General features: G+C 71.9%; 57 protein-coding genes (2 of these 57 running past the window's edge). 20 read left to right on the top strand and 37 right to left on the bottom strand.

The window, feature by feature from the left end; all coding sequences use genetic code 11:
• The 4 genes from HZZ00_RS34000 to HZZ00_RS34015 all read right to left on the bottom strand — a co-directional run.
• Window positions 1-350 carry the beginning of an AfsR/SARP family transcriptional regulator gene (locus HZZ00_RS34000; RefSeq protein ID WP_180329909.1) on the bottom strand. Its footprint begins 445 nt before the window's first position, so 350 of the gene's 795 nt are visible here — the first part of the coding sequence; its start codon is at window positions 348-350; the stop codon falls past the left edge of the window.
• Window positions 351-464: 114 nt separating this feature from the next.
• A complete protein-coding gene (locus tag HZZ00_RS34005) occupies window positions 465-1280 on the bottom strand; it encodes a hypothetical protein (protein ID WP_180329910.1) in 816 nt (271 codons plus the stop codon).
• Between the two features lie 151 nt (window positions 1281-1431).
• Window positions 1432-1680: a DUF397 domain-containing protein gene (locus HZZ00_RS34010; RefSeq protein WP_180329911.1), complete on the bottom strand. Its 249-nt coding sequence runs from the start codon at window positions 1678-1680 to the stop codon at window positions 1432-1434.
• Window positions 1677-2486 (bottom strand): helix-turn-helix domain-containing protein, encoded by an 810-nt coding sequence (locus tag HZZ00_RS34015; RefSeq protein WP_374028501.1) that lies wholly within the window; start codon window positions 2484-2486, stop codon window positions 1677-1679. Before HZZ00_RS34015 ends, HZZ00_RS34010 begins: the two co-directional genes overlap by 4 nt.
• Window positions 2487-2646: 160 nt before the next feature.
• Here HZZ00_RS34015 and HZZ00_RS34020 point away from each other — a divergent pair, with 160 nt between their 5' ends.
• Window positions 2647-3105, top strand: a complete 459-nt coding sequence (locus HZZ00_RS34020; protein ID WP_180329913.1) for an ATP-binding protein — start codon at window positions 2647-2649, stop codon at window positions 3103-3105.
• Between the two features lie 38 nt (window positions 3106-3143).
• Here HZZ00_RS34020 and HZZ00_RS34025 read toward each other — a convergent pair whose 3' ends face one another.
• Window positions 3144-3902, bottom strand: a complete 759-nt coding sequence (locus tag HZZ00_RS34025) for a G1 family glutamic endopeptidase (RefSeq protein ID WP_180329914.1) — start codon at window positions 3900-3902, stop codon at window positions 3144-3146.
• Between the two features lie 184 nt (window positions 3903-4086).
• Window positions 4087-6015 carry a long-chain fatty acid--CoA ligase gene (locus HZZ00_RS34030; protein ID WP_180329915.1) on the bottom strand — a complete coding sequence of 643 codons (1929 nt, stop codon included), beginning with the start codon at window positions 6013-6015 and terminating at the stop codon, window positions 4087-4089.
• Between the two features lie 240 nt (window positions 6016-6255).
• Here HZZ00_RS34030 and HZZ00_RS34035 point away from each other — a divergent pair, with 240 nt between their 5' ends.
• Window positions 6256-7095 carry a MaoC/PaaZ C-terminal domain-containing protein gene (locus HZZ00_RS34035; protein WP_180329916.1) on the top strand — a complete coding sequence of 280 codons (840 nt, stop codon included), beginning with the start codon at window positions 6256-6258 and terminating at the stop codon, window positions 7093-7095.
• Between the two features lie 15 nt (window positions 7096-7110).
• Here the strand turns inward: HZZ00_RS34035 and HZZ00_RS34040 are convergent, their stop codons facing one another.
• The 10 genes from HZZ00_RS34040 to HZZ00_RS34085 all read right to left on the bottom strand — a co-directional run bounded on the left by HZZ00_RS34040 (window position 7111) and on the right by HZZ00_RS34085 (window position 17339).
• Window positions 7111-7758: a TetR/AcrR family transcriptional regulator gene (locus HZZ00_RS34040; protein ID WP_180329917.1), complete on the bottom strand. Its 648-nt coding sequence runs from the start codon at window positions 7756-7758 to the stop codon at window positions 7111-7113.
• Between the two features lie 94 nt (window positions 7759-7852).
• On the bottom strand, window positions 7853-8152 hold the full coding sequence (locus HZZ00_RS34045) for a DUF4229 domain-containing protein (RefSeq protein WP_180329918.1): 300 nt from the start codon (window positions 8150-8152) through the stop codon (window positions 7853-7855).
• A 75-nt stretch (window positions 8153-8227) separates the two neighbouring features.
• Window positions 8228-8752: a GNAT family N-acetyltransferase gene (locus HZZ00_RS34050; RefSeq protein WP_180329919.1), complete on the bottom strand. Its 525-nt coding sequence runs from the start codon at window positions 8750-8752 to the stop codon at window positions 8228-8230.
• 16 nt (window positions 8753-8768) lie between these two features.
• Entirely contained in the window at window positions 8769-9419 is a 651-nt protein-coding gene (locus tag HZZ00_RS34055; protein WP_180329920.1) for a UdgX family uracil-DNA binding protein, read from the bottom strand.
• A gap of 1031 nt (window positions 9420-10450) precedes the next feature.
• Window positions 10451-11614 carry an aminofutalosine synthase MqnE gene (mqnE, locus tag HZZ00_RS34060; protein ID WP_070025305.1) on the bottom strand — a complete coding sequence of 388 codons (1164 nt, stop codon included), beginning with the start codon at window positions 11612-11614 and terminating at the stop codon, window positions 10451-10453.
• Between the two features lie 38 nt (window positions 11615-11652).
• Complete coding sequence (locus tag HZZ00_RS34065; protein ID WP_070025304.1) at window positions 11653-12108, bottom strand: Lrp/AsnC family transcriptional regulator; 456 nt, start codon at window positions 12106-12108, stop codon at window positions 11653-11655.
• A 50-nt stretch (window positions 12109-12158) separates the two neighbouring features.
• Complete coding sequence (locus HZZ00_RS34070; RefSeq protein ID WP_180329921.1) at window positions 12159-12809, bottom strand: UbiX family flavin prenyltransferase; 651 nt, start codon at window positions 12807-12809, stop codon at window positions 12159-12161.
• Between the two features lie 96 nt (window positions 12810-12905).
• Window positions 12906-13787: a menaquinone biosynthesis prenyltransferase MqnP gene (gene mqnP, locus HZZ00_RS34075; RefSeq protein ID WP_180333818.1), complete on the bottom strand. Its 882-nt coding sequence runs from the start codon at window positions 13785-13787 to the stop codon at window positions 12906-12908.
• Between the two features lie 14 nt (window positions 13788-13801).
• Window positions 13802-15253, bottom strand: a complete 1452-nt coding sequence (locus HZZ00_RS34080) for a menaquinone biosynthesis decarboxylase (RefSeq protein ID WP_180329922.1) — start codon at window positions 15251-15253, stop codon at window positions 13802-13804.
• A 103-nt stretch (window positions 15254-15356) separates the two neighbouring features.
• A complete protein-coding gene (locus HZZ00_RS34085) occupies window positions 15357-17339 on the bottom strand; it encodes a serine/threonine protein kinase (RefSeq protein ID WP_180329923.1) in 1983 nt (660 codons plus the stop codon).
• Window positions 17340-17441: 102 nt separating this feature from the next.
• Here HZZ00_RS34085 and HZZ00_RS34090 point away from each other — a divergent pair, with 102 nt between their 5' ends.
• The 4 genes from HZZ00_RS34090 (at window position 17442) to HZZ00_RS34105 (ending at window position 23339) form a co-directional block, all read left to right on the top strand.
• Entirely contained in the window at window positions 17442-18050 is a 609-nt protein-coding gene (locus HZZ00_RS34090) for a TetR/AcrR family transcriptional regulator (RefSeq protein WP_180329924.1), read from the top strand.
• 164 nt (window positions 18051-18214) lie between these two features.
• Window positions 18215-19621 (top strand): condensation domain-containing protein, encoded by a 1407-nt coding sequence (locus HZZ00_RS34095; RefSeq protein WP_180329925.1) that lies wholly within the window; start codon window positions 18215-18217, stop codon window positions 19619-19621.
• Window positions 19622-19707: 86 nt separating this feature from the next.
• Window positions 19708-21792: a hypothetical protein gene (locus HZZ00_RS34100; protein ID WP_180329926.1), complete on the top strand. Its 2085-nt coding sequence runs from the start codon at window positions 19708-19710 to the stop codon at window positions 21790-21792.
• Window positions 21792-23339: an ABC transporter substrate-binding protein gene (locus tag HZZ00_RS34105; RefSeq protein ID WP_180329927.1), complete on the top strand. Its 1548-nt coding sequence runs from the start codon at window positions 21792-21794 to the stop codon at window positions 23337-23339. Before HZZ00_RS34100 ends, HZZ00_RS34105 begins: the two co-directional genes overlap by 1 nt.
• Before the next feature lies 1 nt (window position 23340).
• On the opposite strand, the gene HZZ00_RS34110 is transcribed toward HZZ00_RS34105, so the two are convergent.
• From HZZ00_RS34110 to hemL, 10 genes are all read right to left on the bottom strand, one after another.
• Window positions 23341-24393 (bottom strand): CU044_5270 family protein, encoded by a 1053-nt coding sequence (locus HZZ00_RS34110; protein WP_180329928.1) that lies wholly within the window; start codon window positions 24391-24393, stop codon window positions 23341-23343.
• Window positions 24390-25040: an RNA polymerase sigma factor gene (locus HZZ00_RS34115; protein ID WP_180329929.1), complete on the bottom strand. Its 651-nt coding sequence runs from the start codon at window positions 25038-25040 to the stop codon at window positions 24390-24392. The genes HZZ00_RS34110 and HZZ00_RS34115 overlap by 4 nt, the downstream gene beginning before the upstream one ends.
• A gap of 53 nt (window positions 25041-25093) precedes the next feature.
• Complete coding sequence (locus HZZ00_RS34120) at window positions 25094-25501, bottom strand: SRPBCC family protein (RefSeq protein WP_180329930.1); 408 nt, start codon at window positions 25499-25501, stop codon at window positions 25094-25096.
• A gap of 25 nt (window positions 25502-25526) precedes the next feature.
• On the bottom strand, window positions 25527-26627 hold the full coding sequence (ccsB, locus tag HZZ00_RS34125; protein ID WP_070025295.1) for a c-type cytochrome biogenesis protein CcsB: 1101 nt from the start codon (window positions 26625-26627) through the stop codon (window positions 25527-25529).
• Entirely contained in the window at window positions 26624-28336 is a 1713-nt protein-coding gene (locus HZZ00_RS34130; protein WP_180329931.1) for a cytochrome c biogenesis protein ResB, read from the bottom strand. Before HZZ00_RS34130 ends, ccsB begins: the two co-directional genes overlap by 4 nt.
• A gap of 3 nt (window positions 28337-28339) precedes the next feature.
• A complete protein-coding gene (locus HZZ00_RS34135; RefSeq protein WP_070025359.1) occupies window positions 28340-29104 on the bottom strand; it encodes a cytochrome c biogenesis CcdA family protein in 765 nt (254 codons plus the stop codon).
• Between the two features lie 19 nt (window positions 29105-29123).
• On the bottom strand, window positions 29124-29714 hold the full coding sequence (locus HZZ00_RS34140; protein WP_180329932.1) for a TlpA disulfide reductase family protein: 591 nt from the start codon (window positions 29712-29714) through the stop codon (window positions 29124-29126).
• A gap of 116 nt (window positions 29715-29830) precedes the next feature.
• On the bottom strand, window positions 29831-31081 hold the full coding sequence (locus HZZ00_RS34145; protein WP_180329933.1) for a hypothetical protein: 1251 nt from the start codon (window positions 31079-31081) through the stop codon (window positions 29831-29833).
• A 179-nt stretch (window positions 31082-31260) separates the two neighbouring features.
• A complete protein-coding gene (locus HZZ00_RS34150) occupies window positions 31261-31920 on the bottom strand; it encodes a histidine phosphatase family protein (protein ID WP_070025358.1) in 660 nt (219 codons plus the stop codon).
• A gap of 53 nt (window positions 31921-31973) precedes the next feature.
• Entirely contained in the window at window positions 31974-33290 is a 1317-nt protein-coding gene (hemL, locus tag HZZ00_RS34155) for a glutamate-1-semialdehyde 2,1-aminomutase (RefSeq protein ID WP_180333819.1), read from the bottom strand.
• A gap of 1017 nt (window positions 33291-34307) precedes the next feature.
• On the opposite strand from hemL, the gene HZZ00_RS34160 reads away from it, so the two are divergent.
• Together HZZ00_RS34160 and HZZ00_RS34165 are read left to right on the top strand one after the other, a co-directional pair.
• Entirely contained in the window at window positions 34308-34745 is a 438-nt protein-coding gene (locus HZZ00_RS34160) for a hypothetical protein (RefSeq protein WP_003992141.1), read from the top strand.
• 124 nt (window positions 34746-34869) lie between these two features.
• Entirely contained in the window at window positions 34870-35043 is a 174-nt protein-coding gene (locus tag HZZ00_RS34165) for a hypothetical protein (protein ID WP_180329934.1), read from the top strand.
• A gap of 46 nt (window positions 35044-35089) precedes the next feature.
• Here HZZ00_RS34165 and HZZ00_RS34170 read toward each other — a convergent pair whose 3' ends face one another.
• The gene (locus HZZ00_RS34170; protein WP_180329935.1) at window positions 35090-35314 is read right to left on the bottom strand and encodes a tautomerase family protein; all 225 of its coding nucleotides are present in this window, start codon (window positions 35312-35314) and stop codon (window positions 35090-35092) included.
• Window positions 35315-35356: 42 nt separating this feature from the next.
• Window positions 35357-36139 (bottom strand): SDR family oxidoreductase, encoded by a 783-nt coding sequence (locus HZZ00_RS34175; RefSeq protein WP_180329936.1) that lies wholly within the window; start codon window positions 36137-36139, stop codon window positions 35357-35359.
• On the opposite strand from HZZ00_RS34175, the gene HZZ00_RS34180 reads away from it, so the two are divergent.
• From HZZ00_RS34180 to HZZ00_RS34190, 3 genes are all read left to right on the top strand, one after another.
• Window positions 36138-36302 (top strand): hypothetical protein, encoded by a 165-nt coding sequence (locus tag HZZ00_RS34180; RefSeq protein ID WP_180329937.1) that lies wholly within the window; start codon window positions 36138-36140, stop codon window positions 36300-36302. The genes HZZ00_RS34175 and HZZ00_RS34180 overlap by 2 nt on opposite strands.
• Window positions 36299-37204 (top strand): helix-turn-helix domain-containing protein, encoded by a 906-nt coding sequence (locus tag HZZ00_RS34185; protein WP_180329938.1) that lies wholly within the window; start codon window positions 36299-36301, stop codon window positions 37202-37204. Before HZZ00_RS34180 ends, HZZ00_RS34185 begins: the two co-directional genes overlap by 4 nt.
• 338 nt (window positions 37205-37542) lie before the next feature.
• The gene (locus HZZ00_RS34190; RefSeq protein ID WP_180329939.1) at window positions 37543-38262 is read left to right on the top strand and encodes a response regulator transcription factor; all 720 of its coding nucleotides are present in this window, start codon (window positions 37543-37545) and stop codon (window positions 38260-38262) included.
• Window positions 38263-38330: 68 nt separating this feature from the next.
• Here the strand turns inward: HZZ00_RS34190 and HZZ00_RS34195 are convergent, their stop codons facing one another.
• Entirely contained in the window at window positions 38331-39161 is an 831-nt protein-coding gene (locus HZZ00_RS34195; RefSeq protein WP_180329940.1) for a M55 family metallopeptidase, read from the bottom strand.
• A gap of 99 nt (window positions 39162-39260) precedes the next feature.
• On the opposite strand from HZZ00_RS34195, the gene HZZ00_RS34200 reads away from it, so the two are divergent.
• Window positions 39261-39536 carry a hypothetical protein gene (locus HZZ00_RS34200; RefSeq protein ID WP_180329941.1) on the top strand — a complete coding sequence of 92 codons (276 nt, stop codon included), beginning with the start codon at window positions 39261-39263 and terminating at the stop codon, window positions 39534-39536.
• Window positions 39537-39678: 142 nt separating this feature from the next.
• Entirely contained in the window at window positions 39679-41496 is a 1818-nt protein-coding gene (locus HZZ00_RS34205) for a phosphatidylglycerol lysyltransferase domain-containing protein (protein ID WP_180329942.1), read from the top strand.
• A 100-nt stretch (window positions 41497-41596) separates the two neighbouring features.
• Here HZZ00_RS34205 and HZZ00_RS34210 read toward each other — a convergent pair whose 3' ends face one another.
• The 4 genes from HZZ00_RS34210 to HZZ00_RS34225 form a co-directional block, all read right to left on the bottom strand.
• On the bottom strand, window positions 41597-43009 hold the full coding sequence (locus HZZ00_RS34210) for a HAMP domain-containing sensor histidine kinase (RefSeq protein WP_180329943.1): 1413 nt from the start codon (window positions 43007-43009) through the stop codon (window positions 41597-41599).
• A complete protein-coding gene (locus HZZ00_RS34215; RefSeq protein ID WP_180329944.1) occupies window positions 43010-43738 on the bottom strand; it encodes a response regulator transcription factor in 729 nt (242 codons plus the stop codon).
• 235 nt (window positions 43739-43973) lie between these two features.
• A complete protein-coding gene (locus HZZ00_RS34220; protein ID WP_180329945.1) occupies window positions 43974-44552 on the bottom strand; it encodes an FMN reductase in 579 nt (192 codons plus the stop codon).
• Window positions 44549-45655 carry an LLM class flavin-dependent oxidoreductase gene (locus tag HZZ00_RS34225; protein ID WP_180329946.1) on the bottom strand — a complete coding sequence of 369 codons (1107 nt, stop codon included), beginning with the start codon at window positions 45653-45655 and terminating at the stop codon, window positions 44549-44551. The genes HZZ00_RS34220 and HZZ00_RS34225 overlap by 4 nt, the downstream gene beginning before the upstream one ends.
• Before the next feature lie 100 nt (window positions 45656-45755).
• On the opposite strand from HZZ00_RS34225, the gene HZZ00_RS34230 reads away from it, so the two are divergent.
• From HZZ00_RS34230 to HZZ00_RS34240, 3 genes are read left to right on the top strand one after another with little or no spacing between them, the layout of a single operon-like run.
• On the top strand, window positions 45756-46094 hold the full coding sequence (locus tag HZZ00_RS34230; RefSeq protein ID WP_180329947.1) for a YnfA family protein: 339 nt from the start codon (window positions 45756-45758) through the stop codon (window positions 46092-46094).
• 50 nt (window positions 46095-46144) lie between these two features.
• Window positions 46145-46921 carry an SDR family NAD(P)-dependent oxidoreductase gene (locus tag HZZ00_RS34235; RefSeq protein WP_180329948.1) on the top strand — a complete coding sequence of 259 codons (777 nt, stop codon included), beginning with the start codon at window positions 46145-46147 and terminating at the stop codon, window positions 46919-46921.
• Complete coding sequence (locus HZZ00_RS34240) at window positions 46921-47109, top strand: hypothetical protein (RefSeq protein WP_180329949.1); 189 nt, start codon at window positions 46921-46923, stop codon at window positions 47107-47109. The genes HZZ00_RS34235 and HZZ00_RS34240 overlap by 1 nt, the downstream gene beginning before the upstream one ends.
• On the opposite strand, the gene HZZ00_RS34245 is transcribed toward HZZ00_RS34240, so the two are convergent.
• From HZZ00_RS34245 to HZZ00_RS34255, 3 genes are all read right to left on the bottom strand, one after another.
• Window positions 47110-47427 (bottom strand): hypothetical protein, encoded by a 318-nt coding sequence (locus HZZ00_RS34245; protein ID WP_219013974.1) that lies wholly within the window; start codon window positions 47425-47427, stop codon window positions 47110-47112.
• The gene (locus HZZ00_RS34250; RefSeq protein ID WP_219013976.1) at window positions 47415-47705 is read right to left on the bottom strand and encodes a hypothetical protein; all 291 of its coding nucleotides are present in this window, start codon (window positions 47703-47705) and stop codon (window positions 47415-47417) included. The genes HZZ00_RS34245 and HZZ00_RS34250 overlap by 13 nt, the downstream gene beginning before the upstream one ends.
• Before the next feature lie 90 nt (window positions 47706-47795).
• The gene (locus tag HZZ00_RS34255) at window positions 47796-48989 is read right to left on the bottom strand and encodes an RtcB family protein (RefSeq protein ID WP_180329950.1); all 1194 of its coding nucleotides are present in this window, start codon (window positions 48987-48989) and stop codon (window positions 47796-47798) included.
• A 228-nt stretch (window positions 48990-49217) separates the two neighbouring features.
• Here HZZ00_RS34255 and HZZ00_RS34260 point away from each other — a divergent pair, with 228 nt between their 5' ends.
• From HZZ00_RS34260 to HZZ00_RS34270, 3 genes are all read left to right on the top strand, one after another.
• Window positions 49218-50036 carry a DUF3558 domain-containing protein gene (locus HZZ00_RS34260; RefSeq protein WP_180329951.1) on the top strand — a complete coding sequence of 273 codons (819 nt, stop codon included), beginning with the start codon at window positions 49218-49220 and terminating at the stop codon, window positions 50034-50036.
• A 128-nt stretch (window positions 50037-50164) separates the two neighbouring features.
• Window positions 50165-51022 carry a DUF3558 domain-containing protein gene (locus HZZ00_RS34265; protein WP_257585517.1) on the top strand — a complete coding sequence of 286 codons (858 nt, stop codon included), beginning with the start codon at window positions 50165-50167 and terminating at the stop codon, window positions 51020-51022.
• Window positions 51023-51115: 93 nt separating this feature from the next.
• On the top strand, window positions 51116-52447 hold the full coding sequence (locus HZZ00_RS34270) for a DUF2637 domain-containing protein (RefSeq protein WP_257585518.1): 1332 nt from the start codon (window positions 51116-51118) through the stop codon (window positions 52445-52447).
• 94 nt (window positions 52448-52541) lie between these two features.
• On the opposite strand, the gene lysS is transcribed toward HZZ00_RS34270, so the two are convergent.
• Complete coding sequence (gene lysS / locus HZZ00_RS34275; protein WP_180329953.1) at window positions 52542-54281, bottom strand: lysine--tRNA ligase; 1740 nt, start codon at window positions 54279-54281, stop codon at window positions 52542-52544.
• A gap of 210 nt (window positions 54282-54491) precedes the next feature.
• Here lysS and argS point away from each other — a divergent pair, with 210 nt between their 5' ends.
• On the top strand, window positions 54492-55778 hold the 5' portion of the coding sequence (gene argS / locus HZZ00_RS34280; RefSeq protein ID WP_180333823.1) for an arginine--tRNA ligase. It continues 489 nt past the right edge of the window; 1287 of the gene's 1776 nt are visible here — the first part of the coding sequence; it begins with the start codon at window positions 54492-54494; its stop codon lies beyond the right edge, outside the window.

Raw genomic sequence — 55778 nt, forward strand, 5'->3', positions numbered from 1 at the left:
CACGATTCCGCTTCGCGCACGGTCCGTACGAACTCGGCCGCGTCCAGTTCTCCCTCCTCCACGGTGAGCCGGTATCCGGAGGGATGAATCGTCACCCGAGATACCGGACGCCCCGGTTCCAGGGCTTTCAGCTTCCTTCGCAGTCGGCTCACGTGCGCCTGGAGGGCGTTGGCCTGGTTGTCGGGTACGGCCTCACCCCACATCTCCTCGACCAGCCCCTCACCGGACACCGGCTGTCCCTCGCTGACCAGCAGCGTCTGCACGAGGGTTCGTTGCAGGTCGCCGGAGATCTCCGCAGGGCCGGACACGGTGCGGACCTGCAGTGCCCCGAGAATCGAGAACTTCAGCATCCTGACTCCGCCTCCTGTTGACGTCGCGGGCGTCGTCGTCCTTCTTCCGGCGACGTATCAACGATGGGACGGGCCTCTACCGTTTCGTTACCGATCCGTTCCCGGTTCTCCGGATCAGCTCGCCTCCCCCGCGACCAGCGCGCTCAGCGAGGTCACCCGCTGTGCCGCGCCTTCCGGGGAGTCGGCGTGCACCACGAAGTGCCCGGGGCCGCGGGACCCGGACGTCGACACGACCCGCACATCCGGAACCGTTCCCACCTCCCCGGCGCCCAGCCGCCAGGGCCGGCTCAGTTCGGCCGCGGCGGCGAACCGGCACGGGCGTGCGGCCTCCACGAGCTTTCCGGCCAGCACCCGTACGGCTCCGGCGGCCAGGTCGAAGCCCCCGGCCACCTTGAGCAGTTCGGGCACCGGGTCGTCCGCGAGGCCCGCCCGGCACCCGGTGATCACCGGGCCCTGCCGGGTCAGCGTGACCCCGGTGTGCGCGGGACCGTACTGGTATCCGGTCAGGTCCAGCAGCGCGGTCACCACGGCCCGTACCTCCGCCGCGGTGTCCTCCGTCAGGGGGGCCGGGTGGAGCAGGCCGTACGGCATGCGGGCGGTGATCCCCACGGTCTGGTGCATCCCGTGCACGCTGAGGGTCTCCACGGTCAGCCGGGGCGCGCCGGACACCGCTCCGGCGTCCGGCGACAGCCGGTTGTCCCGTACCAGCCGCTGTACGGCCTCGGGGTCGGCCAGCAGTCGCAGGGCGCGCGCGGGGTTGACGAAGAGTCCGGCCGCCGCGGCCTCCTTCAGGAGGGGCCGCAGCGCGGACTCGTCGTGCGCCTCGGTCCGGGCCGAGCGCACTTGTACGCCGGCCCGGTGCGCCTCGCTCAGGAGGCGCGGATCCGGGTTCAGCAGGAAGATCCGGCTGACGTCGTTGTCTTCTTTCATACCTCTGCTCGGATGACGAAGTCGGCGAGGGTGGAAAGGCAGGCTACGAGCGGGCGTTACCGATCCGGTCCCGGACGGTTCCCCGGCATTTGGTTGCGAACGGAACGTCCCGTACGGTACCGGTCCGCTGCCGCGGGGGCCCGCCAATCGCTCACCTTGCCGTGACTCGGGCAACCGAGAGGAAGGCGGCCCAGGTGGCGGGGGTGACGGTGAGGTGGGGGGCGGGGCGTTTCGAGTCGCGGATGTGGACGGCGGCGGGGTGTTGAGCGAGTTCGAGGCACTGGCCGCCCTCGCCGTCGCTGTGGCTGGACTTGCGCCAGCTGCAGGCGACCTCGACGCAATCACCGCCCTCGCCGCTGCTGTAGCTGGACTTGAACCAGGCCAGGTCCTCGGTACTCATAGCTCCTCCAGCTTCTGTGCGATCAGAGCGCGGGACTCCATGGGGCTCAGCGCCATCGCGCGCATGATCCCATAGCGGTCTGCGATCTTCCGGACCTCTTCGCGGTCGGTGATCAGCTGCGGGTGGCCCTGCGCTTCCAGGTACGCCACCTGCGCGTGGCCTTTCGGCACCAGGAGGTTGAACGCGCTGTCCAGGTTGGGGTGTTCCTCGACCTTGGTCGGCATCACCTGGATCTCGACGTTCTGCCTTTCCCCGAGCGTCAGCAGGCGTCGCAGTTGGTCCCCATGAACCCTCGGCCCTCCGATCGGCCGGTCGAGTACCACCTCTTCGAGGATGTAACTCACGACGGGCGCGGGCCAGCGTTCGAAGACTTGTTGACGCGAAAGCCGATCAGCCACCCGCTTCTCGATGGTCTCGTCGCTGAGGAACGGCCGTCGCTTGGCGAACAGGACCCGCGCGTGGGCCTCGGTCTGGAGCAGGCCGTGCATGACGTGGTTGCAGTAATGGTGCAGTTCCTCCGCCTCCGCCTCCGTCGCGGCATGATCCCGGTACCACTCGGGATGACGTGTCCGTGCGCGGCTCATCGCCTCCTCCACGTCGGGGGTGACTGCGACCAGCATCCCGCTGGCGTTCAAGATTTCGTCCGCCTTGATCAGGAACTCCGGCCTTGGTGTGCGCACCCCCCTCTCCATGGCGGAGATCTGGTCGGGGCCGTAGCCCACCAACACTCCGAACTCCCGTTGACTGAGTCCTGCCCGCTCCCGCAGCAGCTTCAACTGCTTGCCCAGCAGTACGAAGACCGCCACCGCCCCGTTCGCCTCCGCCGGTGTGTCCGGCCTCCGCTCCCGTTCCTCCGCCACATCACCCTCCGACGCTCGTACGGCAACCCGACCGCACCCGTACGACTACGCACAGTCGCCGGGTTACTCCTGGTCAGCGTAGGGAGAACCGGCCACGCTCAGTGATGTGAATCCGCAAATCTCCACCCCCCTGCAAGAGTTGGTCCAGCGGCTCAGCGCCACCCCCCGCGGCGCCCGGCTGGCCCGGCGGCTCACCGCCGCCTCGCTCGCGAGTTGGGGATACCCCTATGAGAGCGGTCCGAACGAGACCGCCCAGCTCCTCGTCTCGGAGCTGGCCACCAACGCCGTCGCCCACGGCCGGGTACCGGGCCGGGACTTCGAGCTGAGGCTGACGCTGCTGCCCGGGGCGGACGCCCTGCGCATCGAGGTGAGCGACGCGCGAGGGGAACGCCGTCTCCAGATGCTGCGCGGGGCACCGCAGGACGAACACGGCCGGGGACTGATCCTCGTGGAGGCGCTGTCGCGCGAGTGGGGCGTCACGGAGCGGGTCGTCGGCAAGACGGTGTGGGCCGAGATCCCGCTGTGGCCCGGCGACGGAAAACGGGGCGGCCCCGGAACGCCGTAGCGCCCGGGACCGCCCCGCCGGATCGGCCGGTGGCCGGTTCAGCTGTGGTTGTAGGTGACCGAGAAGTTCTCCCCGCCGCTCAGCGAGGAGGTGGTCGCCTTGGTGGTGCTGCCCGACGCCATGTTGATCTTGTCGGGCGAGAAGTTGCCTATCGCCTGGCCGTTGGCGGTGGCGCTGGTGAAGTTCGCGGTACCGAAGTTCGACAGCGGCAGCACACCGGTGGAGCTGGACGGCGCCTCGGCGATCACCTCGGCCGAGGCGTTGGACAGACCGCTCTGCGTCTTGGTGGTGGTCTTCGTCCACCCCTTGGTGGTGTCCGACAGGGAGAGCGTGTACGTGCTGCCGCTTCTGCTGACCGTGGCCGTGAAGTGGTCGCCGGCGCTCACCGTGTTGCTGTAGTTGACGGGGTACGCCGGGTACATCTCGTACCAGGACGAGTAGACCGCCCGGCCGCTGGAGCAGTCCGCCTCGGTACCCGTCTGCTCCACGGAGTTGCTGCCGTCACCGTCGATGCCGACCCAGAACGAGGAGTACGTGGTCGCGCTCGTGCAACTGACCGCCGGCTGCACCCAGCTCGCGGAGACGCTGGTGAACGTCGTGCCGGTCGCGGCGTAACCGGCCCAGTTGGAGCTGGTGCTGTTCCTGATGCCACCGACCAGGTGGTGGCTGGTGAGGTGACCGCTGACCGGGGTCATGCGCAGGGCCGGGGCGGCGGCGGCCGCGGGGGAGGTCGCCAGCGCGGACAGAACGGCTGCGGCTACGGCTGTGGCGGCGGTGAGGCGGATCGTTGCAGACATGCTGCTCCTTCTCGCGGAACTCGCGGTGCAGACGTAGCTGGTGGCCACCAGTGGGGGTGAACGTGCGCCCGTTGTTGTCAGTGTGCAGTCAACGGACTGGCCCCCGGCAACCGGCTGCCGGCAATACACAGCAAAGGTCCTGCCAAGTACGCGCGATAAAAGGAGCGTTGGCGGAGATTCCGGTTCAGGCCCCGTCGTACAGGCCCGCCACCTCGCGCCCGAAGTCCCGCAGGATCTGCTCGCGCCGGAGCTTCATGGACGGGGTCAGATGACCGGCCTCCTCCGTGAAGTCGACCGGGAGGACGGTGAAGCGGCGGATGGACTCGGGGCGGGAGACGAGCCGGTTGGCATCGTCCACGGCCCGTTGCAGGACCGCCAGCAACTCCGGGTCGTCGGCGATGAGTTCCGGCGGTACGGGGTGTTTGCCGTTCATCCGGCGCCAGTGGGTGATGCCCTCGGCGTCGAGGGTGAGCAGCGCGGCGACGTACGGACGGCCGTCGCCGACCAGCATCGCCTGGGAGATCAGCGGGTGCTGGCGCAGCCAGTTCTCCAGCGGCGCGGGCGCCACCGACTTGCCGCCCGACGTGATGAGGAGTTCCTTCTTGCGGCCGGTGATGGTCAGATAGCCCTCGTCGTCCAGCCGGCCGAGGTCCCCGGTGTGCAGCCAGCCGTCGCGGGTCGCGGGGACGACCCCGCCGGCCTGCGGGTCCCAGTAACCGCGCAGCACGTGGTCGCCGGAGACGAGGATCTCCCCGTCGGCAGCGATCCGCACGCGGGTGCCGGGCAGCGGCCAGCCCACCGTGCCGAGGCGGGGCTTGAGCGGCGGGGTGACGGTGGTGGCGCCGGTGGTCTCGGTGAGGCCGTACCCCTCGTAGATCTCGATGCCGGCGCCCGCGTAGAACGCGGCGAGGGGGCGGGCGAGCGGGGAGCCGCCGCAGATGACGTGCCGGACCCGGCCGCCCATGGCGCCCCGGATGCGGCGGTAGACGAGCGGGTCGTAGAAACCGCGCTGGGTTCTCAGCGCGCGGCCGGGCCCCTCGCCGCTGCCGCTCTGCCGGGCCTGGAGCGCCTCGCCGTAGCGGCGGGCGACGGCGGCGGCCCGGTCGAAGACGGCGGCGCGGCCACCGGACTCGGCCTTGGCGCGGGCCGAGTTGAAGATCTTCTCCAGCATGTAGGGGATGGCCAGCAGGCAGGTGGGCCGGAAGGCGGCGAGGTCGGGCAGCAGGTCGTCCGCCTTGAGGCTGGGCGCGTGCCCGAGGCGGACGCGGGCGCGGAGGCAGGCGATGGCCACCATGCGCCCGAAGACGTGCGACAGGGGCAGGAAGAGCAGGACGGAGGGGTCGTCGTCCTTCTGCTTGAAGACGGGGTAGAGCAGTTCGATGGCGTTGTCGACCTCGGCGAGGAAGTTGCCGTGGGTGAGCGCGCAGCCCTTGGGACGGCCGGTGGTGCCGGAGGTGTAGACGAGGGTGGCGAGGGTGTCCGGCCCGAGCATGCCCCGCCGTACGCCGGTCTCCGCCTCCGGGACCCGGGCCCCGGCGTCGGAGAGCCGGTCCACGTGCCCCTTCTCCATGACCCACAGGTGCTTGAGGTCGGGCAGGTGCTGGAGTTCGGGGCCGAGGGCGGAGGCCTGCCGGGCGGTCTCGGTGACGAGGGCGACGGCGCCGGAGTCGTGCAGGATCCAGCGGGTCTGGAAGACGGAGGAGGTGGGATAGACGGGGACGGTGACGAGCCCGGCGGCCCAGGCGGCGAAGTCGAGGAGCGTCCACTCGTACGTCGTGCGGGCCATGATGGCGATGCGGTCGCCGGGCGCGAGCCCCTCGGCGATCAGCCCCTTGGCGGTCGCGAGCACCTGGGCGGCGAAGCGGGCGGCGGTGAGGTCGGTCCAGCGGCCCTCGGGGAGCCTGCGGCTGAGCACGACGGCGTCCGGGTCGGCGGCCGCGTTGTCGAACGGCAGGTCGGCGAGCGAGCCGCGCTGCACCGGCGGGGCGAAGGGCGGCACGACCGCTTCCCGCACGGCCCCGTCGAGCCGCCGCGTCTCGGGCGCGACGAGCACCGGCCGCCCGTCGTAGTCGACGGCGGAGACGGGGGAGTTGGCGGTGGACGGCGTGGACACGGGCGGCTCCTCGGACGGGCTGCGAGGCGTTCACCGGCGGCGGAGCGCGCGGCGAACGAGCTGAGGGTGGTTACCGCCGGTCAGGCGAGTGATCGTACGGGCCCTTTGTGAGGGCTTCGTGCGGCTTCGGGAATGGTCCGGGGACGGGGCTGTGCAACCTCCGCTCACTGGCCCACCACAACTTACCTACGGTAACCTTACTGTCCGGTAAGGAATTCGTTCCCGTCCCCGGGGGGTTTGATGACGACGGCCGTCGTCCTCGGCAAGGCACCGTCCCTGGCACGGTCGCTGACGCGGGGCGCGCTGCGGTCCCCGGCGAAGCGCCCGTCCCCGCAGGCGTCGTACCCGCGCACCCGCCTGATTCTGCGGGACGTCCGCGCCGACGCGTCCCGGCTGTCGTCCTACCACCGCCTCTGCGGCTTCCCGCCACCGGCCGGACACCTCCCCCTCCCCTATCCCCACCTCCTGGCCTTCCCCCTGACCATGCGCCTGCTGAGCGCGCGGGACTTCCCGCTGCCGCTGCTGGGCCTGGTCCACACCTCGATCACTCTGACCCGCCACACCGCGCTGCCTGCCGGCGCCGCGTACGAACTCGGCGTCCAGGTCGACGACTTGTCCCCGCACCACCGGGGCACGCAGGCCACGGTGCTGACGGAGGCCCGGCTGGACGGGAACCTGGTCTGGGAGTCCCGCAGCACCTACCTGGCCCGCCACCGCACCGCCCACGGTCCCGCGCCCGCCGGACCCCCGGGCCCCGTCCCCCTGCCGGTCCTGGCCGAATGGCCGCTCCCGGCCGGCCTGGGCCGCGCCTACGCCGCCCTGTCCGGCGACCGCAACCCCATCCACCTGCACCCGCTCACCGCCCGCCTGTTCGGCTTCCCGCGCGCGATCGCCCACGGCATGTGGACCGCGGCGCGGTGCCTCGCCGCGTACGGCGACGTGAGCACGGCCGACGTGCGCTTCCGCTCCCCGGTGCTGCTGCCGGGGACGGTGCGCTACGGCGCGGAGGGCGACCGGTTCGAACTGCGCGGCGAGCGGGGGCGGTTGCACCTGTCGGGGAGGGCGGGCGGGGCGGTGTAGGCCGGCGCCGACGGTTCAGGCGGGGTCCGGCGCGGTCCAGCGGTTGCCGGTCATGAGGTCGCCCAGGCCCGACCAGGCGAAATTCATCAGCGTGCCGGCGGCCTGGGCGGCGGTGACGCCATCGGTGGTGTTGGCCCAGTCGGCCAGGGATTCCGCCGAGCCGATCAGGGCCATGGCGAGGCCGGCGACCTCGTGCTCCGGCAGGTCGCGGGCGAGGTGGGACTCGCGGGCGGCGGACGCTATCAGCCGGGTGACGAAGGTGACCATCTCCGCGCGCATCGCATCGGCCTCGGCGGCGAACTTCGGGCCGTGGGTGCGGGCTTGGAGGTGGAGGACGGTCCAGCCGTCGGGGTGCTCGGCGGTGTAGGTGAAGAACGCCCGCAGGCCGTCCCAGAGTTGGCGTTCCGCCGGCAGGTCCGGACGCACCGCCGCGCGCACCGCCCGGGTGAGGGCGGCGGCCTCACGGCGGATGCACGCGGTGAAGAGGTCGTCCTTGGAGTTGAGGTACAGGTAGACCAACGGCTTGGAGACGCCCGCCAGTTCGGCGATGTCGTCCATCGACGCGGCCGTGTAGCCGTGCCGGCCGATGATCTGGACGGCGGCGTCGAGCATCTGCCGCTCGCGCTCCGCCCTCGGCATCCGTTTGGTCTTGACGGCACCCATGAGGGCAAGCGTAAGGCGCCCGTGACGGGCTCAGGTGATCTTCGGCGATCCCGGTACGGGGCGGACCGGGATCCGCGACCGGCCGGGACCGGCGCTACGACACCTGGCTCTGGGCGCGCGCGGCGTCGTCGGCGATGTCCTCCTGGGTGCGGTTCGCCTCCAGGTTCGCCTTCATCCGGTCGACCCGGCCCACGATGTGCATCGAGGCCCGGTCCCGCTCCCTCCGCAGCGCCACCCAGCTGATCGGCGCCGAGACGACCAGGGCGAGCAGCAGGATCCACAGCCCGTTGGAGCTGCCCAGACCGCGCGGGAAGATGCCGGCGTAGACGGCTCCCCAGACGACCAGGAGGCAGCCCACGAAGATACCGAGGCGCATCAGCGTGTAGCGGAGCATCTCAATCCACTCGTCCGAATCCAAAAGGGGTCATCGTCCAGTGAAGCACGTCTCGCGGGCGATCATGCAGCGGGGTCAGGCGAGCGGCAGCACCATGATGATCTCGTCGCGGTCGTCGCCCGGCGCGACCCGTACGGCGCCGGGGACGCGGCCGACCTCCCGGTAGCCGAGGGAGGAGTAGAACCGCTCCAGTCCGTGGCCGCCGCGGCAGGACAGCCGGATGACCTCGATGCCGTCGGTGGCGCGGGCCGCCCTCTCGGCCGCGGTCATCAGGGCGCGGCCGTAGCCCCTGCCCTGGTGCTTGGGGTGCACCATCACCGAGTACAGCCCCAGCGTGTGGGCCGACAGGGGGTCGGCGGAGCGGGCGAGGAAGGCGGCGGCGGCCAGGTCGCCGTGCTCGTCGTGGCCCACGAGGAGGCGGGTGCGGCCCTCGGCCATCTGTACGAAGTGGCGCACCAGCTCCGGACGGACGCGCTCACGGGTGACCGGCGGCACGAAGCCGACGGCGCCGCCCGCGTTGGAGACGTCCGTCCACAGGTCGAGGATGCGGTCGCGGAGGGCGGGGGTGACGGGGGGTTCCAGTGTGCAGGTAAGGACCACAAGGGGATCTTATCCATTACCCGAGGGCGCGCGCAGCCACTTTCAGGTCGGCGACGAAGCCCCGGTAGGCCGTGTCACGGTCCTCGGCGCGCAGCACGGAGGAGGGGTGGACGGTGGGGACCAGCCGCTCGTGGTGGCCGTGGATGTCTTCCTCCAGGACGGTCCCGCGCACCCGGCCGACCCGGAAGGAGGAGCCGAGGAGGGCCTTGCCGGCGGTGGCGCCCAGGACGACGATCAGCTCGGGCTCGACCAGCGCCAGCTCCCTTTCCAGCCAAGGGGCGCAGGCCGTCATCTCCCTGAGCGTGGGAGCGCGGTGGATCCTGCGCTTGCGCGGTTCGGTCTGCGTGAACTTGAAGTGCTTGACCGCGTTGGTGACGTACGCGTCCGCGGGGTCCAGGCCCGCTTCCTCCAGCGCCCTGTCCAGGAGGTGGCCCGCGGGGCCGACGAAGGGCTTCCCCTTCCGGTCCTCCTGATCGCCGGGCTGCTCCCCCACGAACATCAGCCGGGCGTCCGCGCTCCCCTCGCCGAAGACCGTCCGGCTCGCGTGCAGGTGCAGCGGACACCCCCGGCACCCGGCCGCCGCCTCCCGCAACGCCTCCAGCCCCCCGCGCTCGGGCAGGAACGGCTCGGCGGTGTAGGCGTCCTCGGGCGCGTCGGTGGTGGCCATGCGCGCCGAGTACCCGGGGGGAGGGGAGGGTGAACGGGGGGCGTCACCGGGCGGGCGCGAGGCCGGGCGGGCGCCGCCGGAGCCGCGCGAACGGTCGGCGGTCACCGCCGCCGGAGCCGCGCGAGGGTGGCCGGGCCATGCGCCGCCGGGGGCGGACGTGGGCCGGCCGGCCGCCGGACCGGGCGCGGGGTGGCTGGCCCGCCGCGGGCATGGCCGAGTTGGGTGGCCGCGCGCCACCGGGACCGAGCACGGCGGAGGCGGCCGACCGCCGGACCAGACACGGGCCGACTGGCCATCCGCCGCCCGGCGCGGGCGAGGTGAAGCCGGTCATCCGTCGCCCGGCGCGGGCATGGCCGAGTTGGGTGGTCGCGCGCCATCGGGACCGAGCAGGGCGGAGGCGGCTGGCCGCCGGACCAGGCACGGAGCGGCCGATCATCCGTCGCCCGGCGCGGGCATGGCCAAGCCGGGTGGTCACGCGCCACCGGGACCGAGCACAGCGGAGGCAGCCGACCGCCAGACCAGACACGAGGCGGCCGGTCATCCGCCGCCCGGCGCGGGCGAAGTGGAGCCGGTCACCCATTCCCCCGGCACGACCATGGCCAAGCCGGGTGATCGCGCGCCACCGGGACCGAGCACAGCGGAGGCAGCCGGCCCCCAGAGCCAGGCACGGGCCGGCTGGTCATCCGCCGCCCGGCGCGGGCGAAGTGGAGCCGGTCACCCATTCCCCCGGCACGGGCACGGTCAAGCCGGGTGATCGCGCGCCCCCGGGACCGAGCACAGCGGAGGCAGCCGACCGCCGGACCAGACACAGGGCGGCTGGCCGGCCGCCGGACCAGGCACGGGGTGGCTGGTCGTGCGTCGTCGGTTGCGGGGCGCGCGGTCGTGGAGTGAGTCGCCCGGGTGCGGGTCCGGTCCCGGGCCGCTCGCGCGGTTCTCCGCGCCCCGGGACCGCTCCGCCGGGTGGACGGGCCAAGCCGTCTCCCCGCGCGCACACCCACCCGCCGAGCAGGCGGGTGGGGTCGGTCGGGAGGTCAGACGCGCATCGGCTGCGGGGCGTCCCGGCGGGCCGGGTCCGCGGGGTCGTACTCGCGGATGATCTCGTAGCGCGTGTTGCGCTCCACCGGGCGGAAGCCGGCGTCGCGGATGAGGTCCAGCAGGTCCTCGCGGGTCAGCTTGTTCGGGGTGCCGTAGTTGTCCGCGTCGTGCGTGATCTTGTACTCGACGACCGAGCCGTCCATGTCGTCCGCGCCGTGCTGGAGGGCCAGCTGCGCGGTCTGGACGCCGTGCATGACCCAGAAGACCTTGACGTGCGGGACGTTGTCGAACAGCAGCCGGGAGACCGCGAAGGTCTTCAGCGCCTCCGCACCCGTCGCCATCGTCGTCCGCGCCTGGAGGCGGTTGCGGATCTTGCCGTCCTTCATGTCCACGAAGTCGTGCTGGTAGCGCAGCGGGATGAAGACCTGGAAGCCGCCCGTCTCGTCCTGCAGCTCACGCAGCCGCAGCACGTGGTCGACGCGGTGGCGCGGCTCCTCGATGTGGCCGTAGAGCATGGTGGCCGGGGTCTTCAGACCCTTCTCGTGCGCCAGCCGGTGAATGCGGGACCAGTCCTCCCAGTGGGTCTTGTGGTCCACGATGTGCTGACGGACCTCCCAGTCGAAGATCTCCGCACCACCACCGGTGAGGGACTCCAGACCCGCGTCGATCAGCTCGTCCAGGATCTCCGACGCGGACAGCCCGGAGATCGTCTCGAAGTGGTGGATCTCCGTCGCCGTGAACGCCTTCAGCGAGACGTTCGGCAGGGCCGCCTTCAGCTCGCGCAGGGACCGCGGGTAGTACCGCCACGGCAGGTTCGGGTGCAGCCCGTTGACGATGTGCAGCTCGGTGAGGTTCTCCGTCTCCATCGCCTTCGCGAGCCTGACGGCCTCCTCGATGCGCATCGTGTACGCGTCCTTCTCCCCCGGCTTGCGCTGGAAGGAGCAGTACGCGCAGGAGGCCGTGCACACGTTCGTCATGTTCAGGTGGCGGTTGACGTTGAAGTGCACGACGTCGCCGTTCTTGCGCGTGCGCACCTCGTGCGCCAGGCCGCCGAGCCAGGCCAGATCGTCCGACTCGTACAGCGCGATGCCGTCCTCGCGGGTCAGCCGCTCACCGGAACGGACCTTCTCCTCCAGCTCGCGCTTGAGCCCGACGTCCATGCCAACACCTTTCTACGACAGTCCGGCCTACGGTATCCCTAGACCTCTTCCGGCAGCTCCCCGACCCGGTTCTCCCACTTGGTGGAGAGCACGATCGTCGTACGGGTGCGGGACACGCCCTTGGTGCCGCTGAGCCGGCGGATGATCCGCTCCAGGCCGTCCACGTCGGTCGCCCGCGCCTTGAGCATGAAGGAGTCGTCGCCGGCGATGAACCAGCAGTCCTCGATCTCCTTGAGGTCCCGCAGCCGCTGCGCGACGTCCTCGTGATCGGCGGCGTCGGACAGCGAGATGCCGATCAGGGCGGTGACGCCGAGGCCGAGGGAGGCCGAGTCGACCGTGGCGCGGTAGCCGGTGATGACCCCGGCCGCCTCCAGCCGGTTGATGCGGTCGGTGACGCTGGGGCCCGACAGCCCGACGAGGCGTCCCAGCTCCGCGTATGAGGCCCGGCCGTTCTCCCTCAGGGCCTGGATGAGCTGCCTGTCCACCGCGTCCATGCGATCGAAGCCTTCCGCTGAAGAGTTCTCGAGTGATGAGGGGTAGAGCGCTACTGCTGGGCCGTACCGCCGCCCAGCTCGCCGCGCCAGCGCCGGTACAGGCCGTGTTCGACACCCGCCGCGTCCAGCACCCGCCCGGCGACGAAGTCCACCAAGTCCTGGATGTGGGTGGCGCCCGCGTAGAAGGCGGGCGAGGCGGGGACGACCGAGGCGCCGGCGTCGTCCAGGGCGACGAGGTGCCGCAGGGTCTGGCCGTTCAGGGGGGTCTCCCGCACGGCGACGACGAGGGTCCGGCGTTCCTTCAACGTGACGCTCGCGGTGCGCTGGAGCAGGTCCTTGGACAGCCCGAGCGCGACGCCGGCCACGCACGCCGTGGAGGCGGGCACGATCAGCATGCCCTTCGCCGGGTACGAGCCGGAGGACGGCCCCGCCGCGAGGTCGCCCGCGTTCCAGTACCGCACCCCGGAGAGGTCCACATCGAAGGTCCCGGGCTTGCCGTCGGCGCCCCGGGCCAGCCATTCCCGCAGGTCGTCCTGCCAGTGGGCGTCCCGGAACGAGATCCCCGTCTCGTCCAGCAGCGTCAGCCGGGAGGCCCGGCTGACCACCAGGTCCACCGCCTCCCCCGCCCCCAGCAGCCCCCGCAGCACGGCAGCCGCATAGGGAGTCCCGGAAGCTCCGGACACCCCCACGATCCAAGGCACGCGCCGCGTTTCTCCTGCGTTCACACCTTGAGCGTACCGGCGCGCCCACCCGGGCTCAGGCCGGGTGGGGGCAAGAGCCGGGCCCGGGGCCCGGGTTCAGACGGTCAGCCCCCGGACCAGCAGGTCCAGCAGGGCGCACACGAAAAGGGCGATGCCGATGAAACCGTTGACGCTGAAGAACGCCCGGTTGAGGCGGGAGAGGTCGTTCGGGCGGACGATGGAGTGCTCGTAGAGGAACGCACCGGCGACGATCACCAGGCCGAGCCAGAAGAACGGGCCGGCGTGGGTGGCCAGGGCGTACCAGACGAAGAGCGCGGTGGTGATCGTGTGGCAGACGCGGGCGCCCCGGATCGCGGCCGGGATGCCGAAGCGGGCCGGGACCGACTTCACCCCGATGGCGCGGTCCGTCTCCACGTCCTGGCAGGCGTAGATCAGGTCGAAGCCGCCGATCCAGATGCCGACCGCGAGACCGAGGACCACCGCGTCCCAGGACCAGGTGCCGGAGATGGCGAGCCAGCCGCCGATCGGGCCCATGGCCTGCGCCAGCCCCAGGATGGCCTGCGGGAAGTTGGTGAAGCGCTTCCCGTAGGGGTAGACCACCATCGGGATCACCGCGACCGGGGCCAGCGCCAGGCACAGCGGGTTCAGCAGCGCCGCCGCGCCCAGGAAGACCACCAGGGCGATCAGCGCGCCCGTCCAGGCGTGCCGCACCGACATCGCGCCCGTCACCAGCTCGCGGTGGGCGGTGCGCGGGTTACGGGCGTCGATCTCGCGGTCGATGATCCGGTTGACGGCCATCGCGAACGTGCGCAGACCGACCATGCACACCGTGACCAGCAGCAGCCGGCCCCAGTGGATGTTCTCGTCCCACTCGTACATCGCCGTCAGCGAGGCGATGTACGCGAAGGGCAGCGCGAAGACCGAGTGCTCGATCATCACCAGGCGCAGGAACGCCTTGGTGCGCCCCGGCCGGGGCATGGCGGCGGCCGTGCTCACAGGCCGTACTCCTTCCAGCGGCGGTCCACCAGGGCCGCCGTATCCGGGTCCGACAGGACCATGTCCGGCCACCCGCCGTCGCGCGTGTAGCCCTCCTCCGGCCACTTCCGCGTGGCGTCGATCCCGGCCTTGCCGCCCCAGAACTGCTGGTAGGAGGCGTGGTCGAGATGGTCGACGGGGCCTTCCACGACTGTGAGGTCACGGGCGTAGTCGGTGTTGCCGAGGGCGCGCCAGGCGACCTCGTGCAGATCGTGGACGTCGCAGTCGGCGTCCACGACCACGATCAGCTTGGTGAGGGACATCATGTGCGCCCCCCAGATCGCGTGCATCACCTTCTGCGCGTGCTTCGGGTACTTCTTGTCGATCGAGACGATCGCGCAGTTGTGGAAGCCGCCGGCCTCGGGCAGGTGGTAGTCCACAATGTCGGGGACGATGATCTTCAGCAGCGGCAGGAAGAAGCGTTCCGTGGCGCGGCCGAGGGGGCCGTCCTCGGTCGGCGGCCGGCCCACCACGATCGACTGGAGCAGCGGGCGCCTGCGCATCGTCACGCAGTCGATCTTCAGCGCGGGGAAGGGTTCCTGCGGGGTGTAGAAGCCGGTGTGGTCGCCGAAGGGGCCCTCGGGCAGCATCTCGCCGGGCTCCAGCCAGCCCTCCAGGACGACCTCGGCCTGCGCCGGGACCTGGAGCGGCACGGTCTCGCAGTCGACCATCTCGATCCGCTTGCCCGCGAGGAACCCGGCGAACAGGTACTCGTCGATGTCGCCGGGGAGCGGAGCGGTGGAGGCGTACGTGACGGCCGGCGGGCAGCCGAAGGCGATGGCGACCGGCAGGCGCTCGCCCCGGCGCGCGGCCACCTGGTAGTGGTTGCGGCTGTCCTTGTGGATCTGCCAGTGCATGCCGATGGTGCGCCGGTCGTGGCGCTGGAGCCGGTACAGGCCCAGGTTGCGGACGCCGGTCTCGGGGTCCTTGGTGTGGGTCAGGCCCAGGTTGAAGAAGGAGCCGCCGTCCTTGGGCCAGGTGAACAGGGCGGGGAGGCGGTCGAGGTCGACGTCGTCGCCCCGCAGCACGACCTCCCGCACCGGGGCTTCCTTGACCTTGCGGGGCGGCACGTGCGCCATCGCGCCGAGCTTGCCGAACGCCTCGCGGACGCCGATGAAGCCGTGCGGCAGCTCGGGCCGCAGCAGCCCGCCGATCTTCTCGGAGATCTCGCCGTACGACTTCAGGCCCAGCGCCTTCAGCAGCCGGCGGTCGGTGCCGAAGACGTTCATGGCCAGCGGCATCGCCGAGCCCTTGACGTTCTCGAAGAGCAGCGCCGGGCCGCCGGCCTTCTGCACCCGGTCGACGATCTCCCCGATTTCCAGGTAGGGGTCGACCTCGGCCTTGATGCGCTTGAGGTCTCCCTCGCGCTCCAGGGACCGGAGCAGGGAGCGAAGATCGTCGTAAGCCATGCGTCCCAGTATCGGCCACCCGCCCCCCGGGCCCGGCAACCGGGCCCGGCAACCGGGCCAGGGCGCTCGGCGGCGGCCTTCGGCCGGTGCCCGGCGGGCCCTGTCAGGTCCGGGCCCAGTTCTGCGCGGCCGTGCCCGCCTGGCAGGTCTGGGTGGAGACGTTGCCGCCGAAGGAGAGGGCGAGGCAGCCGCCGTCGAAGGCCGTGCTCAGGGTGTTGCCGGAGCCGGTGTGCCACAGGATGGCGGAGCTGGTGCTGCCGCAGTCGGCGACGACGGCGTTCTGGCCCTTCATGTTGGAGCTGAGACAGGCGCCCGTGGCGACGTTGACGATCTTGACCGTGCCGCCGGACGCGCTGCGGAAGGTCCAGCGGCCGGCGGAGTCGGAGCAGCCGCCGAAGCCGACGGCGCCGTAGACCTGGGTGAGGCACTTGCCGTTCTCGGCGTTGCGGAGGTGGACGGTTCCGGTGCCGCCGCCACCGGAACCGCCGCCGGAGCCGCCGCCGGCGGTCGACCCGCCCGTGGAGCCGCCGCCCGAACCGGAACCCGACCCGGACCCGGACCCCGACCCGGAGCCCGAACCGGACCCCGACCCGGACCCGGAGTGCGATCCCCCGGTGGAGCCGCCACCGCCCGAGCCGCCGGAACCGCTCCCCCCGCTCCCGCCCGAGGCACCGGAGCCGCCGCCGGACCCGGAGCCCGACCCGCCGCCCGGGCCCGGGTCGCCCGACGCCTTGCCGTCCGTCCCGTTCCCCTTGCCGGGTTTCCTGGCGTCCGCCGGGGACGCCGAGCCCTTCCCGCCGGGCTTCGGGCTCCCGGAGGGGCTGCCGGAAGGGCTGCCCGACGCGGGGCCGGACGTCACGGAGAGGGACGGGACCGGGGTGCCCGCGGCGCCGTCGTGGCGGGGGCCGTTCCCGGTGACGTACGGCGCCAGCTGGACGACCAGCGTGGCCGCGCCGACGACGACCACGACCGGGACGAGGGTCAGCAGCACCTTTGTGCGGCGGCGCCGTTCGGGCTTCTCCCCCCGGTCCCCGCCGCCGCGCGCCGGCGGGCGCGCGGGCTCCTCCCCCGCGCCCGGCCCCTCCCCGGCGCCCGGCCCGCCCTGCGTGGTCCGCTGCCCGCCCTCCGTGGCCCGCGCCTCCTCCGGTTCCGGCACCACCTCCGGAACCCGTCCCGCGAACTCCGCCCGCGCCGCGAGGATTCCGGCGATCGGGGCGGGCCACGGCGGCTCCGCGGGCGGACCGGCCGGGGCCCGGCCCGCCGCCAGTTCCACCAGCTCCGCCGCCGTGGGCCGGTTCGCCGGGTCCTTGTCCAGGCAGGAGGCGACCACCTCGGCCAACTCCGCGTCGCCCGACCGCAGTTCCGTCAGGTCCGGCTGCTCGTGCACGATCCGGTACAGCACCGCGGGCCCGGACTCGTCCCCGAACGGCGGGCGCCCGCTGCCCGCGTACGCCACCACCGAGCCCAGCGCGAACACGTCCACCGCACTGGTCAACGGCCGCACGCCCGAGGCTTGTTCGGGCGACATGTAGGCCGGGGTGCCGACCACCACGCCGGTGCGGGTCAGCTGGCTCTGGTCGGCCGCGCGGGCGACGCCGAAGTCGATCAGTGTGACGCCGTCGACGGTCAGCATCACATTGGACGGCTTGACGTCCCGGTGCACCATCTCCAGGTCGTGCACCGCCGCCAGGTCCGCCGCCGCCTGCCCGAGCAGCAGCCACAGCGAGGGGGCGGGCAGCGCTCCGCCGTGCGCCTCGACGGCCTCGCGGAGGGTCAGTCCGGGGACGTACGCGGTGGCGAACCACGGCGGCCGGGCGTCCCGGTCGCCGACCAGCAGGCGGGCCGTGGCATCGGCGGGCAGCCGGGCGAGGTTGTCCAGCTCGTGCCCGAAGCGGCGGACGAAGTCCTTGTCCTCGCCGACCACGGAGGGCAGCACCTGCTTGACCGCGGCATACCGGCCCTCGTACACGCCGAGGTAGACCCGTCCCATGCCGCCCGAACCGAGCCGTCCGACCAGCGGGACGGGTCCGATGCGCCGGGGGTCGCCGGCTTCGAGCGGCTCGACCCCGTTGTGTTCCCCGTTCAACCGTCTCCCCCTGCGGGATGTGAGGATGGGACACCCATGCGAGACACCAGTGTGAGCGTCCCCACCCGGCAAACCAAAATATCCTTCTAGAAAAGCATTTCAATGAGCCCCAAGCAGCAGCGTGGCGAGACCACCGTCGAACAGCTCCTGGACGCCGCTCTGCGCGTGTACGCGGAGACGGGCGAACAGGGGCTGACGGTTGCCGCGGTCACCCGGGCGAGCGGCGTCAGCCTCGGCAGCCTCTACCACCACTTCGGCAGCATCGACGGCCTGGTGAACGCGCTGGTGGACCGGTGGCTCGGGCGGCTGCTGGGGGAACTGGCCGCGGCGGTGGCGCACACCCGCACGGCGCGTACCGGCATCCGGGCCCTGGTCAGGGCCTATATGAACTTCGTACAGGAGCAGCGGGCGGCGGCACTGCTGCTGCACTCCGCGTCCGCGGACCGGCGGGGCATGGCCGACGGGCGGCGGCTGCGCGACGCCCAGGAGGCGCGGATCTCGCCGCTCGGGCAGTGGATCGAGGGGTATGCCGAGCGGGGCGAACTCGCGCCACTGCCCGCGCCGTTGATCGAGTCCCTGATCCTCGGGCCGGTGGTCGCGGTGGCCCGCCGGTGGCTGTCGGGGGTCGGCGACGTCGATCTGGACCGGGCCGCGGTGCTGCTGCCCGAGCGGATCTGGCGGGCGGTCGCGGCGGACACCGCCGAGGACTGAGCAGCGGCACCACCACCGTCACCGTCGGTTAATCAATTCCCCGTTCGCCCTGCCACCCGTTCCGCTGAAATGACACCGCCGGGCATGTCCCGGGCGCGTCCCCCGTCATTGCCTTGACGGGGGCCCCACATCCAGCAGGGGCCCCCTTCTGCGATGGGAGACGCGTGCGAATCACTGACATCCAGCGCTGCGGAGTACGGCCGGGACGGCTCGTCGAGTGGACGCTGAGCCCGGCCACCGTCGCGGCGGCGACGCGGCTGCCGGAGGACTCCCGGCCGCCGGCCTACATCCAGGAGTCGCACATCCGGACCGCCAAGTGCGTACGGGAGGACGGCCTGTTCGTGCCGACCTGGCTGGGCACCGGGTTCGACCTGCCCGGCCCGGTCGACCTGGACGCCCTGCAAGCGGCGCTGCGCTCCTGGACACTGCGGCACGAGACGCTGCGCAGCGGTTTCCGCTGGGCGGGCGAGGAACTGCGCCGGTTCACCCTCGATCCCGCCGACGTGTCCCTGAGCAGGACGGACGTCGGCGAGTTCACCGACGCCGACCGGCTCGTGCGCCATCTCCAGGACCGCTTCGACGCCGTGGCGGACGCCCTGCGCTGGCCGAACCTCATCTACACGGCCGTCGTGCGCGAGGACTCCACCAGCGTGTACATGGCCTTCGACCACAGCAACGTGGACGCCTACTCGCTGACCCGGATCGCCGCCGAGGTGAGCGAGCTGTACGCGGGCATCCGCGGCGGCCGCGCCGAGGAGCCCCGCACCCCCGCCGCCAGTTACGTGGACTTCTGCGAGATCGAGCGGGCGGACGCGGACCGGCTCGACGGCGGGCACGACATCGTGGCGCGCTGGCGGGAGTTCATCCGGCGCGGCGGCGGCACCCTGCCCGGCTTCCCGGTGGACCTCGGCCTGACGCCCGGCGGGCCGCTGCCCCGGCAGGCGATGCTGTGCGAGCCGCTCGCGGACGCGGACGCGGCGGCCGCGTTCGAGGCGTACTGCCGGCCGTACGGCGGGGCCCTGGTCGGGCTGCTGGCGGCGACCGCGCTGATCGTGCAGGAACTGGGCGGGCAGTCGGTGTACCGGACGGTGGTGCCCTTCCACACCCGGGTGCGCTCGCGCTGGACCGACTCGGTGGGCTGGTACGTGGGCGGGGCCCCGATCGAGGTGCCGGTCGCCCGCACCCGGGGCCTGCCGGACGCGCTGCGGGCCGTACGGGCGGAGCTGGGCGCCAACCGGGCGCTGGCCCGGATGCCGCTGGCCCGGGTGCTGGCGCTGCTCGGCGCGGACTTCCGGCCCACCTCGCCGGACCTGTACTCGATCGTGTCCTACGTGGACACCCGGTCGGTGCCGGGCGCCGACCGGTGGCGGGAGATGCGGGCGCACGCCCTGCTGCGGGTGTCGTACGGCGACCAGGTGTGCGTCTGGGTGAACCGGCAGCACGAGGGGCTCTGGGTGGCCAGCCGGTACCCGGACACCGACGCGGCGGCGAAGAACATGCGGCTCTACGTCGAGCGGCTGCGGGACCACATCGCCTCGGCGGGCCACGGGCGCCTGTCGGCGGTGTCGTGAGCGCACATCGTTACCCAAACGGGCAACTCTGGCCCTGGCGTCGACCAACTGCCCCTTTTTACACTGTTGTTGAAGGGGGAGATGCGGTGCACACACGGTTGCACGGGCGGGGGGCCCTGTTCGACGCGGATCCGGCCGGCCTCGCGCCTCGTCTGGTGGGCCTGGCCCCCGGTCACCATCGCGCCCACCCTCTGGAGCACCCGGAAGAGCCGCCCTTCGTGGTGCTCACCGGGGCCCGGGGGCTGGGCAAGAGCGCGGTGCTGGGCGAGCTGCGGGACAGCTACCAGGGGCACACGCCGGTGGCGTTGATCGACTGCTCGGCCCGCCAGTTCGCGGAGCCGCCCGCGGGCCGGTCCCCCGAGTCCTGGTCGGCCTCGGCCATGGCACTGCTGGTGATCGCCGAGCAGCTGGCCGAGCCGGTGACCGGCGCCGGGCGGATCGCCTTCCCGCGGCTGATGTCGGGCCTGGTCGCGGTGGCCGCCGGCGGCTGGGGCGACGCCGACTCGGAACGCATCCGCCGGGAGGTCGAGCGCATCCTGCTGCTGAACGAGCGGGGCGGACGGTTCGGTTCGCTCGCCGGACGCTGGGCGGCCAAGGTCGCGGCGAAGGTGGTCGCGGCCGCCACCGGCGGGAACGCGTTCGTCACGGGCGCCGTCGAGGCCACCCTGGAATCGGTCGCCGAGGGGTTCACCGGCCACCGGCAGCAGAAGGCGTCCCAGTGGTACCGGTCCTACCCGAACGCGGGCGGCAGCTCCCAGCGCGGGCTGATCCTGCTGTCCCAGCACTTCCGGGACGGCGGCGGCTCCCGCGAGCACGCGGAGCGGTATCTGGTGCGGGCCCTGCTCGCCGACCTCACCGAGGCGTACACCGGGTTCATGGCGAAGATGCAGCGCCTCGGCCGGCCCCTGGTGCTGCTCGACAACGCCCAGTCGTCACCGGGCCCCGAGCTGACCGCGGCCGTGCTGCGCGACCGCGCCGACGGCATCGGCGACCGCGTCGTCTTCGTGACCGCCCGGCGCGGCGAGGGGCGCGAGGAACTGCCCAACGCGACGCGGCGGAAACTGGCCGAGGTCGCCCGGCGCACCGAGTGGGCGCCGGACTCGGCACCCTCCTCGCGCGCCCTGCTGGTCGCGCTGTCCCCGCTGAGCGCCGACGACACGCTGCACATCGTCGGCGCGCTGTGCTCGGACACCGCCGTACCGTCCCACCTCCCGGCCGCCGCGCACCGGCTGACCGGCGGGAACCCGCTGGGCGTGGTGCTGCTCGCCGAGTCGGCCGCGCAGCATCTGCCGGGGGTGACCTCGGTGGGCGAGCTGCTCACCGCGGAGTTCCGGCCGGCCGAGGACCGGCGGGGACTGCCCGCCCACCAGGCGCTGCTGGACCGGCTGGTGCCGGCCGAGTACCTGGAGGAGCTGACCGTGCTGGCCGCCGCCCACGACCACGACTCGGCGTGCGCCCTGGCCGCGGCGCTGCTGCCGGACACCTTCGGGCCCGCGGACGTACGGGCGCTGCAGACGCTGCTCGCCGAGGAGGGACTGCCCGTCGTACCGGGCCAGTTCGTCGGCGATCCGTTCGTGCGGGCGCTGCTGCTGCTCCGGCTGCACCTGTGCGACGCGGACCACGCGTCCTGGCGGCGCGCGCACGAGACGCTGATCGACCACTACACCGAGCCGGAGGGGGCGCCGTACCGGCTGCACCACGAACTCGCCCTCGGCAACACCGAGTCGGCGATCGCCCGGCTGCGGGACGACTTCACCACCGCCGACCCCCGGGAATGGCTGCGCACGCTGCGTTTCATCGCGTCCGCGCCCTACTTCCACGCGCACGACGCCGAGGGCCGTGACTTCAGCGGACGCGGCAACCGGCGGGCCGCGGTCGCGCTCGGCACCACGGACGCCGCGTACGCGGTGCCGGGGGACGTGGACGCCGTACTGCACCTGCGGGTACGGCGGCTGCTGCACGCGGTGTGGGAGCTGACCGACCCGCTCGTGCTGCCCGATCCGAAGGTGTGCGACCGGCTCCGCTTCGAGCTGGAACAACTGTCCAATCTGCGCCCCGCGGCGGGTGCGCTGCTGTGGCGGGCCTCCCGGGACTGGCCGGCCGCCGCACTGGCCGGGCACCCGCTGGAGGGCCCGGACGAACACGAGGACGACGGGCGTGGGGAGGCCTGATGGCGGTCGGGGGCATGGGGAGCTGGGTCCGTGAACACGTGTGGGAGATCCCGCTGCGCCGGTATCTGTCGCTGGGGCTCGCGGTGGTGCTGGTGGCCGGCGGGGTCTTCGGGGCGCGCACCGTGATGCGGGAGGTCCGGCAGTGCGCGCCGGGGGTGTCGCGCCCGGCGGGCGGCAAGGAGTGCCTGGGCGTGGCGACCGGGCCGTACGACTTCAAGCAGGACCGGTTCAGCAAGGTGGTCGGGTCGATCCGCGGGGAGAACAAATCGCTGTACAAGCCGGAGTCGGGCCCCTATGTGACGGTGGCGCTGATGCTGCCGTTCACCTCGACCGAGACGACCGATCTGAACGACGTCGAACACCAGCTCCAGGGCGCCTATCTCGCGCAGTACCGGGCCAACCACAACTCCGAGGGCCAGACCCCGAAGATCCGGCTGGTGCTGGCGAACTCGGGCACCGGCAAGGACACCTGGAAGACGGCGGTCCACCAGCTGGAAGGCATGACCGGGGGCAAGGACCGGCTGCGGGCCGTGGTCGGCATAGGGCAGAGCACCGATGCCAACGAGGCCGCCGTCAGGGAGCTGACCGAGCACGACATCGCCGTGGTCGGCTCCTCCATCACCGCCGATACCCTCGCCAACGGGCAGCCGGGCAAGCAGGACCCCTTCCCCGGTCTGGCCCGGGTGGCGCCGACCAACGCCGACGAGGCCCGCGCGCTCGCCTTCTACGCCAAGGCCAACCCGAACGGGAACAAGGCCATCCTGGTGTACGCCGACCCCGGCGACCCGTACACGAACTCGCTCAAGCAGTCCTTCGGCTCGCTGCTGAAGGGCTCGCCGTACAAACCGGTCCTGGAGCAGCCCTTCACCCCGTCCGAGTCCTCGCACGACTTCCAGGACATCAAGCACACCGTGTGCGACACGCCCCCGGACACCCACACGATCCTGTTCGCGGGCCGGCATGCCGATCTCCAGCAGTTCGTCAACGTGCTGGGCGCCCGCGGCTGCAAGGAACACTCCTTCCAGATCCTCACCGGCGACGAGGCCTCCTACCTCACCTACGACAAGGACCTGGACCAGGAGGCCCTGCAGCAGAACCTGACCGTGCTCTACACCTCCCTCGCCCACCCCGACGCCTGGGTGGACAACCCGCCGAAGACCGGCGGGTCCACGGACGACTACGGCACCCTCAGGGAGGTGCTGAACAACCGCGATCGGGGGCCGATCGGCCCGGTCGCGCTCGACGACGGCCAGCTGATCATCGGCTACGACGCGGTGCAGCTCGCCGTGGAGGGCATCCGGCGGGCGGACACCCCCCAGGGCGAGGACATCCCCACCCTGAGGAGCGTCGGAGACGTCTGGCCGCGTGTCGTCGGCTCGCTGAAGTTGCCCGGCGCGAGCGGCTGGATCTGCCTGAACAAGCACGGCAACCCTTATGACAAGGCCGTACCGATCGTGAGGCTGACCAAGGGCGGGGCCCAGTTCGTCCAGCTGGCCTGGCCGAAGGGGAAGGCCCTGGACATGAGCGGCTGTCTGAAGCCCGAGTGAGTCAGGACGCCTTGCCGGGCGAGGCGGGCCGCACCTTCTCCGCGTCCACCACCGCCCGGCTCAGGATCGCCGTGCGCTCGGTGACCGTGCCCGGCTTGGCGTCGCCGGCCGCGGTGATCTGCACGCCGCGGCTGCCGAGGTAGGCGTAGGTGTTCCGGTCGAAGATCCACTCGATGCGCTCGCCGGTCTGCGGGTCCAGGCGGGCCAGCGCGATCCCGTCGCGTCCGGCGGCGTCCTGGGAGTGCGGGACCACCACGACGCCGGGGATCCGGGCCGCGGCGCGGTAGAGGGCCGCGGCGATCCGGGCCGGCACCACCTGCTCGCCGACGATGTCGCCGATGGTGGTGAACGCCTGCTGGTTCCGGTCGCTCTCGCCGTTCGCGCGGGCGTAGATCTTCTTCAGCAGCGCGTCGGGGTCGGTGGGCAGCGCCTTGGTCTCGTCGTAGGAGTTGCGGGTGATGTCGCTGTCCAGGGTGATGCCCCCCTTGGGCTGGTAGCCGGGCTCGTCCAGCCAGCCCTTGTGCCCGTCGGGCGAGAGCCAGACCTCGCGGGTGTGCAGGGGCTGCACCCAGGTGCGGGAGGTGTTGGTGTCCGCGTTGACGTAGGTGGTCGTGTACGACACCTCGCTCTTGACGTAGATGAACTGGTCCGGGCGGGGCGTCGGCAGGGCGCCGCGGTCGGCCGCGTCGGCGATGTGCTCGACCGTGGAGGCCAGCGCGACGTTGGAGCCCGGCTGGATCGCCACGACGGGGGCCGCGACCGGGGTGGGCTCCGTCGTGCCCGCACCGCCGGTGGCGTTCAGGGCGACGACGACCACCCCGGTCAGGGCCAGTGCGGCCGGGATGCCGATCAGTATCGGCCGGCGCAGGCGCCCGCGGGCCGGGCGGGGCGCGGCGGCCGGGCGGGTGGCGGGGGCGGGGCGCTGGATCTGGGCCATGAAGGCGTCCTCGAGTTGGCGTTGGCGGTCGCGCGGCAGCTCCGGGTCGCCGGGCGCCGGCAGCAGGCGGGCCAGTTCCGCGGGGTCCGGTTCCCCGAACCTCGGTGTCCGCTTCATCGGTCCGTCTCCTCTCCCGACCGGGCCGCGGTGGTGCGGCCGCCCTGTTGTTGTCCGCTGCCGCCGACGGGTTCCATCCGCTCGTACGATCCGCTGCGGCCGGTGGCCAGTTCCTCGGCGGCGAGCTTGCGCAGCCGGGTGCGGGTACGCGACAGCCGCGAGCGCACCGTGCCCACGGGCACCCCCAGGGCCTGCGCCGCCTCGGCGTAGCTCAGCCCGGACCACACGCACAGCGTGAACACCTCGCGCTCGCCCCGGCGCAGCCGGGCCAGCGCCCGGCCGGCCGCGGCCAGTTCCTCGGCGTCCGCCATGCGGCCCACCAGTTCCTCGACGAAGTCCGGCACGGTGTCCTTGGCCGGCAGCCGGGTCAGCGCGGCCGAGTGCCGCCGGGCGGCCCGCGCGGTGTTGCGCAGCACGTTGACGGCGATCCCCATCACCCAGGGCCGGGGTGTCTCGCCCTCGTCCCGCAGCTTGGCCCGCAGCCGCCAGGCCTCCAGGAACGTCAGCGACACGACGTCCTCGGCCGTCGCCCAGTCCCCGGACACCCGCACCGCGTGCCGGAAGACGAGCTGCGCATGGGCGCGGAACAGCTCCCGGAACGCCTCTGGGTCGCCCGCTCGGATGCGGGCGTGCAGTGAATAGTCCACGCCGCCAGTTGTCCGCGGCAGGCACCGCGTTCCGGTGTCCTGCGTCACATTCGTCAGACCGGGGAGTCCGCCCCCAGCATGGCGATCAGTTGTTCGAATTTACGGCGCCAGTCCATGTCCGTCGGGCCCTCGCCCTGGAACTCGTGCGTGAAGCGCAGCACGCTCTCCGCCGTTCCGTCCCGCTCCAGGTGGAAGCGGAGCCGGCCGCCCTCGACCGTGTACTCCGCCATCCGGTCCACGTCCCAGGCGGTGATCCGGCCGGCGCCCAGGCGGCGCAGCGAGACCGCGCCGTCCAGACGGGGTTCGAGAACGTCGACGGCGGTGCACCACGCCCCGATCCCCTCGGGGGTGGCCACCGCCGTCCAGACGTCTTCCATGGGCCTCGGGAGCCGCACCAGGAAGTGGAGTATGTGCGTGTTCCCGTGGGTCTGACTGGTGCCCTGTGCGATGGAACCGCTCATGACTCCAGTGTGGGCGACCCCTGGCTCACACGCCCGCGTAGGAGTGCTTGCCGGTGACGAAGATGTTCACGCCGTAGAAGTTGAACAGCCAGCAGGCGAAGGCGATCATCGCCAGGTAGGCGGCCTTGCGGCCCTTCCAGCCGGCCGTGGCCCGCGCGTGCAGGTAGCAGGCGTAGGCGACCCAGGTGATGAACGACCAGGTCTCCTTGGGGTCCCAGTTCCAGTAGCGGCCCCAGGCGTCGCCGGCCCAGATCGCGCCCGCGATGATCGTGAACGTCCACAGCGGGAAGACGGCCGCGTTCACCCGGTAGGCGAACTTGTCCAGGGTGGCGGAGGCGGGCAGCCGCTCCAGGACCGAGGTGGCGAAGGAGCCGGGCTTCAGGCCGGCCTCCAGCTTGCTCTCGTACGAGTCCTTGAACAGGTAGAGGATCGTGGCCACCGCGCCGACGTAGAACACGGCACCGCAGAAGATCGCGGTGGAGACGTGGATGTACAGCCAGTACGAGTGCAGGGCCGGGACCAGCTGGTCGCTGGCCGTGTAGAGCACGGTGACGGCGAGGCCGAGGAGCAGCAGGACCGTGGTGGTCAGGAACAGGCCCAGCCAGCGCACGTTCTTCCGCAGCGCCAGCAGCACCAGGTACACGCCGACGGCGACCGCGGTGAAGGTGATGCTGAACTCGTACATGTTGCCCCACGGCGCCCGCCGCACCGAGGCGGCGCGGGCCACCACGCCCGCGAGGTGCACCACGAAGGCCAGCACGGTCAGCGAGACGGCGATCCGGCCGTACAGGTCGCCCTGGACGGTTCCGCCGTGCGCACCGGGGCCGTCCGGCACGTCCCGGGAGCCGGCCGCGGCACGGACGACGACCTGGGGGCGCTCCAGCACGGCGGTGCCGCCGGCCTTCTTCACGGTGACCGCGGGACGGCTCGTCTGCCGGGCGGTGTCCGCGGTGAGCGCGTTGGCCGTGCGGCCCACCTTGCTGCGGCTGCCGAAGATCCATTCGGCGATGTAGGCGAGGAAGGCCAGGGTGTACACGGTCATCGCGGAGTAGACGAGCGTGTTGCTCATGCTCGCGAGATGCTCGTTGGTCCCGGCGGCCAGCTCGGTTACGGCGGCGAGAGTCACTTCTCAGCCCCTTCGGCAGGTACGACGTGAGGGTCGGGGATGGGGGAAGGGTCGTCGTCGGGGTCGGGTGCCCCCGGCGCCTGGTCGTAGAGGGTTCCGGCGAGGTCGGCCAGCTCCTCCGGGAGCTTCGCGGACTCGCTGCGGCCGAGCCCGGCCATCTCGACGACCGTCATGCCGTCGGCCCCGCGCACCGCGCGCACCCAGACCCGGCGGCGCTGGATGAACAGGGACCCGGCCAGACCGAAGATCGCGGCGATCGCGCCGCCCAGCGCCCAGCCGCTGCCCGGCTCCTGGACGATCTCGAAGCCGGCCCACTGCTTGATCTCCTTGTCGAAGGTGATCGAGCCGGCGCCGTTCGGCAGCTGCATGCTGTCGCCGGGCTGGAGCAGCTTCTTCAGCAGCTGGCCCTTGTCGTCCTTGAACGCCTTCATGTGCGAGGTGTCCAGCTGGTACACGCTCTGCGGGATGCCCGCGTCCACCCCGAGGTCGCCGTGGTAGGCGTTCACCGCGAGCAGCGGGTTCAGCAGCGCCGGGAACCGGGACATCATCGTGCCGGCCTTCGGGTCGAAGGTCGGCACGAAGAACGCCTGGAAGCCGAGCTGCTCCTTGAGGCCCTTCGGGTTCCGGTAGCCGTCCATCACCTTCACCACGCCGTTGGAGGTGACGTTGCCGTCGAGCGGCAGCAGCGGCACGGCGTCGTGGTAGACGACCTTGCCCTTGCCGTCGCGGACGGTGATCACGGGGGCGTAGCCGTGGCTGACGAGGTAGACCTTGGACTCGCCGATGTGCAGCGGCTGGTTGACCTTGATGGTCTTGGCCCTGCGCTTGCCGTCCGCGCCCTCGCTGTACTCGATCTTCGCCTGGTAGGTGCGCGGCGTGCCCTTGTTGGGCCCGCTGGTCTCGTAGGTCCCGGTGAACTTCTTCAGGTCGAAGCTGAACGGCACCAGCTCGTCCGGCTGGAACATGCTGCCCGACTTGAAGTCGTCGTACATCGGCAGCGCGTTGGAGAAGCCGTCGCCCTCCACCATCAGCTTGGTGCCGTCCGACTTGTACATCTGGCCCCAGGCGAAGGCGACCAGCAGCACGATGAGCGCGATGTGGAAGATGAGGTTGCCGACTTCGCGCAGGTAGCCCTTCTCGGCGGCGACCGCGTCGCCCTCGGTGTGGGCACGGAAGCGGCGCCGCTTGAGCAGCTTCAGCGCGGCCTCGCGCACCTCCTCGGGCTCGGCCGTCGTGCGCCAGGTGGTGTACGCGGGCAGGCGGGACAGCCGCTTGGGGGCGCCCGGCGGCCGGCCGCGCAGCTGGCCGGTGAACTGCCAGGCGCGCGGCACGATGCAGCCGATGAGGGAGATGAACAGCAGGATGTAGATCGCCGAGAACCACACCGAGCTGTAGACGTGGAACAGCCCGAGCTTGTCGTAGACCGGCGCGAGCGTCTTGTGCGCCTCGCGGAAGGCGTCGACCTTGTTGAGGTCGGCACCGGTCTGCGGGATCAGCGAGCCGGGGATCGCGCCGAGCGAGAGCAGCAGGAGCAGCAGCAGCGCGACCCGCATGGAGGTCAGCTGCCGCCAGAACCAGCGGATCCAGCCGATCACGCCCATGGCGGGCACGACGGAGAGCTGCTCCTCGCGCGGGGCGGTGGACAGCTGGGACCCGGCGGCGCCGAGATCCTCCTGGCCCTGGCCCGTGTCGGTTTCGGTCTTGCTCATCGATCAGATCCCCACAGTGAAGCCGTTGGACCAGGTCTGCATCTGCTGCACCAGGCTGTCCCACGCACCGGTCAGCAGCAGCACACCGGTCACGATCATCATCGTGCCGCCGATGCGCATCACCCACACATAGTGGCGTTTGACCCAGCCGAAGGCGCCGAGGGCCTTGCGGAAGGCCACGGCCGCCAGCACGAAGGGCACGCCGAGGCCCAGGCAGTAGGCGACCATCAGGGTCGCTCCGCGCCCGGCGCTCGACTCCTGCATCGCGAGGATGTTCACCGAGGCGAGGGTCGGGCCGATGCAGGGCGTCCAGCCGATCCCGAACAGGGCACCGACTATCGGCGCGCCCACCAGCCCGGCCGTGGGCCGCTTGTGGAGGCGGAACTCGCGCTGGGTGAACCAGGGCATCAGCCCCATGAAGAACGCGCCCATGAGGATCATGACCACGCCGAGCACCTTCGACAGCGTCTCCTTGTGCTCCTGGAGGGTCCAGCCGAAGGAGCCGAACAGCGCGCCGCCGGAGACGAACACGGCACTGAACCCGAGCACGAACAGGGCGGCGCCGGTCACCATGCGCCCGCGCCGGGCCTCGGCCAGGTCGGTGCCGGCCACGCCGGTGACATAGGAGAGGTATCCGGGCACCAGCGGCAGGACGCAGGGCGAGAAGAAGGAGACGAGGCCGCCGAGCAGGGCGAGCGGCAGCGCGACCAGCAGTGCCCCGTGGAGCACCGTCTGGTTCTGCGCGGCCAGCGTCACCGGGCCGGCCAGCGTCACAGTCGCGCTCACGTCACTTCTCCGCGACGACCGGCTTGAGCATCTTCAGCAGCGTGGTGTCGTCCAGCGCCTCCAGCGCCCGGGCGGCGACCTTGCCGTGCCGGTCGATGACGAGCGTGGAGGGGATCAGCTGGGGGTTGAGGGTGCCCTTCTTGAAGCGCAGCATGAGCTTGCCCGTGGGGTCGTACAGGCTCGGGTAGCCGATACCGTGCGCCTGCTCGAAGGCGACCGCGGGGGTGGTGCTGGTGTCGCGGGTGTTGATCCCGACGAACTGCACGCCCTTGCCCTCGTACTGCTTCGACACCTTGGCGAAGTACTGGGCCTCCTCGCGGCACGGACTGCACCACGAACCCCAGACGTTGACGACGACGACCTGACCCTTGTAGTCGGCGACGTTCAGGGTCTTGCCGTCGATGGTCTTGCCGGACAGGTCCGGGGCCGCGGCGCGCTTGCTCACCGGCACCGTGTCGATGCCGTTGTTGCCGGTCACGAAGTTGGTGTTGCCACCGCCGCCCGAGGTGCCGCCCTTACCGCACGCGGACAGGGACAGGGCCGCGGTGACGGCCACGGCGCTGAGCAGGACGGCGCGGCTACGGGTACTCATGTGAAAAGTTTCGCATGTCGTTCCCGGGGTTCTCGCGCACCCCCCTGCGGGGCGGAAAACCGCATTTCAGAGCTATTTACACGGGACATTTCAGACAAGGGAGCCGACCCGGCCGGTCAGGCGAGGAACGTCTTCCAGCCGCCGGCGGGCTGCTGGCCGACCCCGAGCGTGCGCAGCTTGTCCAGCACCTCGGGCTTCTGCACGTCGATCCAGTCCACGAACTGCTTGAAGGAGACCAGCCGTACGTCGGCGCCCTTGTCCCGCTCGGCCGCGATGTGCTTGAACGCCTCCTCGACGGAGTCCATGTAGATGCCGCCGTTCCACTGCTCGAAGTGGTTGCCGATGAAGAACGGCGCCCGGTTCGTCTCGTACGCCCGCTGGAAGCCGGCGATGTACGCCTGCGCGGACTGCTTGCGCCAGCCCGGGTAGTTGTAGGCGGGCGCCTTGGTGGAGTTCACGGACTGGTTGGCGAGCATGTTGTAGTCCATGGAGAGCACCTCGAAGGAGTGCCCCGGGAACGGCACCTGCTGCAGCGGCAGGTCCCAGATCCCCGACCGCTTCACCGGCCACACCTGACGGCCGCCCGGGGAGGAGGCGTCGTAGCGCCAGCCCAGCTCGCGCGCGGTGGGCAGCAGGTTGTCCTGGCCCAGCAGACAAGGGGTGCGGCCGCCGGCCAGCTCCTTGTCGTAGTCGAAGGGGAGCGCGGGCAGGTCGTGCCAGCCGGTGTTGGTCCGCCACTCCTTGACGAAGGACTTGGCCTGGTCGATCTCGCTCTTCCACTGCTGTGGCGTCCACCACTTCACCGAGCCGTGCGTCTCGCCGCAGAAGTGCCCGTTGAAGTGGGTGCCTATCTCGTGGCCCTCCAGCCAGGCCCGGCGGACGTTGGTGAGCGTGGCCTTGATGTGCTCGTCGGTGAGGTAGCCGATGTCGGAGGCGCCGCGCGGGTTGTTCGGGGGCAGGTACAGCCGCTTCTTCGACTCGGGCAGCAGGTACAGGCCCGAGAGGAAGAAGGTCATGTGCGCGCCGTGCTCCTTGGCGAGGTCCAGGAAGCGCGGGAAGAGGCCGTTGCCGACCTCGCCCGCGCCGTCCCAGGAGAAGACGACGAACTGGGGCGGGGTCTGGCCCGGCTCCAGCGGCTCGGGCCTCGCGGGCTGCCCCGGCTGCTTGCCGGTGAACGCGGTGGAGCCGTCGCCGATCGGCTTGGCCGGCCGCTCCCCGCTGCCCTGCACCTGACGGGAACCGGCCGCGTGGTCGCCGCCGTCCGAGGACTTGAGGCTTCCGCAGCCGGTGAGCGTGGCGGCGGCGGCCGCACCCGCGCCGAGGCCGAGCATTCCCCTGCGGGTGAGTGTCCGGGAGACGGTACGCATGAAAGATCCCCGATTCGTCGCGCGTGATGGTGGTCACCCAGACAGAGGGCGCGACGATCGGGGAGGTTCCGTGAACTTGTATGTTTTTCGCAATACTCCCGGCAAAAGCGTCCTAAGTGTCCCTTAACGGATCGTCAGGTGACGGGACGCGGAACCGCGGTTGGCCGTTCGTACCGTGGTCAGGCGCCGAACGCCTTTCCCTGCCCGGCGCCCTTGCCCTGCTGCGGCTTGGCGCCGGCGCGCAGATGGGCCGGGACGAGATCGATCGCGGGCTCGCTGTAGCCGACGGACACGATCTTGTCGCCGAGGTAGGTGAACGTCGTCAGGGAGGCGAGGGTGCACTGCCGCTTGCGCGGGTCGTGCCACAGCCGCCGCCGCTCGACGTACGACCGCACGATCCACACCGGCAGCTGATGGCTGACCAGCACCGCCTCGTGCCCGCGCGCCTTGTCCTTGGCCGCGTTCAGCGCGCCCATCATCCGCACGACCTGGTCCACGTACGGCTCGCCCCAGGACGGCCGGAACGGGTTGACCAGGTGCTTCCAGTTGCCGGGCCGCTGGAGGGCGCCGTCGCCGACGCCGAAGGTCTTGCCCTGGAACACGTTCTCGGCCTCGATGAGCCGCTCGTCGGTGTCCAGGTCGAGGCCGTGCGCCTTGGCGATCGGGGTGGCCGTCTCCTGCGCCCGCTCCAGCGGGGAGGCGCAGACGTACGTGATGTCGCGCGGCGCCAGGTGCTCGGCGACCCGGTCGGCCATCCGCCGCCCCAGCTCGGACAGGTGGTAGCCGGGCAGCCGCCCGTACAGCACCCCGGTCGGGTTCTCCACCTCGCCGTGCCGCATGAGGTGGACGACGGTGACGTCCTTCTCGCTGTTGCCGACGCTGTCTCCGATGGTCACGCGGTGGCCTCCGCAGCCGCCCGGGCCGCCGCCGGAAGGGCGTCGGCGATCTTCTGCACGGCCCGCTCGTCGTGGGCCGTGGACACGAACCAGGACTCGAAGGCCGACGGCGGCAGGTAGACGCCGTTCGACAGCATCGAGTGGAAGAACGCGGTGAAGCGGTGCGTCTCCTGACGCTTGGCGTCCTCGTAGTCGCGCACCTGACGGTCGGTGAAGAACACCGTGAACATGTTGGACGCGTTCTGCACCCGGTGCGCCACGCCCTCCTTGCTCAGCGCCTCGGTGACCAGGGACCGGATCTGCGCGGAGGTCGCGTTGACGGTGTCGTACGCCGCCTCGTCGAGCAGCCGGAGCTGGGCGAGCCCGGCGGCGGTGGCGACGGGGTTCCCGGACAGCGTGCCGGCCTGGTAGACGGGCCCGGCGGGCGCGAGGTAGGCCATGACGTCGGCCCGCCCGCCGAACGCGGCGGCGGGGAACCCGCCGCCCATCACCTTCCCGAAGGTCATCAGGTCGGGCCTGACCCCGTCGACGCCGTACCAGCCGGCGCGGCTGGTACGGAAGCCGGTCATGACCTCGTCGGAGATGTAGAGGGCGCCGTTCTTGTGGCAGGCGTCCTTGAGGCCCTGGTTGAAGCCGGGGTCCGGCGGCACGACGCCCATGTTGCCGGGCGAGGCCTCGGTGATCACGCAGGCGATCTCGCCGGGGTACCGGTGGAAGGCCTCCTGCACGGCTTCCAGGTCGTTGTACGGCAGCACGATGGTGTCGCCGGCCTGGGCGCCGGTCACACCCGGCGTGTCGGGCAGCGCGAAGGTGGCGACACCGGAGCCCGCGGCGGCGAGCAGCGCGTCGACGTGCCCGTGGTAGCAGCCGGCGAACTTGATCACTTTGGACCGCCCGGTGAAGCCGCGGGCGAGCCGGATGGCGGACATGGTCGCCTCGGTACCGCTGCTCACCAGCCGGACCTGCTCCACCGGCTCGATCCGGGCGACGATCTCCTCGGCGAGCGCGACCTCGCCCTCGCCGGGCGTGCCGAAGGACGTACCGCGGGCCACGGCCTCCTGGACGGCGGCGATGACCTCGGGGTGCGCGTGCCCGAGGATCATCGGGCCCCAGGAGCACACCAGGTCGACGTACTCCCGTCCGTCGGCGTCGGTGAGGTAGGGACCGTTGCCGGACACCATGAAGCGGGGCGTGCCGCCGACGGCGCCGAAGGCGCGCACCGGGGAGTTCACGCCGCCCGGCGTGACCACCGAGGCGCGGTCGAAGAGCGCCTGGGAGGCGGGCGCTTCGTAGGGATAGGGCGTTTCGCTCAGGGCACTCATGTGTGCGGCTTCTCCGACCTCTCGGACTCCGGTTGCGGGGTGACCTCCTCAGGGTAGGCCGCCGGACCGGTGCGGTGGCGGCCCGCCCGCCGTTCCGCGCCGCTCCGGTCCGCCATCTGCGAGACTGAGACCTGACACACACAGCTCCTGCGGGCACGTAAGGATCAGGGACCGGGCAGATCCCCGTGGACTGTTGTTCCACCGCACGTTTCGGCGGGCGGCCGTGGGGGAGGTCACTGACACGATGATCGGGTTGCGCGGCGGGGGCCACGCGTCCTAGAAAAGCAGTCGGGTGGAGATATGCATCGCGGTGGCGGACTGGGCGAGGGGACCGATGACCTGGGTCCTCGACGTGCCCGGCGGGGAAGGCACCGGCGCGAAGCGGAGGACACGACCGAGGCACGTCGCACCCCGGCCGCACCGGCCGAACCGGAGCGGTACGACCGGGGGACCGACCGGTACGACCGACAGCCCGAGCGCACGTATGAACAGCAGCCGGAGCGACCGCTGGACCGGACCCGGGAGACTCCCCCGGACCGGCCGCGGGACTTCCCGCGTGACCTTCCGCACGACCGGGCGGCACGGGACCTCCCCCTGGGGCGGGCGCAGGACGCTCCCCTCGGGCGGGCGCAGGACCTTCCGCTGGAGCGGCCGAGGGACCTGCCTCTCGACCGGGCCCGGGACCTTCCGCTCGGCCGGCCGCAGGACCTTCCGCTGGAGCGGCCGTCGGACCCGGCACGGGACCGGTCCTTGGACCCGGCGCTGGAGCGACCGCTGGACCCGGCGCGGGACCGGTCGTTCGACCTTCCGCGGGACCGGACCCTGGACCTTGACCGGACCTTCGGCGCGGACCGCGCGGGGGGCCCGGACCGCCCCTCGGACCCGGCTCCGGGGCGCGCGGGCGGGCGCCGCAGGGACCGCCGGGCCAACCGCGCCGACAGGGCCGAGCGGGCTGATCGTACGGACCAGGCCGACCGCCTCCGGGCGGGGAGCGGGAATGGTGGTCGAGTGGGGGTGACCTACAAGTACTTCGGCGCGCCGGACGGCGCGACAGCGGCCCGCGTCCCCATCTCGATGCGCCCCGAGGAACTCGGCGGCGACGAGCTGGGCATGAACGGCATGTTCACCAAGATCAAGCCGGAGACCATGGCGGCCATGGTCCTGACCGGCATCGAGGGCGTCCCCCTGCACAAGGTCCCGCCCCTCGAACTGGTCGTCCTGCACCCCGACTACGCGGTCGTCAAACTCCCCATGACCGTGGTCGACCCCCTGCGCGGCATCGGCGAGGAGGCCGTCGGCGCCGCGGCCTTCATCTGGTCCACGGTCCCGGACCGGGGCGGACCGCGGGACGCGTTCAACGTGTACCAACTGCTGCACGAATGGCAGGACTTCAGCCACCGGCTGCATGAGGCGGGGCATCAGGCGTATTGCCTGGTGTGGCCCTGAGACCGGGTCCGGCGGGTCCGGCGGAGCGTCGGGGCCCCGTCCTGGCCGGTGCCGGGAAGGGCCGTCCGGTGGACGCCTTCCGACGCGGCCGGCCGGACGCCAAGCGCCCCTCCGGGACGGACCCGTGATCGACCCGGAGGACCGCCTGGACGTCCGCCTCGACAACACCGGCCCGGCGGTGCCGGGCTCGGTGATGTCGCTGCTGGAGGAACGGCGGTACCGGCGTCCGGCCGGTGACGACCCGCACTGCGCGTCCCCCCTCGACCTGACCGCCTGGGGCGGGGCCGGCGGTTCGTAGCCGGGTCGGGCGGGGGCGCAGGCCGGTACGCGCGCGCCCGGAACGGTCAGGCGTCCCCGGTCGGTGTCGCCTCGCCCAGCTCGGCCAGCGTCAGGACGTCGCCCCCGATGCCCCAGCCGCCGTCGGTGACCTCTTCGACCAGGACCATGGTGTTGGCGCGGGCGCGCTCGCCGTAGAGCTCGACGTACAGCTCGGTGGTGCGGGTGACGATCAGTTCCTTCTGCTTCGGGGTGAGGGTCTTCTCGGGGACCTTGAAGTTCGCGAAGGGCATGGCTCGTTGCTCTTTCTCTCGGTGGGTGACGACGGGCGTGGGTCAGATGATTCCGCCGTTGGCCCGGACGACCTGTCCGTTGACCCAGTGGCCGGCCGGGGACGCCAGGAAGGCGACGACCTCGGCGATGTCGGCCGTGGTGCCGAGCCGTTCCAGCGGGGCCCGGGCGGCCAGGCGGGCGATGGTCTCCTCGTCCTTGCCGTCCAGGAAGCCGTCCGTGGCCGTGGGCCCGGGGGCGACGGCGTTGGCGGTGACGTCCCGGCCCCGCAGTTCCCGGGCCAGGACCGGGGTCAGCGCCTCGACCGCGCCCTTGCTCGCGGAGTACGCGCCGTAGGTCGGGAAGGCCAGCCCCACCACGGACGTGGAGAACGTCACGATCGCCCCGCCGGGGCGCACCCGGCGGGCGGCCTGCCGGACGACGACGAAAGTGCCGCGGATGTTGGTGCGGTGCAGGTCGTCCAGGTCCGCGAGGTCCAGCTCGGCGATCGGCGCCATGCGCACCCGTCCGGCCGCGTGCACGACGACGTCGACGCCGCCGAACTCCGCCTCGGCCGCGTCGAACAGGGCCTCGACCGCGTGTTCGTCGGCGACGTCGGCGCGCACCGCGATCGCCCGGCCGCCGCCGGCCTCGGCCTCCCGCACGGCGGCCTCGGCCTCGGCCCGGTTCCCGGCGTAGCCGACCACGAGCCCGTAGCCGTCGGCGGCCAGCCGGCCGACGGTCCCGCGGCCGATGCCGCGCGAGCCGCCGGTGACGATCGCGACCCGGGGCTCGCCGGAGGGCCGGGCCGGGCCGCCGGTCGCGTCGGGGGAGGTGGGAATGGGCATGGCCGGCTCCTGTGGTGGATGGTGGTCGGGCGACCGCGGCCTCGCCGTCGCCCTGCTGCTCTCCACGATCGGCCGGTTCCGCGCGCCCAGCCAGGGCTGCGTCTACCCGGGGGACGCCATCCCCTGGTTACGCTCCGGCCCGCGAGTGACCATGGAGGGGTGAACCTTCCAGAGCTCGGCGCCTTCCTCAGGTCCCGCCGCGACCGCATCCGCCCCGCCGACGTCGGTCTTCCGCAGGGCCCGCGCCGTCGCGTCCCCGGGCTGCGCCGCGAGGAGGTCGCCCAGCTGGCAGGGCTGTCGGCCGACTACTACACCGAGCTGGAACGCGGCAGCGCGAAGCACGGCGCGCAGCCCTCGGCGCAGACCCTGGCCGCCCTCGCCCGAGCCCTGCGCCTGAACGCAGACGAGCGCGACCACCTCTTCCACCTGGCCGAACGGCCGGTCCCCCGATCGGCCCACGGACCGTCGGCGCATGTGCAGCCCGCGCTCCTCGGGCTGCTGGACCGGCTGTCCAACACCCCCGCGCGCGTCATCACCGACCTGCACGAGACCCTGGTGGAGAACGAGCCGGCCCGGGCCCTGCTCGGCGCGTCCCCGGCACAGCGCGGCCCGGCGGCGAGTTACGTGTACCGCTGGTTCACCGATCCGCGGGCGCGCGAGATCCACCCGCCCGAGGACCACCCCCGCCACTCCCGGGTGTTCGTGGCCGATCTCCGGGCGGCGGCCGCCCGGCGCGGCCGGGACGCGGAGGTCGCGAGGATGGTCGCCGCGCTGCGCCGGCGCAGCCCGGAGTTCGCGGCTCTCTGGGACACCCATGACGTCGCGGTGCGCCGCATGGACCACAAGCGGATCGTCCACCCCCTGCTCGGCGTCATCGAACTCGACTGCCACAACCTGCTCAGCGAGGACGGACGCCAACGGCTGCTGTGGTTCACCGCGCCGCCCGGCACCCGGGGAGCCGAGCAGCTGGAGCTGCTGTCCGTCATAGGGACCCAGGACCTGGGGCCCGGCGAGAACACGGCAGCCCAGGGGCTTGCCGCCCGGGAATCCGGAACGCAGCGCTGACCCGCGCCGCCGGGCGCACCTGACACCGATCCGCCGCACTGGCCCGCGCCGCCGCACACTCCCGGGACCGGTCACAGCCGACCCGCGCCGCCAGGCACACACGAAGCACCGGTCGCATGAGCCGGGGCTCCCCGCCGCGCCCTCCCGGGGAACGACACCGGCCCGCCGTTCGTCTACAGTGCCGTAGACGGTCTACGGAGCTGTAGACGCTCGCGGTCGGCCGTCCCCACGTCCACGCGGTCCGCGGCGGCAGGCACCCGAGCCCGAGCGACGGTGCCGGCGGCCGCCGCCCGGATCGTCCGTCCCCGCACCCCTCGCCGGCAGGCGGCTGGAGAATCATGCGCCCCAGGATCCTCGTCGTCGAAGACGATCACGCCCAGCGGGACGTGCTGCGCCGAGGACTGTACGACGAGGACTTCGAGCCGGTCCCGGCCGCCGACGGCGCCACCGCCCTGCGCCTGGCCACGTCCGGCATCGCGGCGGCCGTCCTGGACGTCGGCCTGCCCGACGCGGACGGCCGGGACGTGTGCCAGGCGATGCGCGCCAACGGCTTCCCCGGCCCCGTGATCTTCCTGACCGCCCGGCACCACCTCACCGACCGCCTCTCCGGCTTCTCCGCGGGCGGCGACGACTACCTGCCCAAGCCCTTCCACCTCGCGGAACTGGCCGCGAGGCTGCGCGCGCTCCTCAGACGGACCGCCCCGGCGGCGGTGGCCACGGCCGGGGACCTGGTCCTGGACGCGGTGGACCACAGCATGAGCGTGCACGGTGTCCGTACCGCGCTGTCCCCGACCGAGTTCCGGCTGCTCGCCACCCTCGCCGCCGCCGACGGATCGCTCGTGCGCCGCCGCGACCTGGTGCGGGCCGGCTGGCCCGAGGGTGCCCAGGTCAGCGACAACACCCTGGACCAGTACCTGAGCCGGCTGCGCCGCAAGCTGCGGGAGACCGGCAGCCGCCTGTCGATCGGCACCGCGCGAGGGATCGGACACCGCCTGTCCCCGACCGGTGGCGGACCCGTCCCCGCCCGGATGCCGGGACCCGCGCCACGCAGGAAGTGATCTCCGGGTCAGCACGGCCCGCACAACCGTCCTAACGGCCGTACAGCCGCCTAACGGCGGTGCACCGTCTAGCAGTACGGCGCCTGGTTGGTCAGGGACGACGCCACGCGCATCCACACGCCGAACTGGCGGTAGAGGGAGACGAGGGGGCCGCTCGCCCGGACGGTGCGGTCGTCCTCGGCGGTGACGCCGGGGAGGCCGAGCAGGGTCGCGGGGACGGCGGCGGACTGCCAGCGGACGGTGAGGACGGACTCGCCGGCGGCCGGCGCCGGGCGGGCCGGAAGCGCGGCGAGGGCGCCCGCCACCGCCTCCTCGATCGCCTTGCGGGCCTCCGCCTCCGGCCGCAGCTCGGCCGCGAACCGGCCGTGCGCGTACTTCACCGGGACCGTGACCACCGAGGCGTCCCACTCCGCCATCTCGGCGCACGCCGCGTCGTCACCGGTGAGGGCCACCACCGGCACGCCCAGCGCCGCCGCCGTGGCATGGGCGAGGCCGATCTCGCCGACCGGGCGGCCGTCCAGCCAGATGTCCTCGATCTCGTGGCCCATGAAGCTGTGGCTGAGCACGCCCGGGGCGCCGGCCCTGGAGTGGTAGCCGACGCAGACCATCGCGTCGTACTCCCCGGTCAGCCCCTCCAGCATGCCCATCTGCTTGGGCTTGCCGCGCACCAGCCGGACGGCCGGGAGCAGGGCTTCGGGGAGGAGGTTGCGCATCGGACCGTGGGCGTCGTTGACGAGGACGTCGCTCGCGCCGGCCGCCAGCGCGCCGCGCACCGCCGCGTTCACGTCCTCCGCCATCATGGAGCGGCCGCGCTCGTAATCCCGGCCGCCCGGCTGGACGTCGTCGGCGTCGACGAGGCCGGTGACGCCCTCCATGTCCGCACTCATGTACACACGCATGGCGTCGACCCTAACGGACCCTACGTATTGTAGGTTCCCAACCGGCCGCGGCCACAAGGTCGTTCGCCCATCCCTTCCACCACGCCCAACGGGGGAGCCATGCAGGACACGGAGACGGCGCCCGGCGCGGAGATCTGCGCCCGCAGTCTCGCGCCGACCCTGACCGTGCTCGTCGTCAGCCTCGTCGTCGCGGCCGTCGGGGTGTACCAGCTGTGCGGCTTCGGTCTGCACAGCCTCGACCGGCGTCCGCACCTGTTCAGCGACGGCCTCGCCACCGGCGGTGTGATCGTCGCCGTGGTGGCGGCCGGGGCCGCGGCGGGCAACCTGGCCTGGACCCTGACGTCCGCCCGGCGCGGCATGGAACGGGCGGGCTGACGAGATGTGCGAAAGGCCGGAAAGGACCGGGTAAGAACCTCGCCCGGTACGCTCCTGTCCCACACGCCGACCGGCGACGCCCCGCCCTACGAGCTGTAGGGTCCGCGTAGAACCGTCCCCCTCCCCAAGGTGACAAGTCACCATGCCCGCTCCGCAGTCGACCCTGCCCTCGCCCCACGCCCCCGCCCAGGCCGGCCCGCGCCGGACGCTCCCGTCGCTCACCCCCGGCCCGCGGCTGCGCGCCGCGGCGGCCTCGGCGACGGTCTGGTACCTACGGCTGATCGCCGTACTCAACGTCCTCGCGGTGCTGTCCCTGCCGTTCCGCGAGGAGGTGCACGAGCACAACACCAGCAAGCTCTTCAACCAGCAGCACCCGCACCAGCACGTCGGCGCCTTCTTCACGCCGTACCTGGCCACCGCCGGCCTGGTCTCCGCCGCGCTCGCGATCTTCCTGACGCTGGTGATGCGGCGGCGCAAGCGGGCCGCGTGGCTCACCAACCTGCTGCTCGCCGGCCCGCTCTTCCTGGTCTACGCCCTCGGCCTCACCCAGGACCGGTACGCCGACCACGTCTTCAACTGGGTCTCCGCCGCCCTGACCGGCCTGTTCGTGGCGGCCCTGCTGATCGGCCGGCGCGAGTTCAACGCCGTCGGCGACCCCTCCAACCCCAAGCTGGCGCTCGCCGTCGGCGCGGGCGGCCTGCTGGTCACGGGCGGCCTCGGCACCCTGCTGGTGCACGCCACCAACAAGCTGCCCGGCGCCGGTCTCACCGACGAGATCGCCTACACCTACCTGCGGGGCATCAGCGTCGGCGTCTTCGCCGACCGCATCGAGCACGTACACGCCCCCCGCTGGACCGACATCACGGTCAACGCCCTGCTCGCCGCGGCCTTCTGCCTCGTCCTGTACGCCTGCTTCCGCTCCCCGCGCGGCAAGCAGCTGCTCACCGCCGCCGACGAGGAGAGACTGCGCGCGCTGCTCGACAAGCACGGCGCCCGCGACTCCCTCGGCTACTTCGCGCTGCGCCGCGACAAGGCGGCCGTCTTCTCCCCCAGCGGCAAGGCGGCGATCACCTACCGCGTCGTCGGCGCAGTCTCCCTCGCCTCCGGCGACCCGATCGGCGACCCGGAGGCGTGGCCCGGCGCCATCGACGCCTGGCTCGCCGAGGCCCGCCGGCACGCGTGGATCCCGGCGGTCATGGGCGCGAGCGAGGAGGCCGGCACCGTCTACGCCCGGCACGGACTCGACGCCCTCGAACTCGGTGACGAGGCCATCGTGGACATCGCCGACTTCACCCTGGAGGGCCGCGCGATGCGCGTGGTCCGCCAGGCCCACAACCGGGTCAAGCGGGCCGGCTACACCGTGCGCGTCCGCCGCCACGAGGACATCCCGGCCGAGGAGATGGCCGTCCTCGTCGATCGCGCCGACCGGTGGCGCGACGGCGCGACCGAGCGCGGCTTCTCCATGGCCCTGGGCCGCCTCGGCGACCCGGCGGACGGCCGCTGCGTGATGCTGGAGTGCCGGGACGCCGACGGCGAGCCCCGCGCCCTGCTCAGCTTCGTGCCCTGGGGCGAGCGCGGCCTCTCCCTGGACCTGATGCGCCGCGACCGCGACTGCGAGAACGGCCTGATGGAGTACATGGTCGTCGAGCTGCTGCTGGGCGCGAAGGAGCTGGGGGTGGAACGGGTGTCGCTGAACTTCGCGATGTTCCGCTCGGTCTTCGAGCGCGGCGCCCGCCTCGGCGCGGGCCCGGTGCTGCGGCTGTGGCGCTCGATCCTCACCTTCTTCTCACGCTGGTGGCAGATCGAGTCCCTGTACCGGGCCAACGCGAAGTACCGGCCGGTGTGGGAACCCCGCTTCCTGCTCTTCGCCAAGTCCAGCGACATCCCCCGGATCGGCCTGGCCAGCGCCCGGGCGGAGGGTTTCCTCACCCTGCCGGTGATCGGCGAGCGGTCCTCGTAGCCTCCCGGCGCGGGGGCCGGACGGCCGCCTTCCCCGTGCGGGGGCCGGACGGCCACCTTCCCCGTGCGGGGGCGGCCGTCCGCCTTCCCGGTGGAGCCGGTCAGCCCCCGCCCACCGTGAAGCCGATCACCGCGCCGCCGCCCTCCCGCCGGTAGGCGAACGGCGCGCCCCCGTGCGCCATCGCGACCTCCCGGACGATGGACAGACCGAGTCCGGAGCCCGGCAGGGAGCGCGCGTCGGCGGCCCGGTAGAAGCGGTCGAAGATCCGGATCAGGTCGCCCTCCGCGATCCCGGGACCCCGGTCCAGCACCTCCACCCGTACCGTCCCCGGCCGCGCCGGGCCCGTCACCTGGACCTCGATCGGCGCCTTGCCCGCACGGTCGAACTTGGCCGCGTTCTCGACCAGGTTGGAGATGGCCCGTTGCAGCATCCCGGGCCGGCCGTCGGTCGTGGTGTCCCCGGCGGCCCGCAGCACGATCTCCCGCCCGGTGCGCCGTGACGCCAGCCCCACCACGTCCTCCGCGATGTCGGCGAGGTCGACCCGCTGGGGCGGCTCGGTGTCGGACTGCCCGGCGGCGAGGTCGACCAACTCGTTGACCAGGTCGGTGAGTTCGCGCGCCTCCTGAGTGAGGTCGGCGACCAGGTCGTCCCGGGTGTCCGGCGGCAGCTCGTCGATGCGCCGCAGCAGCGAGATGTTGGTGCGCAGCGAGGTGAGCGGCGTGCGCAGCTCGTGGCCCGCGTCCTGGACCAGCCGCCGCTGGTCCTCCTCCGACTGCGCGAGCCGTCCCAGCATCCGGTCGAAGGCGCGGCCGAGCCGCCCCACCTCGTCCAGCCCCGCCACCGGCACCTCGATGCCCAGGCGCCGGGTGCGGGCGACGTCCTCGGCGGCGGAGGTGAGCACCACCAGGCGCCGGGTGATCCGGCGGGCCAGCCACCAGCCGAACAGACCGGCCGCCACCACCACGGCCGCCGTCAGGATCAGCGTCCGCTGCTGGAGGGTGCGCAGCAGGTCCTCGGTGTCGCTGAACTCCTGCGCGACCTGTACCGCGCCCCGGCCGTGGCCGAGCGAGACGGTGGCGATGCGGAAGAGGTCGTCGCCGACCCGTACGTCCTTGTGCTCGGCGACCCTCCCGGCCGTGCGCGCGGTCGCCATCGCCCGGTCGCGGGAGGTGACGGGCAGCACCGGGCTGCCGTGGTCCGTGATCTGGCCCTGCGCGCCGAGCACCTGGACGTCGGTGCGGGCGGGGCGGACCAGGTCGTGTCCGGGCCGGGAGGAGGAGAAGTCCTCGGGGACCATCGTGTGCTGGCGCACCTCGTCCCGTACGTCCTGGACGACCTGGCTGAACACCGACTGCTGGTCGACGCGGACCAGCCGGGCCGCGGAGCCGTACGACACGATGCCGACGAGGATGGTGACGGCGGCGGTGACGGCGGCGAAGGAGACGGCGAAGGTGGTGCGCAGGGAGACCAGCTTGGGCCGACGCCTGGCCGGCGTCCGGCGCAGGCGGTCCACTCAGTCCTCCCGCAGCACGTAACCCACGCCCCGCACCGTGTGGATCAGCTGAGGGGCGCCCGGCTCGTCCAGCTTGCGGCGCAGATAGCCGACGTAGACGGCGAGGTTCTTGGAGCCGGGGCCGAAGTCGTAGCCCCAGATGCGGTCGTAGATGGTGGAGTGGTCGAGCACGATGCCCGCGTTGCGGACCAGCAGTTCCAGCAGCTCGAACTCGGTACGGGTCAGCTCCAGCTCCCGCTTGCCGCGCCAGACGCGGCGGGCCTGGAGGTCCATGCGCAGGCCCGCGGCCTCGATCTGCCGGTCGGACAGCTGGGGCTCGCCCCGGCCGGCGCCGTCGCCGCCGCTCGCCGCGGCGGGGACCGGGCTGGTGCGGCGCAGCAGGGCGCGCAGCCGGGCGAAGACCTCCTCGACGTCGAAGGGCTTGACCACGTAGTCGTCGGCGCCGGCGTCCAGGCCGGCGATGCGGTCGGCGGTCTCGACGAGGGCGGTGAGCATGAGGATGGGGGTGCGGTCGCCCTCGGCGCGCAGCACGCGGCAGACCTGGAGGCCGTCGATGCCGGGCATCATCACGTCGAGCACGAGGACGTCCGGCGGGGTCTTGTGGGCCTGCGCGAGCGCCTCGACGCCGTCCGCCACCGCCGTCACCTCGTACCCTTCCAGGGTCAGGGCCCGCTCCAGGGCATGGCGAATGGCACGGTCGTCTTCGGCGAGCAGCACAGTCTGGGGCACGTACCCAGTTTGCCAAGGTCCCGATCGGTTCGGCCGGGGCGGATGGGCCCGCGATCACCCTTTTTACCGCCCTCTAACCGTCAAACGCGCAACCACCTCGGGTCCCCTACCGTCTTCTCACCCACCCGTGGACACGCCCGCGCGCGGCGGGGCGGCGGCGCGGCCGGGAACCCCTGTCACGCACGGCGCCCACCCGTCCGACCGGGTCGGACGGGTGGGCGGCAGGGCGGTGGGCCTACGGCTCCAGCGCCGCGAGCTGTTCGGCGAAGGGCACCACGCGGGGCTCCGTGCGGTGTTCGGCCTTCGGCATCAGGGAGGCCAGTTCCTGGCCCGCCCGCTCGATCCGTTCCGCGAGGCCCTCGGCTCCCCAGTCCTCGGAGGCGGCGTAGATCCCGGTGGGGACGGCCACGGCCCGCAGGTAGGAGAAGAGCGGGCGCAGCGCGTGGTCCAGGACCAGGGAGTGCCGCGCGGTGCCGCCGGTCGCGGCGAGCAGCACCGGCTTGCCCGTCAGCGCGTCCTTGTCCAGCACGTCGAAGAAGGACTTGAACAGCCCGCTGTACGACGCGGAGAACACGGGCGTGACGACGATCAGCCCGTCCGCGCCGGTCACCGCGTCCTGCGCCGCGGCCAGCGCCCGTCCCGGGAACCCGTTGGTGAGGTTGTGCGCGATCTCCACGGCGAGGTCGCGCACCTCGATCACCTGCACGTCCACCTCCGCGTCGGCCCGCCGGACGACGGCGGCGGCCAGCCGGTCGGCGAGCAGCCGGGTGGAGGACGGGACGCTCAGTCCCGCCGACACGACGACGAGCTTCATACGGTGCTCTCCTCCTTCGCGTCCCCGGCCGCCGTCTGCGCGGCGAGCAGCGACTGGTGGGTGGGGGCGTCCGGCACGTTCGCCGGGCGGTTCTTCGCGAACTCCGCGCGCAGCACCGGCACGACCTCCTCGCCGAGCATGTCCAGCTGCTCCAGGACGGTCTTCAGCGGCAGTCCCGCGTGGTCCATCAGGAACAGCTGGCGCTGGTAGTCGCCGGCGTACTCCCGGAAGGACAGGGTCCGCTCGATCACCTGCTGCGGGGAACCCACCGTCAGCGGGGTCTGCTCGGTGAACTCCTCCAGCGACGGACCGTGCCCGTACACCGGGGCGTTGTCGAAGTACGGCCGGAACTCGCGCACCGCGTCCTGCGAGTTCTTCCGCATGAACACCTGACCGCCCAGCCCGACGATCGCCTGCTCCGGCGTGCCGTGCCCGTAGTGCGCGTACCGGTTGCGGTACAGCTCGATCATCCGCCGGGTGTGACCGGCGGGCCAGAAGATGTTGTTGTGGAAGAAACCGTCGCCGTAATAGGCGGCCTGCTCGGCGATCTCCGGCGAGCGGATCGAGCCGTGCCACACGAACGGCGCGACACCGTCCAGCGGCCTGGGGGTCGAGGTGAAGCCCTGCAACGGCGTGCGGAACCTGCCCTCCCAGTCCACGACGTCCTCACGCCACAGCCGGCGCAGCAGCGCGTAGTTCTCCACCGCCAGGTTGATGCCCTCACGGATGTCCTTGCCGAACCACGGATACACCGGACCCGTGTTGCCGCGGCCCATCATCAGGTCCACCCGCCCGTCCGCCAGGTGCTGGAGCATCGCGAAGTCCTCCGCGATCTTCACCGGGTCGTTCGTCGTGATCAGCGTGGTCGAGGTGGACAGGATCAGCTTCTCCGTGCGCGCGGCTATGTACCCGAGCATCGTGGTCGGCGACGACGGCACGAACGGCGGGTTGTGGTGCTCACCCGTCGCGAACACGTCCAGGCCGACCTCCTCCGCCTTCAGCGCGATCGCGACCATCGCCTTGATCCGCTCACGCTCGGACGGCGTACGCCCCGTGGTCGGGTCCGGCGTGACGTCACCGACCGTGAAGATCCCGAACTGCATGGCCGCTCACCTTCCCAAGTTGTTTACCGTTCAACTATACCCCGCCAACAGAGCCGCACCGCCGGATATTCCGGAGCACCCGCCGTGCGAAGCTGCCCCCATGCCGATCCTCCGTTCCGCCGCCCTCTTCGTCGTCGCCGCGCTGTTCGAGATCGGCGGCGCCTGGCTGGTCTGGCAGGGCGTGCGGGAACACCGGGGCTGGCTCTGGGCGGCCGGCGGGGTGCTCGCGCTCGGCGCCTACGGCTTCGTCGCCACCTTCCAGCCGGACGCCCACTTCGGCCGCATCCTGGCCGCGTACGGCGGCATCTTCGTGGCGGGCTCGCTGCTGTGGGGCGCGGTCGCCGACGGCTACCGCCCCGACCGCTGGGACGTCACCGGCGCGCTGGTCTGCCTCGCCGGCATGGCCCTGATCATGTGGGCGCCGAGGAACGGCGGCTGACCCTCGCCTACATTGGACGCACGTCCGCCGACCCACCCGAGGAGCAGCCCATGGCCACGTCCGCCCCGTCCGCCGCCTCCCGCATCGCCGTCGTCACCGGTGCGAGCAGCGGCATCGGCGCCGCGACGGCCCGGCAGCTCGCCGCGGCCGGCTACCGCGTGGTGCTCACCGCCCGCCGCAAGGACCGCATCGAGGCGCTGGCCGAGGAGATCAACGCGGCCGGTCACTCGGCGACGGCGTACCCGCTGGACGTGACGGACCGCGCGGCCGTGGACGAGTTCGCCACGGCCTTCAAGACCATCGGCGTCCTGGTGAACAACGCGGGCGGCGCGCTCGGCGCCGACCCGGTGGCCACCGGCGACCCGGCCGACTGGCGCACGATGTACGAGACGAACGTCATCGGCACCCTGAACCTCACCCAGGCCCTGCTGCCCAAGCTGGAGGCGAGCGGCGACGGGGTCGTGGTGGTCGTCTCCTCCACCGCCGGCCACGCCACCTACGAGGGCGGCGCCGGCTACGTCGCCGCCAAGCACGGCGCCCACGTCCTCGCCGAGACCCTCCGCCTGGAGATCGTCGGCAGCCCGGTGCGCGTCGTGGAGATCGCGCCCGGCATGGTGCGGACCGAGGAGTTCGCCCTCACCCGCTTCGGCGGCGACGCGGAGAAGGCGGCGAAGGTGTACGCGGGCGTGGCCGAGCCGCTGACCGCCGAGGACGTGGCCGAGACCATCACCTGGGCGGTGACCCGGCCCAGCCACGTCAACATCGACCTCCTGGTCGTACGCCCGCGCGCCCAGGCCTCCAACACCAAGGTCCACCGGGAGCGGTGATGGCCGACGAACCCGCCGGCGCCGGGGACGCGCCCGCGCCTCTCTCCCCCTCCGAGGCATACGACAAGCGCCGCCTCGCCCAGGAGAAGAGGGACGAGCGCAAGGTCTGGTACTTCCTGGCCTACTTCCTCTTCGGCATCCACCTGGTGGCGTTCGTCATGATCTACGCCGTGCGCCACGCCAAGTGATCACCGGCCGGGGGCCCGGCAGGACGGGTCGTCCACGATGACCGCGTGCGCGGGCAGGATCTTGACCTCGTCCTTGTTCTCGACCTTGACGAACTTGGTGGTGGCGTAGCCCCGCTTGCCCTCGCCGACGCACTTGGTGGCCAGGTTCCCGAACCCGTCGGGGAAGTTGTAGACCTCGGCGGGCGAGTCCTCCCCGGCCCGGCCCGCCACCGGCGCGTCCGCCTTACCCCGCTCCTCGTAGTGCTGCCGGGAGCAGCCGCCGAGCAGCAGCACCGCGCCGAGCACGGTCACGGCGAGGCCCGCGCTCAGCCGGCGCACGCCTTGTCCTCCACGATCTGCACGTTCGACGGCGCGTTGGCGTTGGTGGTCACATACGCCCGGTACCCGTGCCCGACACACTTGGTGGCGAGGTTCCCGAACCCGTCGGGGAAGTTGTAGACCTCGGCGGGCGTGTTGTCCCCGGCCCTGCCCTGCACGGGCGCGTCGCCCTTGCCCCGCTGGTCCTCGTAGTGCTGCGAGCAGCCCGCCAGCAGAGCCACCACGGCCACCGCCAGGCCCGCGGCCCGGACCGCCCCTCTCGTGCGCACTCGGTTCATCGGCCTTCCCTCTCCGGAGAGTTGACGCGTGCACCATGAGGACAGCGGGGCGGGCCGCCGCGGTTCCGCCCCGCCCGTACCGAGGGCTCCTCAGCCCTTCACGCAGACGACCTGCTTCAGCTTGGCCACGACCTCCACCAGGTCGCGCTGCTGCTCGATGACCTGGTCGATGGACTTGTAGGCGCCCGGGATCTCGTCCACGACGCCGGAGTCCTTGCGGCACTCCACGCCCCGCGTCTGCTCCTCCAGGTCCCTGGCGGTGTACCGCCGCTTGGCCGCGTTGCGGCTCATACGCCGGCCCGCGCCGTGCGAGGCCGAGTTGAAGGAGTCGTCGTTGCCCAGGCCCCGCACGATGTACGACCCCGTGCCCATGGAGCCCGGGATGATCCCGAACTCCCCGGACCCGGCCCGGATCGCGCCCTTGCGGGTCACCAGCAGGTCCACGCCCTCGTACCGCTCCTGCGCCACGTAGTTGTGGTGGCAGGAGATCTCCGGCTCGAAGAGGGGCTTGGCCTTCTTGAACTCCTTGCGGATCACGTCCTTCAGGAGCGCCATCATCAGGGTGCGGTTGTACTTGGCGTACTCCTGCGCCCAGAACAGGTCGTTGCGGTACGCCGCCATCTGCGGGGTGTCCGCGACGAAGACGGCGAGGTCGCGGTCGACCAGGCCCTGGTTGTGCGGGAGCTTCTGGGCCACGCCGATGTGGTGCTCGGCCAGTTCCTTGCCGATGTTGCGGGAACCGGAGTGCAGCATCAGCCAGACCGCGCCCGCGGTGTCCGTGCAGACCTCGATGAAGTGGTTGCCGCCGCCGAGCGTGCCCATCTGCTTGACGGCGCGCTCCTGCCGGAACCGGACCGCGTCGGCCACACCGTCGAACCGACCCCAGAACTCGTCCCACCCGCTGGTGGCGAGGCCGTGGAAGCCGCCGGGATCGACCGGGTCGTCATGCATCCCGCGCCCGACCGGAATGGCCTGTTCGATCTTGGTCCGCAGCCGGGACAGGTCGCCCGGCAGGTCGTTCGCGGTCAGCGACGTCCGCACCGCCGACATCCCGCAGCCGATGTCCACCCCGACGGCGGCCGGGCAGACGGCGTCCCGCATCGCGATCACCGAACCGACCGTCGCGCCCTTGCCGTAGTGCACGTCCGGCATGACCGCGAGGCCCTTGATCCACGGCAGGGTGGCGACGTTCTGCAACTGGCGCAGGGCGACGTCCTCGACCGTCGCCGGGTCCGTCCACATCCGGATCGGCACCCGCGCGCCCGGTATCTCCACGTACGGCATGACTTCCTCGTTCCCCCGGAAAAGACAACAAAAGGCTTGAGAGCGACAAAAAGGAAAAGCAACGCCAGAAGCGCTGACAGCGGACTTCGAACCGGCGTTCACGGCGGCGCGTGCGATACACATTGTCTCCAGGCCGGACCCCGCCGCGGCAAGCGAATAACCAGCGGGGACACTGGTGCGACCATCGAGCGCATCCGTCGGAGCGCAGCCGTCGAGAGGAGCCCGCCCGTGCAGCGGAAGGCGTACGTAACCGGCACCGCCGCCCTCCTCGCGGCGCTGCTGACCGGCTGCACGGGCGGCTCCGGCGGCTCCGGCGCGGCGGACGACGCCAACCCCGGCGACGCGGGCACCGCCACTGCCGTCGCCCAGCCCGGCAGGTACCGCACCCTGCCCGAGCCCTGCGGCACGGTCGGCCACGACACCCTCGACTCCCTGCTGCCCGGCATCAAGCAGATCACCGACCCCAGCCAGCGGGACAAGGCCTACCAGGGCGAGGCCGAGCTGACCTACGACACCGACCGCAAGGTCGGCTGCCGCTGGAAGGTCGCCTCCGCCGACGCCACCGACCGGCTCTCCGTCGACCTCGAACGCGTGGTGTCGTACGACAACACGGTCAGCGACGACGACCAGGCCGGCCAGCTCTTCCGGCAGAAGGAGACGGCCGCCCACCTCCCCGAGCCGAGCGGCACCCCCTCGGCGCCCGCCACGCACGGCGACGAGCCGAGCGGCACCCCCTCCGGCTCCCCCTCCCCCGCGGACGCCACCACCGGCGACTCCTCCTCCGCGTCGGCGTCCACCTCGCCCGACCTCCAGCCGCGCGCCCTCTCCGACCTCGGTGACGAGGCGTACCTCGACGACCAGCTCGCCGGGTCCGGATCGACGGCCGCACAGCGGACGGTGACTGTGGTCTTCCGCACGTCCAACGTCGTCGTCACCATCCAGTACGAGGAGCAGCCGATGGCCGCCGGAACGACCCCCGACAGCAAGGAAATGCAGGACAGGGCCCGGAAACTGGCCTCCCGGCTGGACGGCGCGCTCGGCGGCTGATCCACTTCCCGGCCCCGGCGGCCCCCGTCCGCGAAGCACCCGAACGGAAACCGCACAGCTCCTTCACCGCGTACGGTGGGGCCCCGCAGGAACCCGCACGAACACCGAGCGTCATGAGTGAAGGAACCATGCAGCGAGACGACGTAGCCCACCTGAGCCAGCGAACCAGGAACCTCCGCCGTGTTCTTGTCTGCGCGGCAGCCGTTCCCGCCTTGCTGATCACCGCGGCCTGCTCCTCCGACTCCGGCGACTCCAAGCCCAAGAGCGGCGACAGCGCGAGCGCCGGGCAGCCGGCGAGCGGCAGCGCGACGCCCTCCGCCAGCGCCACCCCGACCGTCGAGCCGGCCACGTACAAGACGCTCCCGAACCCCTGCAAGGTGCTGTCGGACAAGACCCTGGGCGACCTGGTCCCCAAGGCCGACACCGCGGGCAAGAAGGGCAGTTCGGACGAACCGTCGTCCCGTTCCTCCTGCTCCTGGAGCAGCCTGGCCAACAACGGCGTCAAGGGCTCCCAGTTCCGCTGGCTGAACGTCTCCCTGCTGCGCTTCGACTCCGACACCACGCGCGGCTCCGCCAACACCCAGGCGCACGCGTACTTCGGCAACCAGGTCAAGGACTCCCAGTCGGTGGACGGCGGCACGAACGCCAAGGTCCAGCCGGTCTCCGGCGCGGGCGACGAGGCGACCTCGGTCCGCTACGACCTGAAGAAGAAGGAAGGCCTCTTCAAGCAGGAGACGATCGTCGCCCGGGTGCAGAACATCGTCGTCACCCTCGACTACAACGGCGCGGGCCTCGCGGGCGACAAGACCCCCGACGCCGACGACATCGCCAAGTCCGCGGAGAAGGCCGTCAAGGAGGTCGTGGCCTCGATCTCCTCCGCCGGCGAGGACAACTCCCCGGGCGGTTCCTCGGCGAGCCCCTCCTCTTCCGCCAAGTCGCCCTCGGCCGACGCTTCTCCGTCCAAGTCGCCCGACAAGAAGGGCTGACCGAACGGGCTTACGGCCGACCGGCGCCGCGTGCCCCGCACACGTGTGCCACCCTGTTGCGTCGCAACAACAGGCAACGGGAGGGGAGTACGAGTGGCCGCGCCACCGCAGCTGACTCGGATGCACCGGATACTCATCGGCGTGGTCGTGGGCGGTGCCCTGATCATCGCGGGAATCGGCTTCGCCGGTTCCTACGCGGCCGTCCGTGAGCTGGCCTGGAAGAAGGGCTTCGGGAACTTCGCCTATGTCTTCCCGGTCGGCATCGACGCCGGCATCTGTGTCCTGCTCTCCCTGGACCTGCTGCTGACCTGGATCCGCATCCCCTTCCCGCTGCTGCGCCAGACGGCCTGGCTGCTGACGGCGGCGACGATCGCGTTCAACGGCGCCGCCGCCTGGCCGGACCCGCTGGGCGTCGGCATGCACGCGGTGATCCCGGTGCTCTTCGTCGTCTCCGTCGAGGCGGCCCGGCACGCCGTCGGCCGCATCGCCGACATCACGGCCGACAAGCACATGGAGGGCGTCCGGATCACCCGCTGGCTGCTCTCCCCGGTGCCGACGTTCCTGCTGTGGCGCCGTATGAAGCTCTGGGAGCTGCGCTCCTACGACCAGGTCATCAAGCTCGAACAGGAACGCCTCGTCTACCAGGCGCGGCTCCGTTCCCGCTTCGGCCGCGCCTGGCGCCGCAAGGCCCCGGTCGAGTCCCTGATGCCCCTGCGCCTGGCCCGCTACGGCGTCCCCCTGGCGGAGACGGCCCCCTCGGGCCTGCTGGCCGCGGGGATAGAACCGGTCCTGCTGCCCCCGGCGCCCGCGGCCGAGCTGACGGCGGGGGTTCCGGCGGCGGCCGGCATCGGTGAGGGTCCGTCGGCCGACGCCACCGCGCCCGCGCGGGCCGTACCCACGCAGCCGGCGCCCGCGCGGCCCGCCGCCGCGCCCGCGCCGCACGGCGAGCGGCACCCCCAGGCCCCCGAGAGCCCCCCGGGCCCCCTGCCGGACGACCAGAGCCCCTGGTTCCAGGCCCCCCGCGAGGTCGAGTACCACGGCGACTACGACCCCACCTACGAGCCGCCCCCGGAGCCCCAGTACGAGCCGGAGGAGCAGTACGAGGACTGGTACGAGGACCAGCCGCCGGAGCAGTTCCAGCAGCCCTCCCCGGAGGAGACCGGCAGCTTCCCGATCCCGGTGAGCCCCAACCGCACCCGGGAACTGGGCGAGGGCGGCGGCTACCCCGAGCCCGAGCCGACCGAGGAGGACTACTACCAGGTCTTCCGCAAGTCGATAGACGGCAGCTACCCGACCGGCGCCCAGTTCAAGGACAACGTCGAGGCGACCTTCGGCATCGCCCTCCCGCTGGACCGGGCCAACCGCATGGTCGAGCACTTCAGCGAGCACCACGACGCACAGCTGCGGGAATACCCCATCGCCTAGGGAACGCGCCCACGCACCGCCGAAGAACGAGCGGACATGACGAAGGGGCCCGCCCGAAAGAGGGCCCCTTGCGCGCGTCCGCGTCACATCGGCGTCACTCGCCGAGCAGGCTCCGCACCCGCTCCTGGCCCACCGCCAGCAGCAGCGTGGGCAGCCGCGGCCCGGTGTCCCGGCCCACGAGCAGCTGGTACAGCAGCGCGAAGAAGGACCGCTGGGCGGTCTTGATCTCCGGCGGCAGCTCCTTCGGCGTCGCGTCCGCCGAGAACCCGGCCTGCACCTTCGGCACGCCGTACACGAGGTGCGTCAGCCCGTCCAGCGACCAGTGCTCGGCCAGGCCGTCGAGCAGCAGCCGCACGGACCGCTGCGACGCCTCGTCCAGCGACTTCAGCAGCTCGGCGTCCGGCTCCTCGCGCACGATGGTCCGCTGGTCCGCCGGCACGTGCGTGTTGATCCACGCCTCGGCCTTGTCATACCGCGGGCGCGCCTCGTCCAGCGAGCCCAGCGGTCGCTCCGGGTCCAGCTCGGAGAGGATGCGCAGGGCCTGGTCCTCGTGGCCCGCCGTGATGTCGGCGACGGAGGCCAGCGTCCGGTACGGCAGCGGGCGCGCCGTCTTCGGCAGCTCACCGGCCGCCGTGCCCACCGCGCGGGTGTACGCGGCGACGTCACCCGGCAGCGCGGAGCCGTCGGCGACCTTCGCGGCGAGCTTGTCCCACTCGTCGTAGAGGCGCTGGATCTCCTGGTCGAAGGCGATCTTGAAGGACTGGTTGGGCCGGCGGCGGGCGTACAGCCAGCGCAGCAGCTGCGGCTCCATGATCTTCAGCGCGTCCGCCGGGGTCGGCACGCCACCGCGCGAGGACGACATCTTGGCCATGCCGGAGATGCCGACGAAGGCGTACATCGGGCCGATGGGCTGCTTGCCGTCGAAGATCCCCACGATCTGCCCGCCCACCTGGAAGGACGACCCCGGAGAGGAGTGGTCGACACCGCTGGGCTCGAAGACCACGCCCTCGTAGGCCCAGCGCATCGGCCAGTCGACCTTCCAGACCAGCTTGCCGCGGTTGAACTCGGCGAGCCGGACGGTCTCGGTGAAGCCGCACTCGTTGCAGGTGTACGACAGCTCGGTGGTGTCGTCGTCGTACGAGGTGACCGTGGTCAGGTCCTTCTCGCAGTTGCCGCAGTACGGCTTGTACGGGAAGTACCCGGCGGAGCCGGAGGAGCCGTCGTCCTCGGACGCGGCGCCGGAGCCCTCCTCGGCCTCCAGCTCGGCCTCGTCCACGGCCTTCTGTTGCTGCTTCTTGACCTTGGGCTTGGTGCGGTACTGGGCGAGGATCGCGTCGATGTCGCCCCGGTGCTTCATGGCGTGCAGGATCTGCTCGCGGTAGGCACCGGAGGTGTACTGCTCGGTCTGGCTGATCCCGTCGAACTCGACGCCCAGCTCGGCCAGCGACTCGACCATGGCGGCCTTGAAGTGCTCGGCCCAGTTCGGGTACGACGAGCCCTTCGGTGCCGGGACCGAGGTCAGCGGCTTGCCGATGTGCTCGGCCCAGGAGTCGTCGACGCCGGCGATGCCCGCCGGGACCTTGCGGTAGCGGTCGTAGTCGTCCCAGGAGATCAGGTGGCGGACCTGGTACCCGCGGCGGCGGATCTCGTCGGCGACCAGGTGCGGGGTCATGACCTCGCGCAGGTTGCCCAGGTGGATGGGGCCGGACGGGGAGAGGCCGGACGCGACCACGACCGGTTTGCCCGGGGCCCGGCGCTCCGACTCCTCGATGACCTCATCCGCGAAACGGGAGACCCAGTCGGTGGTCTCGGTGCTCTGAGCCACGATCGGCACGTCCTTCTTTCTCCATCGGGCAGCCGCAGCGGTCGCACGGCTGACCGCTCCATTGTCCCAGGCGGGACCACATCCACGAAAACGGCTTTTCAACGCGTTGGACGGCCCTCCCGCGGGCCGCGTTCACCGTCGGACCGGAAAATTCGCTACACCCCCCGTGGGATACTGGGCGTGACCATCCATCCCCACGAGGAGAACGGCACTCCACCTATGGCCTCGGTCACGTCCCTCAGCGACTCCGTCCAGCAGCACCTCGCGTCCGCCCTCTCGGCCACCCTGCCGGAGGCCGCCGACGCGGACCCGCTGCTGCGACGAAGCGACCGGGCCGACTTCCAGGCCAACGGCATCCTGGCCCTCGCCAAGAAGGCGAAGGCCAACCCGCGCGAGCTGGCCACCCAGGTCGTCGCCCAGGTGACCACCGGTTCGGTGATCAAGGACATCGAGGTCTCCGGTCCCGGCTTCCTCAACATCACCGTCTCCGACCGGGCGATCACCGAGAACCTTGCCGCGCGGTACGCGGACGAGGCCGGCCGCCTCGGCGTCCCGTTCAGCGCGGACCCGGGCACCACGGTGATCGACTACGCGCAGCCGAACGTGGCGAAGGAGATGCACGTCGGCCACCTGCGCTCCGCGGTGATCGGCGACTCGGTCGTCCAGCTCCTGGAGTTCACCGGCGAGACCGTGATCCGCCGCCACCACATCGGCGACTGGGGCACCCAGTTCGGCATGCTCATCCAGTACCTGGACGAGCACCCGCACGAGCTGGACCACAAGCGGTCCGCCAAGGACACCGCCGCCTCCGGCGAGGAGGCGATGTCCAACCTGGACCGCCTCTACAAGGCCGCCCGGGGGCTCTTCGACTCCGACGAGGAGTTCAAGACCCGCGCCCGCCGCCGGGTGGTCGACCTCCAGGCCGGCGACCCGCGCACGCTCGCGATCTGGCAGAAGTTCGTGGACGAGTCGAAGATCTACTTCTTCTCCGTCTTCGAGAAGCTGGACATGGAGATCCGGGACGCGGACATCGTCGGCGAGTCCGGGTACAACGACATGCTGGCCGAGACCTGCCGCCTGCTGGAGGAGTCCGGCGTCGCGGTCCGCTCCGAGGGCGCGCTCTGCGTCTTCTTCGACGACATCAAGGGCCCGGACGGCAACCCGGTGCCGCTGATCGTCCAGAAGTCCGACGGCGGCTACGGCTACGCGGCCACCGACCTCTCCGCGATCCGAGACCGCGTCTTCAACCTCAAGGCGAACACGCTCCTGTACGTGGTGGACGCGCGCCAGGCCCTGCACTTCCGGATGGTCTTCGAGACCGCCCGCCGGGCCGGCTGGCTGAACGACGACGTGACCGCCTACCAGCTGGCCTTCGGCACGGTCCTGGGCAAGGACGGCAAGCCGTTCAAGACGCGTGCGGGCGAGACGGTCCGTCTGGTCGATCTCCTCGACGAGGCCGTCGACCGCGCCTCGGCCGTGGTCCGCGAGAAGGCCCAGGACCTCTCG

Origin of the sequence: Streptomyces sp. NEAU-sy36, assembly GCF_013423905.1 — a bacterium.
In the GTDB taxonomy this organism is placed as follows: domain Bacteria; phylum Actinomycetota; class Actinomycetes; order Streptomycetales; family Streptomycetaceae; genus Streptomyces; species Streptomyces misionensis.

Bases quoted from the DNA above. Each gene is read 5' to 3' on its own strand.
- HZZ00_RS34175 (WP_180329936.1), bottom strand. From the start codon at position 36,139: ATGCCCATTCCCACCTCCCCCGACGCGACCGGCGGCCCGGCCCGGCCC.
- HZZ00_RS34120 (WP_180329930.1), bottom strand. From the start codon at position 25,501: ATGAGCGGTTCCATCGCACAGGGCACCAGTCAGACCCACGGGAACACG.
- HZZ00_RS34240 (WP_180329949.1), top strand. From the start codon at position 46,921: ATGGCCGACGAACCCGCCGGCGCCGGGGACGCGCCCGCGCCTCTCTCC.
- HZZ00_RS34025 (WP_180329914.1), bottom strand. From the start codon at position 3,902: ATGTCTGCAACGATCCGCCTCACCGCCGCCACAGCCGTAGCCGCAGCC.
- HZZ00_RS34130 (WP_180329931.1), bottom strand. From the start codon at position 28,336: ATGAGCAAGACCGAAACCGACACGGGCCAGGGCCAGGAGGATCTCGGC.
- mqnE (WP_070025305.1), bottom strand. From the start codon at position 11,614: ATGGACGTCGGGCTCAAGCGCGAGCTGGAGGAGAAGGTCCGTTCCGGT.
- HZZ00_RS34110 (WP_180329928.1), bottom strand. From the start codon at position 24,393: ATGAAGCGGACACCGAGGTTCGGGGAACCGGACCCCGCGGAACTGGCC.
- HZZ00_RS34195 (WP_180329940.1), bottom strand. From the start codon at position 39,161: ATGCGTGTGTACATGAGTGCGGACATGGAGGGCGTCACCGGCCTCGTC.
- mqnP (WP_180333818.1), bottom strand. From the start codon at position 13,787: ATGCCCCGGCCGGGGCGCACCAAGGCGTTCCTGCGCCTGGTGATGATC.
- HZZ00_RS34200 (WP_180329941.1), top strand. From the start codon at position 39,261: ATGCAGGACACGGAGACGGCGCCCGGCGCGGAGATCTGCGCCCGCAGT.
- HZZ00_RS34090 (WP_180329924.1), top strand. From the start codon at position 17,442: ATGAGCCCCAAGCAGCAGCGTGGCGAGACCACCGTCGAACAGCTCCTG.
- HZZ00_RS34145 (WP_180329933.1), bottom strand. From the start codon at position 31,081: ATGCGTACCGTCTCCCGGACACTCACCCGCAGGGGAATGCTCGGCCTC.
- HZZ00_RS34080 (WP_180329922.1), bottom strand. From the start codon at position 15,253: ATGGCTTACGACGATCTTCGCTCCCTGCTCCGGTCCCTGGAGCGCGAG.
- HZZ00_RS34105 (WP_180329927.1), top strand. From the start codon at position 21,792: ATGGCGGTCGGGGGCATGGGGAGCTGGGTCCGTGAACACGTGTGGGAG.
- HZZ00_RS34045 (WP_180329918.1), bottom strand. From the start codon at position 8,152: ATGCTCCGCTACACGCTGATGCGCCTCGGTATCTTCGTGGGCTGCCTC.
- HZZ00_RS34265 (WP_257585517.1), top strand. From the start codon at position 50,165: ATGCAGCGAGACGACGTAGCCCACCTGAGCCAGCGAACCAGGAACCTC.
- HZZ00_RS34250 (WP_219013976.1), bottom strand. From the start codon at position 47,705: ATGAACCGAGTGCGCACGAGAGGGGCGGTCCGGGCCGCGGGCCTGGCG.
- HZZ00_RS34055 (WP_180329920.1), bottom strand. From the start codon at position 9,419: ATGGCCACCACCGACGCGCCCGAGGACGCCTACACCGCCGAGCCGTTC.
- HZZ00_RS34035 (WP_180329916.1), top strand. From the start codon at position 6,256: ATGACGACGGCCGTCGTCCTCGGCAAGGCACCGTCCCTGGCACGGTCG.
- HZZ00_RS34235 (WP_180329948.1), top strand. From the start codon at position 46,145: ATGGCCACGTCCGCCCCGTCCGCCGCCTCCCGCATCGCCGTCGTCACC.
- HZZ00_RS34005 (WP_180329910.1), bottom strand. From the start codon at position 1,280: ATGAAAGAAGACAACGACGTCAGCCGGATCTTCCTGCTGAACCCGGAT.
- HZZ00_RS34140 (WP_180329932.1), bottom strand. From the start codon at position 29,714: ATGAGTACCCGTAGCCGCGCCGTCCTGCTCAGCGCCGTGGCCGTCACC.
- HZZ00_RS34225 (WP_180329946.1), bottom strand. From the start codon at position 45,655: ATGCAGTTCGGGATCTTCACGGTCGGTGACGTCACGCCGGACCCGACC.
- HZZ00_RS34010 (WP_180329911.1), bottom strand. From the start codon at position 1,680: ATGAGTACCGAGGACCTGGCCTGGTTCAAGTCCAGCTACAGCAGCGGC.
- HZZ00_RS34065 (WP_070025304.1), bottom strand. From the start codon at position 12,108: ATGGACGCGGTGGACAGGCAGCTCATCCAGGCCCTGAGGGAGAACGGC.
- HZZ00_RS34040 (WP_180329917.1), bottom strand. From the start codon at position 7,758: ATGGGTGCCGTCAAGACCAAACGGATGCCGAGGGCGGAGCGCGAGCGG.
- HZZ00_RS34190 (WP_180329939.1), top strand. From the start codon at position 37,543: ATGCGCCCCAGGATCCTCGTCGTCGAAGACGATCACGCCCAGCGGGAC.
- HZZ00_RS34230 (WP_180329947.1), top strand. From the start codon at position 45,756: ATGCCGATCCTCCGTTCCGCCGCCCTCTTCGTCGTCGCCGCGCTGTTC.
- HZZ00_RS34170 (WP_180329935.1), bottom strand. From the start codon at position 35,314: ATGCCCTTCGCGAACTTCAAGGTCCCCGAGAAGACCCTCACCCCGAAG.
- HZZ00_RS34220 (WP_180329945.1), bottom strand. From the start codon at position 44,552: ATGAAGCTCGTCGTCGTGTCGGCGGGACTGAGCGTCCCGTCCTCCACC.
- HZZ00_RS34180 (WP_180329937.1), top strand. From the start codon at position 36,138: ATGGCCGGCTCCTGTGGTGGATGGTGGTCGGGCGACCGCGGCCTCGCC.
- HZZ00_RS34255 (WP_180329950.1), bottom strand. From the start codon at position 48,989: ATGCCGTACGTGGAGATACCGGGCGCGCGGGTGCCGATCCGGATGTGG.
- HZZ00_RS34150 (WP_070025358.1), bottom strand. From the start codon at position 31,920: ATGCGGCACGGCGAGGTGGAGAACCCGACCGGGGTGCTGTACGGGCGG.
- HZZ00_RS34205 (WP_180329942.1), top strand. From the start codon at position 39,679: ATGCCCGCTCCGCAGTCGACCCTGCCCTCGCCCCACGCCCCCGCCCAG.